At 52.8% G+C, this 51,122-nt stretch carries 49 protein-coding genes and 1 pseudogene; 22 read left to right on the top strand and 28 right to left on the bottom strand.

Annotated features, from left to right (window positions below; translation table 11 throughout):
* Window positions 1-353: pseudogene (locus tag PHE17_RS18800) on the top strand (hypothetical protein); the annotation flags it as partial.
* Here PHE17_RS18800 and PHE17_RS18795 read toward each other — a convergent pair.
* The 6 genes from PHE17_RS18795 to PHE17_RS18770 all read right to left on the bottom strand — a co-directional run bounded on the left by PHE17_RS18795 (window position 325) and on the right by PHE17_RS18770 (window position 4,211).
* Window positions 325-894 carry a hypothetical protein gene (locus tag PHE17_RS18795; protein WP_301017454.1) on the bottom strand — a complete coding sequence of 190 codons (570 nt, stop codon included), beginning with the start codon at window positions 892-894 and terminating at the stop codon, window positions 325-327. The pseudogene PHE17_RS18800 and the gene PHE17_RS18795 overlap by 29 nt on opposite strands.
* Before the next feature lie 88 nt (window positions 895-982).
* The gene (locus PHE17_RS18790) at window positions 983-1,837 is read right to left on the bottom strand and encodes a metal ABC transporter substrate-binding protein (RefSeq protein ID WP_301017453.1); all 855 of its coding nucleotides are present in this window, start codon (window positions 1,835-1,837) and stop codon (window positions 983-985) included.
* Window positions 1,838-2,062: 225 nt separating this feature from the next.
* On the bottom strand, window positions 2,063-2,794 hold the full coding sequence (locus PHE17_RS18785) for an energy transducer TonB (protein WP_301017452.1): 732 nt from the start codon (window positions 2,792-2,794) through the stop codon (window positions 2,063-2,065).
* Complete coding sequence (gene exbD / locus PHE17_RS18780; RefSeq protein ID WP_301017451.1) at window positions 2,791-3,180, bottom strand: TonB system transport protein ExbD; 390 nt, start codon at window positions 3,178-3,180, stop codon at window positions 2,791-2,793. Before exbD ends, PHE17_RS18785 begins: the two co-directional genes overlap by 4 nt.
* Window positions 3,177-3,611: a TonB-system energizer ExbB gene (exbB, locus tag PHE17_RS18775; RefSeq protein WP_301017450.1), complete on the bottom strand. Its 435-nt coding sequence runs from the start codon at window positions 3,609-3,611 to the stop codon at window positions 3,177-3,179. Before exbB ends, exbD begins: the two co-directional genes overlap by 4 nt.
* Before the next feature lie 12 nt (window positions 3,612-3,623).
* Window positions 3,624-4,211, bottom strand: coding sequence for an SCO family protein (locus PHE17_RS18770; RefSeq protein WP_301017449.1), 588 nt, complete (start codon window positions 4,209-4,211; stop codon window positions 3,624-3,626).
* 277 nt (window positions 4,212-4,488) lie between these two features.
* Here PHE17_RS18770 and PHE17_RS18765 point away from each other — a divergent pair, with 277 nt between their 5' ends.
* From PHE17_RS18765 to PHE17_RS18745, 5 genes are all read left to right on the top strand, one after another.
* A complete protein-coding gene (locus PHE17_RS18765; protein WP_301017448.1) occupies window positions 4,489-6,279 on the top strand; it encodes a cytochrome D1 domain-containing protein in 1,791 nt (596 codons plus the stop codon).
* A gap of 84 nt (window positions 6,280-6,363) precedes the next feature.
* Complete coding sequence (locus tag PHE17_RS18760) at window positions 6,364-8,178, top strand: NapC/NirT family cytochrome c (protein WP_301017447.1); 1,815 nt, start codon at window positions 6,364-6,366, stop codon at window positions 8,176-8,178.
* Window positions 8,179-8,300: 122 nt separating this feature from the next.
* Window positions 8,301-8,741 carry a plastocyanin/azurin family copper-binding protein gene (locus PHE17_RS18755; RefSeq protein ID WP_301017446.1) on the top strand — a complete coding sequence of 147 codons (441 nt, stop codon included), beginning with the start codon at window positions 8,301-8,303 and terminating at the stop codon, window positions 8,739-8,741.
* A complete protein-coding gene (locus tag PHE17_RS18750) occupies window positions 8,738-9,310 on the top strand; it encodes a bacteriohemerythrin (protein WP_301017445.1) in 573 nt (190 codons plus the stop codon). The genes PHE17_RS18755 and PHE17_RS18750 overlap by 4 nt, the downstream gene beginning before the upstream one ends.
* A gap of 32 nt (window positions 9,311-9,342) precedes the next feature.
* A complete protein-coding gene (locus tag PHE17_RS18745) occupies window positions 9,343-11,361 on the top strand; it encodes a sodium-translocating pyrophosphatase (protein ID WP_301017444.1) in 2,019 nt (672 codons plus the stop codon).
* Between the two features lie 60 nt (window positions 11,362-11,421).
* On the opposite strand, the gene PHE17_RS18740 is transcribed toward PHE17_RS18745, so the two are convergent.
* Window positions 11,422-13,332, bottom strand: coding sequence for a TonB-dependent receptor (locus tag PHE17_RS18740; protein WP_301017443.1), 1,911 nt, complete (start codon window positions 13,330-13,332; stop codon window positions 11,422-11,424).
* 198 nt (window positions 13,333-13,530) lie between these two features.
* Between PHE17_RS18740 and PHE17_RS18735 the strand changes: the two genes are divergently transcribed.
* Window positions 13,531-14,025, top strand: a complete 495-nt coding sequence (locus tag PHE17_RS18735) for a DUF2507 domain-containing protein (protein WP_301017442.1) — start codon at window positions 13,531-13,533, stop codon at window positions 14,023-14,025.
* A gap of 1 nt (window position 14,026) precedes the next feature.
* On the opposite strand, the gene PHE17_RS18730 is transcribed toward PHE17_RS18735, so the two are convergent.
* The 9 genes from PHE17_RS18730 to ccmA are packed head-to-tail and all read right to left on the bottom strand — an operon-like array spanning window position 14,027 to window position 19,795.
* Window positions 14,027-14,473 carry a hypothetical protein gene (locus PHE17_RS18730; RefSeq protein WP_301017441.1) on the bottom strand — a complete coding sequence of 149 codons (447 nt, stop codon included), beginning with the start codon at window positions 14,471-14,473 and terminating at the stop codon, window positions 14,027-14,029.
* Window positions 14,470-14,871 carry a cytochrome c-type biogenesis protein gene (locus PHE17_RS18725; RefSeq protein ID WP_301017440.1) on the bottom strand — a complete coding sequence of 134 codons (402 nt, stop codon included), beginning with the start codon at window positions 14,869-14,871 and terminating at the stop codon, window positions 14,470-14,472. The genes PHE17_RS18730 and PHE17_RS18725 overlap by 4 nt, the downstream gene beginning before the upstream one ends.
* Entirely contained in the window at window positions 14,868-15,401 is a 534-nt protein-coding gene (locus PHE17_RS18720) for a DsbE family thiol:disulfide interchange protein (protein ID WP_301017439.1), read from the bottom strand. The genes PHE17_RS18725 and PHE17_RS18720 overlap by 4 nt, the downstream gene beginning before the upstream one ends.
* Complete coding sequence (locus PHE17_RS18715) at window positions 15,398-17,191, bottom strand: heme lyase CcmF/NrfE family subunit (protein ID WP_301017438.1); 1,794 nt, start codon at window positions 17,189-17,191, stop codon at window positions 15,398-15,400. Before PHE17_RS18715 ends, PHE17_RS18720 begins: the two co-directional genes overlap by 4 nt.
* Window positions 17,188-17,628: a cytochrome c maturation protein CcmE gene (gene ccmE, locus PHE17_RS18710; RefSeq protein ID WP_301017437.1), complete on the bottom strand. Its 441-nt coding sequence runs from the start codon at window positions 17,626-17,628 to the stop codon at window positions 17,188-17,190. Before ccmE ends, PHE17_RS18715 begins: the two co-directional genes overlap by 4 nt.
* Entirely contained in the window at window positions 17,625-17,792 is a 168-nt protein-coding gene (gene ccmD, locus PHE17_RS18705; protein WP_301017436.1) for a heme exporter protein CcmD, read from the bottom strand. The genes ccmE and ccmD overlap by 4 nt, the downstream gene beginning before the upstream one ends.
* Window positions 17,785-18,543 (bottom strand): heme ABC transporter permease, encoded by a 759-nt coding sequence (locus PHE17_RS18700; protein WP_301017435.1) that lies wholly within the window; start codon window positions 18,541-18,543, stop codon window positions 17,785-17,787. Before PHE17_RS18700 ends, ccmD begins: the two co-directional genes overlap by 8 nt.
* Window positions 18,540-19,217 carry a heme exporter protein CcmB gene (gene ccmB / locus PHE17_RS18695; RefSeq protein WP_301017434.1) on the bottom strand — a complete coding sequence of 226 codons (678 nt, stop codon included), beginning with the start codon at window positions 19,215-19,217 and terminating at the stop codon, window positions 18,540-18,542. The genes PHE17_RS18700 and ccmB overlap by 4 nt, the downstream gene beginning before the upstream one ends.
* The gene (ccmA, locus tag PHE17_RS18690; RefSeq protein WP_301017433.1) at window positions 19,217-19,795 is read right to left on the bottom strand and encodes a cytochrome c biogenesis heme-transporting ATPase CcmA; all 579 of its coding nucleotides are present in this window, start codon (window positions 19,793-19,795) and stop codon (window positions 19,217-19,219) included. The genes ccmB and ccmA overlap by 1 nt, the downstream gene beginning before the upstream one ends.
* Window positions 19,796-19,912: 117 nt before the next feature.
* Here ccmA and PHE17_RS18685 point away from each other — a divergent pair, with 117 nt between their 5' ends.
* The 4 genes from PHE17_RS18685 to PHE17_RS18670 are packed head-to-tail and all read left to right on the top strand — an operon-like array spanning window position 19,913 to window position 21,983.
* Complete coding sequence (locus PHE17_RS18685) at window positions 19,913-20,515, top strand: cytochrome c oxidase subunit 3 family protein (RefSeq protein ID WP_301017432.1); 603 nt, start codon at window positions 19,913-19,915, stop codon at window positions 20,513-20,515.
* 4 nt (window positions 20,516-20,519) lie between these two features.
* Window positions 20,520-20,768 carry a cytochrome C oxidase subunit IV family protein gene (locus PHE17_RS18680; RefSeq protein ID WP_301017431.1) on the top strand — a complete coding sequence of 83 codons (249 nt, stop codon included), beginning with the start codon at window positions 20,520-20,522 and terminating at the stop codon, window positions 20,766-20,768.
* A 1-nt stretch (window position 20,769) separates the two neighbouring features.
* Window positions 20,770-21,201 carry a hemerythrin family protein gene (locus PHE17_RS18675; RefSeq protein WP_301017430.1) on the top strand — a complete coding sequence of 144 codons (432 nt, stop codon included), beginning with the start codon at window positions 20,770-20,772 and terminating at the stop codon, window positions 21,199-21,201.
* Window positions 21,201-21,983 (top strand): CbbQ/NirQ/NorQ/GpvN family protein, encoded by a 783-nt coding sequence (locus tag PHE17_RS18670; RefSeq protein WP_301017429.1) that lies wholly within the window; start codon window positions 21,201-21,203, stop codon window positions 21,981-21,983. Before PHE17_RS18675 ends, PHE17_RS18670 begins: the two co-directional genes overlap by 1 nt.
* Here the strand turns inward: PHE17_RS18670 and PHE17_RS18665 are convergent.
* Window positions 21,980-22,672, bottom strand: a complete 693-nt coding sequence (locus tag PHE17_RS18665) for a Crp/Fnr family transcriptional regulator (RefSeq protein ID WP_301017428.1) — start codon at window positions 22,670-22,672, stop codon at window positions 21,980-21,982. The two genes, PHE17_RS18670 and PHE17_RS18665, sit on opposite strands and share 4 nt — an antisense overlap.
* Window positions 22,673-22,768: 96 nt before the next feature.
* Here PHE17_RS18665 and PHE17_RS18660 point away from each other — a divergent pair, with 96 nt between their 5' ends.
* Together PHE17_RS18660 and PHE17_RS18655 are read left to right on the top strand one after the other, a co-directional pair.
* Entirely contained in the window at window positions 22,769-24,490 is a 1,722-nt protein-coding gene (locus tag PHE17_RS18660; RefSeq protein ID WP_301017427.1) for a VWA domain-containing protein, read from the top strand.
* Window positions 24,491-24,668: 178 nt separating this feature from the next.
* Window positions 24,669-25,133, top strand: coding sequence for a methylglyoxal synthase (locus tag PHE17_RS18655; protein WP_301017426.1), 465 nt, complete (start codon window positions 24,669-24,671; stop codon window positions 25,131-25,133).
* Here the strand turns inward: PHE17_RS18655 and PHE17_RS18650 are convergent.
* The 6 genes from PHE17_RS18650 to PHE17_RS18625 form a co-directional block, all read right to left on the bottom strand.
* The gene (locus tag PHE17_RS18650) at window positions 25,051-26,730 is read right to left on the bottom strand and encodes a response regulator (protein ID WP_301017425.1); all 1,680 of its coding nucleotides are present in this window, start codon (window positions 26,728-26,730) and stop codon (window positions 25,051-25,053) included. The two genes, PHE17_RS18655 and PHE17_RS18650, sit on opposite strands and share 83 nt — an antisense overlap.
* Entirely contained in the window at window positions 26,727-27,881 is a 1,155-nt protein-coding gene (locus tag PHE17_RS18645) for an FIST C-terminal domain-containing protein (RefSeq protein ID WP_301017424.1), read from the bottom strand. Before PHE17_RS18645 ends, PHE17_RS18650 begins: the two co-directional genes overlap by 4 nt.
* 170 nt (window positions 27,882-28,051) lie before the next feature.
* Window positions 28,052-28,483 (bottom strand): ATP-binding protein, encoded by a 432-nt coding sequence (locus PHE17_RS18640; RefSeq protein ID WP_301017423.1) that lies wholly within the window; start codon window positions 28,481-28,483, stop codon window positions 28,052-28,054.
* Entirely contained in the window at window positions 28,483-29,667 is a 1,185-nt protein-coding gene (locus tag PHE17_RS18635; RefSeq protein WP_301017422.1) for an NDP-sugar synthase, read from the bottom strand. The genes PHE17_RS18640 and PHE17_RS18635 overlap by 1 nt, the downstream gene beginning before the upstream one ends.
* A gap of 33 nt (window positions 29,668-29,700) precedes the next feature.
* Window positions 29,701-30,027 (bottom strand): STAS domain-containing protein, encoded by a 327-nt coding sequence (locus PHE17_RS18630; RefSeq protein ID WP_301017421.1) that lies wholly within the window; start codon window positions 30,025-30,027, stop codon window positions 29,701-29,703.
* Window positions 30,028-30,108: 81 nt separating this feature from the next.
* On the bottom strand, window positions 30,109-31,311 hold the full coding sequence (locus PHE17_RS18625; protein WP_301017420.1) for a SpoIIE family protein phosphatase: 1,203 nt from the start codon (window positions 31,309-31,311) through the stop codon (window positions 30,109-30,111).
* 160 nt (window positions 31,312-31,471) lie between these two features.
* Here PHE17_RS18625 and PHE17_RS18620 point away from each other — a divergent pair, with 160 nt between their 5' ends.
* The 3 genes from PHE17_RS18620 (at window position 31,472) to PHE17_RS18610 (ending at window position 36,200) form a co-directional block, all read left to right on the top strand.
* On the top strand, window positions 31,472-31,828 hold the full coding sequence (locus tag PHE17_RS18620) for an Hpt domain-containing protein (RefSeq protein ID WP_301017419.1): 357 nt from the start codon (window positions 31,472-31,474) through the stop codon (window positions 31,826-31,828).
* A 50-nt stretch (window positions 31,829-31,878) separates the two neighbouring features.
* A complete protein-coding gene (locus PHE17_RS18615) occupies window positions 31,879-33,570 on the top strand; it encodes an ATP-binding protein (protein WP_301017418.1) in 1,692 nt (563 codons plus the stop codon).
* A gap of 164 nt (window positions 33,571-33,734) precedes the next feature.
* The gene (locus tag PHE17_RS18610) at window positions 33,735-36,200 is read left to right on the top strand and encodes an ATP-binding protein (protein ID WP_301017417.1); all 2,466 of its coding nucleotides are present in this window, start codon (window positions 33,735-33,737) and stop codon (window positions 36,198-36,200) included.
* A gap of 154 nt (window positions 36,201-36,354) precedes the next feature.
* On the opposite strand, the gene PHE17_RS18605 is transcribed toward PHE17_RS18610, so the two are convergent.
* Window positions 36,355-38,832 (bottom strand): cellulase family glycosylhydrolase, encoded by a 2,478-nt coding sequence (locus tag PHE17_RS18605; protein WP_301017416.1) that lies wholly within the window; start codon window positions 38,830-38,832, stop codon window positions 36,355-36,357.
* 162 nt (window positions 38,833-38,994) lie between these two features.
* Here PHE17_RS18605 and PHE17_RS18600 point away from each other — a divergent pair, with 162 nt between their 5' ends.
* A complete protein-coding gene (locus PHE17_RS18600; RefSeq protein WP_301017415.1) occupies window positions 38,995-39,495 on the top strand; it encodes a TetR/AcrR family transcriptional regulator in 501 nt (166 codons plus the stop codon).
* Entirely contained in the window at window positions 39,492-39,671 is a 180-nt protein-coding gene (locus PHE17_RS18595) for a hypothetical protein (RefSeq protein WP_301017414.1), read from the top strand. The genes PHE17_RS18600 and PHE17_RS18595 overlap by 4 nt, the downstream gene beginning before the upstream one ends.
* On the opposite strand, the gene PHE17_RS18590 is transcribed toward PHE17_RS18595, so the two are convergent.
* Entirely contained in the window at window positions 39,632-39,853 is a 222-nt protein-coding gene (locus PHE17_RS18590; protein ID WP_301017413.1) for a hypothetical protein, read from the bottom strand. The two genes, PHE17_RS18595 and PHE17_RS18590, sit on opposite strands and share 40 nt — an antisense overlap.
* A 596-nt stretch (window positions 39,854-40,449) precedes the next feature.
* Here PHE17_RS18590 and PHE17_RS18585 point away from each other — a divergent pair.
* Window positions 40,450-40,929: a MarR family winged helix-turn-helix transcriptional regulator gene (locus PHE17_RS18585; protein WP_301017412.1), complete on the top strand. Its 480-nt coding sequence runs from the start codon at window positions 40,450-40,452 to the stop codon at window positions 40,927-40,929.
* A gap of 12 nt (window positions 40,930-40,941) precedes the next feature.
* On the opposite strand, the gene PHE17_RS18580 is transcribed toward PHE17_RS18585, so the two are convergent.
* Window positions 40,942-41,781 (bottom strand): SDR family oxidoreductase, encoded by an 840-nt coding sequence (locus PHE17_RS18580; RefSeq protein WP_301017411.1) that lies wholly within the window; start codon window positions 41,779-41,781, stop codon window positions 40,942-40,944.
* A gap of 231 nt (window positions 41,782-42,012) precedes the next feature.
* Here PHE17_RS18580 and PHE17_RS18575 point away from each other — a divergent pair, with 231 nt between their 5' ends.
* Both PHE17_RS18575 and PHE17_RS18570 read left to right on the top strand, forming a co-directional pair.
* Window positions 42,013-42,231, top strand: a complete 219-nt coding sequence (locus PHE17_RS18575; protein WP_301017410.1) for a GNAT family N-acetyltransferase — start codon at window positions 42,013-42,015, stop codon at window positions 42,229-42,231.
* Between the two features lie 334 nt (window positions 42,232-42,565).
* On the top strand, window positions 42,566-44,314 hold the full coding sequence (locus PHE17_RS18570) for a glycosyl hydrolase (protein ID WP_301017409.1): 1,749 nt from the start codon (window positions 42,566-42,568) through the stop codon (window positions 44,312-44,314).
* 273 nt (window positions 44,315-44,587) lie between these two features.
* On the opposite strand, the gene PHE17_RS18565 is transcribed toward PHE17_RS18570, so the two are convergent.
* On the bottom strand, window positions 44,588-44,941 hold the full coding sequence (locus PHE17_RS18565) for a hypothetical protein (RefSeq protein WP_301017408.1): 354 nt from the start codon (window positions 44,939-44,941) through the stop codon (window positions 44,588-44,590).
* Between the two features lie 724 nt (window positions 44,942-45,665).
* Here PHE17_RS18565 and PHE17_RS18560 point away from each other — a divergent pair.
* A complete protein-coding gene (locus PHE17_RS18560) occupies window positions 45,666-49,580 on the top strand; it encodes a PilC/PilY family type IV pilus protein (protein WP_301017407.1) in 3,915 nt (1,304 codons plus the stop codon).
* A 301-nt stretch (window positions 49,581-49,881) separates the two neighbouring features.
* Here PHE17_RS18560 and PHE17_RS18555 read toward each other — a convergent pair.
* On the bottom strand, window positions 49,882-51,122 hold a 1,241-nt coding region (locus tag PHE17_RS18555), incomplete at its 5' end, for a DUF853 family protein (protein ID WP_301017406.1).

Here is a 51,122-nt window from a genome sequence, read left to right as displayed (position 1 = left end):
TCGAAAACCTGTTCCAATCCCTGAAAGGGCGCGGTTTCCACTGGGAAGATACCCGCATCACCAAGTACTTCCGCATCAAGAAAATCATGGCGTTACTGGCGATTGCCTTTAGTTGGGCACACAAGGTGGGGGAATGGAAGCACGGTTTTGTCAAACCGTTGCTCATCAAGAAACATGGACGCCCCGAACAAAGCCTGTTCCGCTATGGACTCGACCATTTGACCGATCACTTACTGCATGGCTTCCGTGCAGTGGCAGAAAACTTCCGCTTGTGGATGCTGTTTTTATGGCCTCCAAACTTAATCGCTAAGGCAAATGGCAATGTCACCTTGCTGCTGAAAACCGCTGATTAGGAAAATTGTCGTGTACAGAGTTGCCTGCTAGTACTTCACGCTGCATCTTGACCGTTTGTTCCCATTGTTCTGGGGTCAGTACCTGACGCATGTAATCGCTACAAGCTGCCTTTTGCTCAGCCAGCGCCCGGCGCATTTTCGCCATTTCGTCAAATTGCTTCATCAGGTCATCCTTGCCTGCGCCACCCAAGGAGGCTTCCAGTAATGCCTGCTCGGCAGCAATGATGTTCTTGACGGCGGCGGCGGCTTTCGGGGTGTTTTCATTGACCCAAGCATCCACTTTGGTTTTCTGTTCAGTCGTCAGTTTAAGTGCATCGGCCTGTTCCGTGATGATGACCATGTAATTGGGCAGCGGGTTGGCGTGCTTCATGTTTTTCCTGAATTCCTGCTTGGCGGCTGCGTCAGGGGTAGTGGCGGCATCAGTACTGGCGACGGGTGCGGCATGTACCGCTGCTGGTGTGGCGGCCTTGCTGGCATCTTCAGCAAAGGCAGTGCCGACAAGGGCGGCAGACAGTAGCAAATAGGTGATGGGTTTCAACATGATGTTTCTCCTGAATCAATGGTTATTAAAGTTGACTGTAAAACTCTGCTACAAACGCCAGATTGATTGCATTGAGGATTATCAATACCTACAAGGCAAGTTGCTTCTGGTCAGGGGTGTGCAGGCAGGTAGATACCTGTCGGGTTATGTACCGCATGGTTTCAAAATACAACGCTGGCCCAATATTGTAGCGGGTAGTATCCCTGCCATAAGCACAGGCAGCAGGTTCGTTGAGGGAAGCCTTTTGGAAACCCTCTTGCTCAGGGTGGGCGGCAGACGGGAGAAACCTGTGGCTGAAATAGGGGTTAAGGCCGCTGATGGCAGCGTAAATTTGCCCGCTACCGGGTTTTAACTGGGTGCTGATTTCCTGTTCAAGATTTTTCAACCGCTTGACCAGTACGATTTCGTTATCCAAGTAGCGTTCCTGATGCTCAGGGTCTAGTTTCACCAGTCTGGGGGTGATCATCCTGACGGCAATGATAGCTAGGCGCGGGTCGTGCCAAAATTCCGGGACGCGGGACTGGTGGTGAAATACTGGAGCGTTGGTCACACCTTCCTCGGTGAGCAACGGTACATGCTCGGATAATGTCAGCAGTTGCCCTTTCAGTGGAATTCCCTCCATAGCCTGCGTCATGGCTTTTGCCAAACCAGTATCTGACCAAATGACCATATCGGCTGTCATGAGCTGGCTTTTCCCGAACGGGCCGAGTTGTGCTGGTTGGGCATCAGTAGAGTCATCCAGCAGTACAGGTGAGGTGACACCCTCCATCAATGAGGCCACCAGTGAGTGCAAGGGTGCCGCACTGACCACGACACGGGGTGGCGGCTCAGCCATCGCCATGCTACTGTAAAGGCTGAGCATTAATAGGGCAATGAGGGATAAATGTTTATTGGCCTTTTTAGGGGGATGAGGTATCTGGGGAGGGGAAGGCGGTCTGGGCATGGGGCAAACTCCGATTTGTTAATCGCAAAACAACCACTAGCGCAGGCAAGTTTTATGCCAAATATCGCAATATTTTGTTTTTAAATAACTTTATCTGATTGACTTGGGCTAACTTGATATTGTGATGGGTGAAAATACACGACAACCTGCGTCAATTGACACACTTTCCAAATCTTGTCCAAGGTATCCGCTCAGGAGAGATCAAGCAAATAGAGTGCAACATGATTATGCCAAATGATATTTAACCTCCAAACTGAACGTCCATTGCGGTTTGCGGATGTCGGGTGGGAATGGCAATGCCCCAGATACCGCATTCACCGCTTGCACCGCTGACTTATCGAGCCATTGGTTGCCGGAGCTTTTGCTGACCCGCGCCCCGGTGATTGAGCCATTCGGGAATACTGTGAAAGACACCATCACCGTACCTTCTGCTTCCTCATCTTCCGCTTGGCGTGGGTAGCTTTTGCGGGCAGCAATCATGCTTTGCAAACGGGCGCGGTAAGCCGCTTCCGCCGCTTTGTTATCCGCCAGTTGCGCGGGCGGGGCGCGGTCTGGCGTTGGCTGCGGTTGCGGCGCGGGTGCTACTGGGGCGGCAGCAGCAGGTTTCGGTTCGGGCTGCACTTCCGGCTCGTGTTGGTGCTCATGTTTAGGTTCAACTTTGGGCTTAGCGATAGGCTTTTCTATCGGCTTTTTCTCCGGTTTAGGCTTTTCTATTGGCTTCTTTTCCGGTTTGGGCGGCTCAGGTTTTGGTGGCGGCTTCACAGGTTCGGGCTTAGGTGGTGGCTCTGCGGGTGTCGGCTGCGGCGCAGGTTGGAACTGCGCCAGCGACAGGTTGACGGGTTGCGGTTCGTCCACTTTGCCCAGCTTGTCCTGCCATAGCAGCAACGGCAAGGCTACCAACAAGACTGTGCCATGCAATAGGGCAGAAACGCCGAAGCCAGTCAGGTGATGTTTCACTGCGCTTGCTCGGTCTGAATGGAAAGTTTGTCGAAATGCCCCGCCTTCAGCACATCAATCACACTGATGAAATGCTCGAAAGCCGCTGCCTTATCCACCCGTAAAATCACCGGCATCATCGCCGCATGAGCCGCATGGGGAGCCAGCTTTTCAGCCAAAGTATCAGCCGTGATCGGCGTACCCTCGAAGAAAATCTGGTTCTGTGCGTTGATGGCGATTTCTATGCTGTGTTCGTCGGGGCTGGCCTGTTGACTTTGCTCCGCCTTGGGCAAATCCACCGGGATCAAACCTTGCGAAATGAAAGAGGCAGTGGTCAGCACAATCGCCAACAGCACCAGCATGATGTCGATGAAAGGGATCATGTTGATCTGGTCGAAACGTTTCATGCCGTTTTCCCATCCTGCACCGCTTGCCAACGGGCGGTCAGCACCTCGACTTTACGCAGCAGGGCGTTGTAAAACATGATCGCAGGAATGGCGACCAGCAAACCCGCAGCGGTAGCTTTCAAGGCCAAGGCCAGCCCCAACATGATGATGTTGACATCCAGCTTGCCACCTTGCCCCATCGTGTAGAATGTAACCAGAATGCCCATGACCGTCCCCAATAGCCCCACGTAGGGCGCATTCGAGCCGATACTGGAAATGGTGGTGAGGTTGCGCGTCAAGGCGATTTTCAGGATTTCGATGTGGTCGAACTGCTGCAAACTGACTTTGTTCAAGTACAAGTAGCGTTCAACCACCAACGCCAGCATGACGAAACTCATGAAACCGAGCGTACCCAGCACCAAATAATCCAGATTTGCTTGTAAAAATTCCACTATGGCTCCCTTTTAAAGTAACCGCCGTATGGAGTTTGCCAACTCCGTGGCAGGGACAACATGTTGCACTTGTTCCCGTACATTACCTTTCTTATCAAGAATATATAACAATGCAGAGTGATCAATAGTGTAACCCATTGCCGAATTTGATATTTCTACTTTACGGTAGGTGACGTTGTAGCGTTTAGCAACTTCAGCCAATACCTCTGGCTTGCCCGTAACCCCCATGATGTTGGGGTGGAAGTACTGCGCATATTTTTGCACATGCTCTGGCGTATCCCGTTCCGGGTCTACCGAAATGAAAATGCCCTGCACTTGTGCGAGTTCTGCGCCAGTCAACTGTTTCAGCCCGTGCTTGAGGGTAGCCATAGAAGTGGGGCAAATGTCTGGGCAGGCGGTGTAACCGAAGTACACAATCACCACCTTGTCACGGAAATTATCCAGACTGATCGAGCCGTTGACCGATTGAAGGGTAAAGTCCCCGTTCTCTGCCAGCGTCATACTGGTTGGGTGGCTGTCATCAGAAAACCAGCGTGTTGCATACCACGCCCCACCGAGGCCAAGCATGGTTGCCAGTACGACACCAAGTATTTGTTTCAACAAAATAGGCTCCTTCGTCTGTTAGCCAACGGGTAATGCGCGAGGCCATTGCCCTGTGATTTGGATAGGCAGGATTATGGGATCATGTTAGCCATGAATTTGCCTTGATGTGGATCAACACTAATTCCCCCTAATTTTTCGTGCTTGACTCAAGTCAAGGCGTGTAATCAAGTATTTGCATACCCTCGAAAAAAATCTTCGTTCGGGTACGCTTTCGGGCGGGGGTTAACGGTGAAACTGGCATACAACAGATTCCGTGGAATCGAGGAGACGAGGCATGAAATACGTACCGGGCAAGATCGCTGCTTTGAGCTTGGCAGTGGGTCTGGCGCTTTCCTTCACCAGCTTGGCAGGGCTGGCGGAAGCAGTTAAAAAGGAAGAGGCTGCCAAAGCGGCAGAACCCGCTAAGGCAGCAGAAACCAAGGATGCTAAGGATGCTGGCGCAGCGGATACTAAGGCAGATGCGAAGGCAGCCATGCCAACCATGGCGGAAGTCGATTTTGAACGCGCCAAGACCATTTACTTCCAAAACTGTGCAGGTTGCCACGGAGCATTGCGTAAAGGTGCAACCGGCAAAAGCCTAGAACCTGTCGCTGTCAAGAAAAAGCCCGACGGTACGGAAGAAAAGGTCGGTACACTTAAACTCGGTCAGAAACGTCTGGAAAAGATCATCACCGAAGGCACTGAAGGCGGGATGAACAACTTCAGTGACATCCTCTCCAAGGAAGAAATCACCCTGATGGCAACCTTCCTCCAGATGACCCCGCCGGTTCCGCCGGAAATGAGTCTGGCGCAGATGAAGGAACACACCAAAGTCTACGTAGACCCCAAAGATTACCCCGCCAAGCCCATGCATGATCGCAACTGGGAAAACTTTTTCCTCGTGATTGAGCGGGATGTGGGCAAGGTTGCCATTATCGACGGCGACAAGCACGAAGTCGTGGCGCACCTCAATACTGGGTATGCGGTGCATAACATCAAGTCGATGGATCACCACAAAGTCGACAAGTCAGATGACCCCGCCAACCCACCCGGACGTTTCTGGTTCACGATGGGGCGCGATGGCAAAATGAACAAGATCGACTTGTGGCAAACCCCGGACAAAATGCTGGTGGCAGAAACCAAGATCGCCTATGACGCACGCGGCGTGGCGGTATCTGGTGACGGTAAATATGTCCTCGGTGGTGGTTACTGGCCACCCCATTTCGTGATTGCCGATGCCAAAACGATGGAGCCGTTGAAAGTGGTGTCTACCCGTGGCACTGACATTAATGGCGACTTCATCAACGAAGCCCGTGTTGCTACAGTCCACCCCACCCCCAACAAGTCCAACTTCCTCGTGGCAGTTAAGGAACTGGGGCAGGTGTGGGAAGTCGGCTACAAAGACTTGGATAACCTGAAAGTGACCAAAATCAACACCGCCAAGATGTTGCATGACGGTTTCTATGACCCGACCGGGCGTTACTTCCAGCTTGCTGCCAATGCCTCCAACAAAATCACCATCATTGATACGGAAGAGGAAAAACAGGTAGCCCTGCTGGATGTGGCAAAAATGCCGCACCCCGGCGCTGGCGCTAACTGGGATGACAAAGAATGTGGCCCAGTCGGTGGCACTACCCACATCGGTGAGGGCATCATTACTGTTTGGGGCAATGACCCGGCAGGGCATCCCGATAAGGCGTGGAAAGTTTGCTACACCGTGCCAACCGATGGCCCCGGTCTGTTCATCCGTACCCATCCGAAAAGCAAGTACATCTGGGCTGACCAGACCAAACACCCTGATCCTGAAATCCAGCAGTCCGTCAAGATCATCGACAAGGAAACCCGTGCAGTCGTCAAGACCATCCGCTTGACTGACAAGGCTGGGCAACTGGCGGTGCATTTCGAGTTCAACAAGGATGCCACCGAAGTCTGGGCTTCTGTCTGGAACAGCAAGAACAGCAAGGATGCTGACGGCGAAATCATCGTGTATGACGCCAACACCTTGGAAGAAAAGACCCGCATCAAAGGCTTGTACGCCCCAACGGGTAAATTCAACGTTTCTATCCGTAACAACCATCAAGGTTAAAAGTCCCTCCTCCGGGCAAGGCGGCAGGCTACGGCTTGCCGCCACTCTGGTTTCCAGCTTCCACGCATGGCATGAGGAAAAAACATGGCAACGCCGCAATCACACAAACCCCCTTTCTGGTCACGGCGCACCGTGATGGGTGCAACCATCGGTTCCGCATTGGTCTTTTTCCTGCTGGGCATCCTGTTCTGGGGCGGCTTCAATACTGGCATGGAAGCCACCAACAAGCTGGATTTCTGCATTTCCTGCCATGAGATGGAAGAAAACGTCTATCAGGAATACAAACCCACCATCCACTATTCCAACCGCACAGGAGTGCGTGCCACCTGCCCGGACTGCCACGTGCCAGACCCTTGGATACATAAGGTGGTGCGTAAAATACAAGCCAGCAACGAGGTCTACCATAAGATTATGGGGACAGTCAGTACGCCGGAAAAATTCAATGAACACCGTCTGACAATGGCAAAGCGCGTGTGGAATACCATGAAAACCACCGATTCCCGCGAATGTCGTAACTGCCACACCATCGAGTCAATGGACCCTTCCTTCCAGAAACCGAGGGCACGTAAGCAACACCTGAACGCCTTCCAGACCGGGCAGACTTGCATTGACTGCCACAAGGGCATTGCCCATAAGAATGTGCGTGACCAATTACCTGCCGATGAACTGGAAGCCTTGGAAAAACCCAACCCAGACTTTATCCGCGAAGTGCCGCAACATTACCTTGATGGCATGAAAACAGCCGAAAAGAATGATGCTGATCAAAAAGCCCAAGCAGCAGCAGAGAAAGCCAAACAAGACAAAGCCGTCAAAGATGCGGTAGCGGCTGCCACGGCAACACTTGCACCTGCCAAAGCGGATGCCGGGGCAAGCAAAGGCCCGTGTGTTGACTGTGACCCCGTTACCGAAGCCGCAGCAAAAGCTACGGAAGCGACCGTAGCCAAGAAACCTGCCGCCGCTGGTGCGGATAACGCTTGGGCACAACAGGACTGGGCGAATGTCCCAGCGCGTGACATTACCCTGCTCTATCCGGGGCAAGCCTCAATGGAATGGCTGTTAACCGGCAAAGACCACGGCGGGGCGCGTCCGCTCAAGAAGGGCGACCGCTGCTTCGATTGCCATGACCAAGAGGCCGCCGACATGGGGCAAAGGATTGTCACGGGTGAAAAACTTGAACCCAGCGCCACCCTGATTCCGGGCAAGCGTGGCAGCATCCCTGTCAGTGTGCAGGCCAGCCATGATGATGAATACCTGTACATGCGGTTCAGTTGGGAAGATGCCGCGCATACCCCTGCCCCGTTTGCCGAAGGTGGCAAGATGGATGCCGACAACCCGATGAAACTGGCGATGATGTTTGCTACCGATGACGTGCAATACGCCAGCCAAGCCGGATGCTGGGGAACATGCCATAACGATGCCAAAACCATGCCGGATGCCCCAGAAGGCAAAGAGGTCAGCAAATACATCACCGAAAGCCGTACCGCCATTGAGATTGAAGGTAAAAATGGTGAAAAGCGTGGCGGCTGGGACAAGCTCAAGGACGAGGCGGGTTTGAAAGCTGAAATGGATGCCAAACATTACATGGATATTATCCGCTTCAAATCCGGCAAGGGTGAGTCTGAAGACGGTCAGATTCTCGCCGACCGCACGATGGATGGCGGTCAAGGCGCTGATTTCGATGCCAAGCTGGATGGCGGCAAGTGGGTAGTGCAAGTGCGCCGCAAGCTGCAATCCGACAAACCGGGCGATGTCAGCATGGCGCTGGATCAGGTCTATAACTTTGGTTTCGCCATCCATGACGACCACACCAATGCGCGTTTCCACCATGTTTCCCTCGGCTACCGTATCGGCTTCGATAAGGAAGAGGAAGGTGTTGAAATCAATGCGGTGAAACGGTAATGAGCATTCTTCATAAGTTTTTTCTCCAGCACCTTCCTCTCTTTTTACACTCCCCAAATGGGAGAGGGAGGTGCTTTTTTTCACTTGTTTTCTGTCTGTGTATTCTTCCAGTGTCAACTACAGTGAAGGCAGAAGATACTACTGGTGTGAAGGCTGTTCATGAAGTCGGTATCGTCAAATTCCAATTTGACCCCGAAGAAATTACCGTGCAAATAGGCGATACCGTTTGTTGGGTCAACAAGGAAAAGCGCCAATACCACAGCGTCTGGTTTGAAAAATCAGGCGAGCCGGAACCTGATTATTTCTTTCCGGGAGAAACTTATCACAAGGTTTTCAGTGAAGTCGGGGATTTTCCATACCGTTGTGGTCCGCACCCGCAGATGACGGGAATGGTGCATGTTATAGCTGCGGATATTACAGCAGAAGGGAAAGTAAAATCGGAGGAAAAACCAGAAACGGTTTCTTCAGAAGATGATAAGTCTAAAGGGCAAATGCCTGCTACTGAAACTCCTGAAGACCCCTGCCTGCAATTCGTAAAACCAGAGGAGGTAAGCAAACCATGACCAATGCGATGAAACTGCTGGGAACACCGCTGCTGATGGGGACGCTGTTGGTAGCTGCCATTCTGACCTTTTTTGCTTTAGGGGTAGGAAATCCTGTCCCTTGGCTACTTACTCTTGTCTTGTTCGCCACCCCCTTCTATAGCAAATGGCGGGAAAATGAACACTTCGTGGTATGGAGGGATGAATACAGTGTCGGGATCGCCGAGATGGATGATGATCACCGAAAGCTGCTCAATCTTATCAATCACTTACAGACCGCCATTCATTACCAAACGGGCGAAAAGTTTGAGCAGGAGGCACTGGATGAACTAATGACTTACACCCGTTACCATTTCCAGCGCGAAGAAGCACTCATGCAACAATACGGCTACCCCGATTTGGAAGTCCACCAGAAACTACACCAAGAAATGGTCGCTGATGCCGAAGCCTTCGTAAAAGATTACCGCAGCAAAGGTTACAAGGCACTGGCTGGTGTTGCCGATTACCTAAAAAACTGGTTGGTCAACCATATTAATGGTACTGATAAAGAATATAGTGCATTCATCCTACAAAAAACCCATTTCGTATAGTTCTCATCACAGTTAGCTAATGAGGTGTTCTAATGTCAACAGGGTTGGCTATTGCTATTTTATGTGCATTTGCTGCACTGGCTTATGGGTATGTCACGATTCGCTGGGTATTGGCAAAACCCGAAGGCAGCGAAGAAATGCGTCGTATTGCGCAGGCGGTACAAGAAGGGGCGCAAGCTTACCTGAACCGGCAATACACCACTATTGGTGTGGTCGGTATCCTACTTTTTGCAGTTATTTTCATTATGTTGGGCGTGAAAACTGCTATCGGTTTTGCGTTGGGCGCAATTTTGTCAGGAGCGACGGGCTATATCGGTATGAATGTTTCGGTACGTTCCAATGTGCGCACGGCGGAAGCTGCCAAAGATGGACTGAATGCGGCACTGGATGTGGCATTCAAGGGTGGTGCGATTACTGGTATGTTGGTGGTGGGGCTGGCTTTGCTCGGCGTGGCGGGTTATTTCGCCATCTTGATGATGGCAGGTACGCCGCTGGATGAGGCTACCCACGCACTGGTCGGCTTGGCGTTTGGTGGTTCCCTTATCTCCATTTTTGCCCGTCTGGGTGGTGGTATATTCACCAAGGGCGCTGATGTGGGTGCTGACCTCGTGGGTAAGGTGGAAGCTGGAATCCCGGAAGATGACCCGCGTAACCCGGCAGTCATTGCCGACAACGTGGGTGATAATGTCGGTGATTGTGCGGGGATGGCGGCTGACCTGTTTGAGACTTACGCTGTGACTATTATTGCCACCATGCTGCTGGGTGGACTGGTGATGGGCGGTTCGGCAAATGCGGTGGTTTACCCCTTGGTGCTGGGTGGTTTCTCCATCTTGGCTTCTATTTTGGGGACTATGTTCGTCAAGGCGCGTGAGGGTGGCAAAATCATGAATGCGCTGTACCGGGGGTTGGCAGTGGCGGCGGGGGCTTCATTGGTGCTGTTCTTGCCGATTACTTACGTCATGATGGGTGATAACCCACTGTATTCAGTCGGCGCTTTATACGGTTCGGCGGTGATCGGCCTGTTGCTGACAGCGGCAATGGTGTGGATTACGGAATATTACACTGCAACCGAATACAGCCCAGTGCGGCATATTGCCCATGCCTCCACTACTGGGCATGGCACAAACGTTATCGCTGGTTTGGGCGTTTCGATGAAATCTACAGCAGCTCCTGTCTTGGCAGTGTGTTTTGCTATCTGGGGTGCGTACTCCTTTGCTGGTCTGTATGGGATTGCGATTGCGGCAACCTCCATGTTGTCGATGGCGGGGATTATCGTGGCATTGGATGCTTATGGCCCGATCACCGATAACGCGGGTGGAATTGCGGAAATGGCAGGCTTGCCGGAGGAAATCCGCAACATTACTGACCCGCTGGATGCGGTTGGCAATACGACGAAAGCTGTTACCAAAGGTTATGCGATTGGCTCGGCAGGCTTGGCAGCACTGGTGTTGTTTGCGGATTATACCCATGCGCTTTCCAGCAGCCATCCCGGCTTAACTTTCGACCTGTCTAACCACATGGTCATTATTGGTTTGTTCATTGGTGGTATGGTTCCTTACCTGTTTGCCGCAATGGGCATGGAGGCAGTCGGGCGTGCGGCAGGCTCGGTAGTGGTGGAGGTGCGCCGCCAGTTCCGTGATATTCCCGGCATTATGGAAGGCACGGGCAAGCCGGAATACGGCACTTGCGTGGATATGCTGACCAAGGCAGCGATCAAGGAAATGATTTTGCCTTCCCTACTGCCAGTGGCAGTTCCGGTCGTTGTTGGCCTGACGCTGGGCGCACAAGCATTGGGTGGCGTACTGGTTGGCACGATTGTGACGGGCATCTTCGTTGCCATTTCCATGACTACGGGTGGTGGTGCATGGGATAACGCCAAGAAATACATTGAGGAAGGCAACTTCGGTGGCAAGGGTTCGGAGGCACACAAAGCCGCCGTGACGGGTGATACCGTTGGCGACCCATATAAAGATACCGCAGGCCCTGCGGTTAACCCGCTGATCAAAATCATCAACATCGTAGCGTTGATGATTGTGCCGTTATTGGCGTAATTCTGGTTACTATCTCCCTGTAGTTTTGGGCGGGGTCATATCCCCGCCCTTTTTTGTGCTTTAGAACTTGCCACGCAGTTCTAGCCGTAGGGTACGGGGGTATTCTTCGTATTTGAAATTGGGGGACTTATCTTCCAGACGTACATCGGTTAGGTTTTCAATGCCTGCCCCCACCTCCAGATGTTTGTTGATGGATTTACGTGTCCCCACATTCCAAACGGTGTAGCTGGGCAATGTGACCTTGTTGGGTGTCAGTGTCGTTGATATATCCCGCAGTTGGTCGGATAAATATTCCGCATTCAGGTTGGTTTGCCAGCCATTACGCTTCCAAGTGACACCTGCGGCTACGGTATGTTGAGGGCGCTTATCCAACCGCTGCCCCGTATTGTCCTTGGCATCGAGATATTGGTAGTTGGCGGTCAGGTCTACGTTTTTGCTGACCTTCACACGGGTGGACAATTCACCACCCTGTAAACGGGCTTCTGCAATATTTTTGTATTGGTAGGTATTGGGAGCGATGGTGGCGACATCAATCAGGTTCTTGACCTTATTGTCAAACAGTGCCGCATCGACATTCCACTTACCACGGGTGTAGTTTGCACCCATATCAAATGTATCATTTGTTTCAGGTTTCAGGTTTGGATTACTTTTAACCTTGTATGTGCCTAAGTTGAATTCATAATTGGGGGAAACCTGCTTGATGTTGGGGGCATGGAATCCATGCCCATAGCCTGCTTTGAGGGTTAGGTTATCGGTTACAGTGTAGACAATGGCAGCACGGGGACTCGTCTCGTTACCAAACGCTTCGTGTTTGTCCTGCCTGATTCCTAATGTTAGGTTGGTACGTTTGGAAAGCTTTATTTCATCTTGGGCATAGAGTGCATTAAGGGTGGTTTTATCGTTACCACCAGGAAGTCCGGCATTTTCCAGTTTCTCGGTACGTTTTTCTGCTCCTAGTGTTATATGCTGTTTTTCACTCAGGGTAAAACCAAGGCTACCTTCTAGCGCGATGTCTTTTAAATTTTGCGGGGTTGTTGCTCTAGCCCCATTGCTTGCCGTGTTTTTGACATCTAAGGTGTTTTGATAAGTGCGGAGGGATGCTTGGGTTTTTCCGATCTGCCCTGTCCAACCTAATGCAGTATGTTGACGGTCAAGGTCGTAATGGCTTTGGTAATATTGTTTGGGTGCTACGGTATTTTTTACGTCATACCAGCGTTCTTCTTGTCCAGCGATGTGTTCCAGTTTGATATTCTGGTTTTCGGTAGGTTGCCAGTCCAGTTTTACGGATAGTTGCTGCTTGTCCCTGCCCTCAATGGCCGTCAGGCGTGTATCATTTTGGGCAACTGCGGAGCGGCGGGATTGTTGTCCACCGATGCTGAGTTGTAGGTTCTCGCGTACTCCGCCACTAAGGTTGAGTTCTAGGTCATGACCATCACCACCGCTATTGCCGTCTGTGCTACGGCTGGTGAGTTTGGCATCACCTGACCATTGTTTGTCAGGTTTGCGTGTGATGATATTGATGACACCACCCAAAGCATCAGAACCGTACAGTACGGACATCGGGCCGCGTACTACTTCAATACGTTCAATCTGCTCAACAGGAATCCAGTCATACTGGTAATCAGTGTTGGGGCCAACAACATCATTACTGGCAGGAAGGCGTTTGCCATCTACCAGCAGTAGCGTATGTTTGCTTTCCATCCCGCGCAGGCTGATGGTTTTACGTCCACCTGAGCCGATACCTTGCAAGCTGACACCCGGTGTACCCCGCAAGATTTCCAACACATTCTCTCCACCTTTATTGGCAATGGCTTTACGGGTAATGATGGTGACACTGCCGGGGGCTTTTTGGGTTTTAATTTCGTTACGGGTAGCAGTAACAGTAATCTCACCTAATGTATCGGGTTCTTCTGCCCAAGCATTAAGACAGATTCCTGCAATCAAAAGGGTTAGCAGCCGCTGTTGCATCATGATGTCGCTCCTTGAGTGGTGGTTGGTGTCACCTAGTAGAACAGGGGCTGATACTATTTTGCCTTGACTTAGGTTAAGGCCAGTCGGTGGGCTTGATGTAGGTCAAAGAATATCAACTGATTACAGTATTAAATTGCGGTGCAGCCTATCTTTATGGACTGGCAGATGAATAACGATAAATATGATGGAGAAACATGGATGAAACCTGTAGAAATTGCGAACGCCCTGCAAGTCCATCGCCCGGAAATGGGTGGTGAAGTAGGAATCGGCTTGTACCGTCTGGTCAGATTGGTTGCCTTAGAAGATATTTTAGGTACAGGAGCGTCTGCTGTCAGTTACTACGCGGGCAAGAAGTTGGGTATTGGGCTGCAAATCAAACAGCTTGATGACTTCCTTGCGCTCTGTGAGCAACTCAAAATTGGCAAGATAAAAATCCCGGTCATGACAACGACCCATATCCATGTGGATGTGTGTGAGTGTGTGACTTGCGCGGGTCTTTCCCCGGTGGGGCGTACCTTGTGCCACTTCGAGGGAGGCTTAATTGCTGGGGTGGTTGAAACCGTTCTGGGCAAGAAAGTCCAGGCCAAAGAGGTTTCCTGTATCGGTGGCTTGGGGCATGATACTTGTGGTTTTGACCTGAGGATAGCCGATATGGCGCAGCCTGCCAAGACTACCAATGTATGGATGAATTAGCTTAGTGCGGTTCAGACTGCTTGATTAATTGTTGTACTTCGGCTTGTTCTTGCGGGCTGTCTTGTAGCAACGGCAAGAGGCTGCGCCAGTAGCTTCGTGCCTTGGCTTTGTCACCGCGCAAGGCCGCTTGTGAACCTGCTAGCCATAGGGCGGTAGGGTTTTGCGGTTCACTTGCCAGTACTTGCTGGATAAGTTGTGCAGCACGCCCGGAAGCATCATCATCGGCTACCAGTATGGCATCGGCCTGTGCCAGCAATTCTTGGTTACTGGGGCTGGTGATGGCTGCGGGGTTGCCCAGCCACAAGTACAAACTTGCTGCCGCCAGTGGCAAGCCGAGGATGAGCATCACCAGCGTCCCCTTGGGGCGCGGGGAGGTACGCAACAGGGGAATGCACAGCAGCCCGACCGCCAGCAAAACAAGGCACGCCGCCACCATCCAGAACATCATGTTGCATCCCTCTTGCTGTTACGTAGCACGATCCGTGCTGCCACCCCGATACCCACTAATAGGAATAGCCCCGGCCCCAGCCACAGCAGCAGGGTGTTTTGCTGCATGGGTGGGCGGTAGAGGACAAATTCCCCGTAGCGGCTGACCATAAAATCCACGATCTCGTTGCGTGATGCATCTCTGCTGACCATTTCGTAGGTTTTCTGCCGCAAATCCAGCGCCAGTGCGGCGTTGGAATCGGCAAGGTTCTGATTCTGGCACACCAAGCAGCGCAACTCGTTAATCAGTTGGGTGTAAAGCTGTTCTTGTTGCGGGGTTTTGAAGGTGTGGATGTCGATTTCAGCCCTAAGCGTCAGGGGAAGTAACCACAGGGCTAGCATCAGCAACAGGTGTTTCATGGTGTTGCCTCCTTGCGTAATTGTTGTATTAGAGGTAGCAATTCACGTTGCACCACGGGTTCCGTCAGCGCCCCGATGTGTTTGTGACGCACAACCCCTTGCGCGTCGATGATGAAGGTTTCTGGTGTGCCGTAGACTCCCCACTCAATGCCCGCCTTGCCATCAGTGTCCATCACCACGGACTGGAACGGGTTGCCGAGACGTTCCAGCCAGCGTTTGGCATCCCCCGCCTGATCCTTGTAATTGAGGCCGATGGCTTTAATGTCGGCGCGTTTGATCAGGTATTCCAGCATGACGTGTTCCTGTTGGCAGGTGGCACACCACGATGCCCACACGTTCAGCAGCCAAACTTCCCCCTTAAGGTTTGCAGGGGAAATGCTTGCCTCACCATATAAGCTGGGCAGGGTAAAGGACGGGGCGGGTTTGCCGATGAAGGGGGATGGCACTTCACGCGGGTTCAGGTTCAGACCGACGGCGAGTAACACCAACAGCAGCAAGAAGCCCGCCAAGGGAATGAAATAACGGCTCATTCTGCACCCCCTACCTTTCTCCAATAACGCCCATCCAGCGCCGCCAGCAGCCCACCCAGCGCCATCAACAATGTCCCCAACCATATCCAGCGGATAAACGGCTTGTGGTAAATGCGCAAACTCCACGTCCCGCCGTCCAGCGGTTCGCCCAATGCCACGAACAGGTCACGGAACAACCCGCCATCAATCCCTGCTTCCGTCATTGGCATGGATTGCCCCCCATAGTTACGCTTTTCAGGTAATAACTGGCTGACGAGCTGATCGCCCTGATGTATGTCAAACGTCCCCCGGTAAGCGAGGTAGTTTTCACCCACGGACTCTTTTATCCCCACAAAATGGAAATCGTAGCCGTCTAGCAGGTAATGTTGCCTCACTGCCATGCGCACATCCTTGCCGCTGCTGTACAGGGAGGTCATGGTGATGCCGACCATCAGCACCACCACGCCGAGGTGTGCCAGCCACATTCCCCAGCCGGACAGGGAACGTTTGTGCCGCCACCACAGCAGTGCCGCCAACAGCGATTTGCCCACCTGCCGGAGATTATCCTGCCGCCAGCGCAACAATGGCCCCAGCAGCATTAGCACCGCCAGCAGCAAGCCCAGAGGCACGATGATGGCGTTGAAATACGGCGGCCCCACCGAAATTTTGCCCACTGCCAACGCATCCAGCACCAGCGGGTACAGTGTCCCCAGCAACACACTGGCAGCCATGACCGTGAGGATCACATTGTTCATCAGCAAACCGGATTCGCGTGACAAGGCTTGGAAACCTTGCCCACCTTCCATCTGGTGTGCCTTGACCGCATACAGCGTCAGGGAAACCCCCACCACCGCCGCCAGAAATGCCAAAATGAACACCCCGCGTTCCGGGTCATTGGCAAAGGCGTGGACAGAAGTCAGCACCCCCGAACGCACCAAAAACGTCCCCAACAAGCTGAGTGAAAACGCGGAAATTGCCAGTAGCACCGTCCACGCTTTGAACGCGCCACGCTTTTCCGTCACAGCCAGCGAATGCACCAGTGCCGTCCCCATCAGCCACGGCATCAGTGAGGCATTTTCCACTGGGTCCCAGAACCACCAGCCACCCCAGCCCAGCTCGTAATACGCCCACCAACTGCCCAGCGCAATCCCCAAGGTCAGGAACACCCACGCCACATTCGTCCACGGGCGTACCCAGCGTATCCACACCGCATCCAGTTTGCCTTCCAACATCGCGGCGATGGCAAAGGCAAACGCTACCGCAAAGCCCACATAACCCATGTACAACATCGGCGGGTGGAAGGCTAAGCCGGGGTCTTGCAGCAGTGGATTGAGGCTGCGTCCATTCAGTGAGGCAGGCACCAAGCGTTCAAACGGGTTGGAAGTCACCAGCAGGAACAGCAGGAAGCCAACGCTGACACACCCCATCACCCCCAACACCCGCGCCAGCATCAAGGGCGGCATTCCCCGGTTGAACCCACTGACCGCCAGCGTCCACACTGCCAGCAGCGTGACCCACAGCAGCAAAGAACCTTCATGCGCACCCCACACCCCAGAAATCCGGTACAGCAACGGCAAGCTGGAATGGGACGTTCCCGCCACATATTTCACCGAAAAATCATGGGTAATAAAAGCGTAAGTCAGGCAAGCGTAGGCCAGCAGGATGAACAGCGTTTGTGCTTGCGCCGCTGGTTTTGCCAGTGCCAGCCATTGTTCTTTGCCACGCCAACTGCCCGCCAGTGGGAAAATCGCCTGCACCAGCGCCATCAGCAGCGCCAGAATCAAGGCAAGGTGTCCAAGTTCGGGGATCATTTTGCCTCCTTGGGCGGCGTCTGGGGCAAGGAGGACGCCACTTCCGGCGGCATGTAGTTTTCATCGTGTTTCGCCAGCACTTCCGAGGCTTCGATGACCCCATCCGGCAACAGTTTGCCACGGGCAATAATGCCTTGCCCTTCGCGGAACAAGTCGGGGAGGATGCCGGTATAGCTCACCGTCACGGTTTCGGTCAGGTCGGTCACATCGAAACGCACTTCCAGTGATTGTTTATCCCGCTGCATACTGCCTTTGACCACCAGCCCACCGACACGGAAATCATGGTTGGCAGGCGCTTTGCCCGCCTTGATCTCTTTGGGTGCATAATAAAACATCATGTTCTGGTTGAAAGCCTGCAACACCAGCGCCAAGGCTATGCCCACCCCGGCAACCAGTGCGAGGATCAGCAACAGGCGTTTTTTCCTGACAGGTGTCATTTTTCATCTCTCCCTTCCCACTCATGAAACTCTGCCGCCTTACGCAATACGTCGCGGTGCTGGCTCAAGGGCAGCACGATATTCAGCAGCAGCACGATGAAGGTCATTCCCAGCGAACCCCAGACATACAGCGCATAGCCGCCCATGTGGAAAAATTCAGTCATTCGCGTTTTCCTCCACTAACTGTTTCACCCACTGGCGGGGCAGTTCACGTTCCAGCAATTCATTCCGGGTACGCAACAACAGGCTGATAACAAAGAACACCTTGAATGCCCCCGCCATCAGCAGCAGCGGTATCAGCATGTCGATATGGATGGAGGGTTTGTCAAACTTGGTCACGGTTGCGCCTTGATGCAGGGTGTTCCACCATTCCACCGAATAATGGATGATGGGAATATTGACGATGCCGACCAGCGCAAGGATGGCGACGGCGCGTGAAGCCATGCGCTTGTCCTCAATCGCGTTGTACAGACCGATCACACCCAGATACAAAAACAGCAGGATCAGTTCCGAAGTCAGGCGGGCATCCCATACCCACCATGCGCCCCACATTGGCTTGCCCCACAATGCCCCTGTCACCAGCGCAATAAAAGTGAAACTTGCCCCGATGGGTGCACAACTGACCAGCACCATTTCAGCCAGCTTGATGCGCCAGATCAGCGCAATCGCGCCACTGACCGCCATCACCATGTAGACGAACATCGACAGCCACGCCGCTGGCACATGCACGTAAATAATGCGGAAGGAATCGCCCTGCTGGTAATCCGCCGGGGCAGTCACCAAGCCTCCGTACAAGCCTGTCACCAGCAACAAGGCGAATAATGCCCACAGCCACGGGAGCAGTTTTCCGGCAATGCGGTAGAACCAGACCGGGGAGGCTAGGCGGTGAAACCAGCGTGTCAGGATACTTATCATTGCGAAACACTCATCTTTAGGGCTGCCGCAATCGCCAACGGTGCAAGCGTCAGGGAAAGCACCAGCATTGCCGCCAGCAGGTATAACTGCCCACTGACTGGTAATCCCGCCGCCGCTGTATCCACAGCATTGCTGCCAAAAATCAGCACAGGCATATACAGGGGCAAGACCAGCAGTGCCAGCAACATGCCGTTGCGTTTCAAGCTGACAGTCAGTGCCGAGCCGATTGCACCCACGAATGCCAGTACGGGTGTCCCAAGCAACAGGGTCAATTCAGCAACACCAATCGCGAGCGCTTCCAAGCCAAACGCTACCGCCAGCAGCGGCGCTAGCAGCAGCAGCGGAACGGCGCTTACCAGCCAGTGCGCCAGTATTTTGGCAATCACCAGCAGCGGTAAGGGCAAGGGGCTTAACACCAGTTGTTCCAATGTGCCATCCTCATAATCTGTCCTGAACAGGTTGTCTGCTGCCAGCAAGGCTGCCAGCAGTGCCGCCACCCACAAAATCCCCGGTGCAATGGTTTGCAACAACTGGGGGGAAGGCCCAACCCCCAGCGGGAACAGCAACGTCACCAGCGAGAAAAACAGTAGGGGGTTGAGGATTTCATTGCGATGGCGGAAAGCCACGGTGAAATCCCGATACAGCAGTGACACGAAGGCGTGGGTCAGGCGCATTAAGTGCCTAATCCCAGTCGGCGGATGTGCTGGCCTTCCAAACCAATATCGTGATGGGATGTCATGACCACACTGCCTCCCTGTTGCAAATGTCCGCTGAGTAAGGCTTCAAATAGCCGGATGCCTGCCTTGTCCAAGGCTGCTTGGGGTTCATCCAAAATCCACAGGGGCGCGTCAGACAGCAATAAGCGGCACAAGGCAAGGCGGCGTTTCATGCCTGCTGAAAAGTGGCGCGGGAAGCGGTTGCCGTGACCTGCCAAGCCCATCTGTTCCAACACGGTTTTGGGTGGCAAAGAATTCGTTTGCATGGCACGCAGGTTTTCCAACGCCGTCAGGTCGTCCTTGATGCCGTTAGCATGACCCAGCCACACAAACTGCGGGCGGTATTCCGCTTCCCACAACACTTGCCCTGCATCCGGCTCGCGCAATCCCGCCAGCGTTTTCAGCAAGGTGGTCTTGCCACTGCCATTGTGGCCTTCCACCAATAAGAGTTGGCCTGCATCCAGTTCAAAGTTTAACGCTTTGAATAGGGTGCGGTGGTTGCGTTTGCTCTCAAGCTGCGTTCCTGTCAGGAGCATGGCTGTTTCTCATTCTGGTGGACGGTGTGCTTCAAAGAACAGTAGAACAAGTGCTGTTGCAGGATGCCTTGACCTGCATCAAGGTGAGGGACTGGTGCTTGGCATAGCCTGCACCCTATGAAGACAACAGATTTTACCCACCTTGGCGCTTCCGAACACCGCCGCCTGGCTTCCTTACCGGGGGATTTGGCAATGTGGATTTTTATCCTTGCCGAATTGCTAGTGTTTGCAATTTTCTTTACATCTTATGCCTTTGCCCGCAGTGGGAATGTGGCGTTGTTCAACCACTATCAGCAAACGCTCAACCGGGACATTGGTGCTGCAAATACCCTGATTTTACTGACAGGCAGCTTATTTGTTGTGCTGGCGGTACAAGCCATCAAAGCAGGGAAGGTATCACTGTGCCGTAACTGGTTACTGGCAAGTATTGGTTCTGGGGCATTATTCGTTATTCTCAAAGGCATTGAATTTGCTGATAAGTTTGGGCAGGGCATCAGCCTTAGCACCAACACCTTTTACATGTTTTACTTGTCGCTGACGTTTTTCCATTTCATGCACGTCATCCTTGGTATGATTATTCTCGCAGCAGTAGCGTGGAAGGCGCAAGCTGGGGACTATTCCGCCGCTGAACATACGGGTGTGGAAACAGGTGCATCCTATTGGCACATGGTCGATCTCGTGTGGATTGTGTTGTTCCCACTCGTTTACGTGATACGGTGAGAGCATGAAAATAGCTATTCTTTGGTTGTTACTGGTGGGGCTGACACTGTTGACATGGTGGGCGGGACAAGTAGGTTACAGCGGGCAGTGGCTAGTGGTGGCATTGCTGATTTCCGTGTTTACCAAAGGGCATTTCATTATCGCCGATTTTATGGCATTGCGGGAAGTTTCGCCATTATGGAGGATATTGGTGCATGGTTGGCTAGTGCTGGTATTATGTCTTATCTATTTAGCCTATTGGGTAGGAATGTAGGATGGATGTTGAAGAAAAGTTTACTGATTGCAGCTTGTTACCACAGGTAGCTGTGCCATTTATGAATACCGTCCATTGCGAGGAACTGCTGCTGGTTGGCAAGTTGCTGGGACAGGTGGAAAGTGGGGAAGCCCCTGATACGGTCGATGCCACGCTGGCTGCATGGGTAGGGCATACCGAGGCACATTTTGCCCGTGAAGAACGCTTGATGATGGAATATAACTTTTTTGCTTATCCCGTCCATCAGATGGCGCATGAGGAAGCACTCCAGCAATTGCAGGCTGTACAGCAACAGTGGCAGGCCAGCCGGGATTATACGGCACTGACGGCTTATATCCGCGAGTGGCGGGAATGGCTGCAACAGCACGTTGCCAGTATGGACTTTGTGACGGCGCACTTCCTCAGCCAGTTCAACATTCAGGTGGAATTATAATGGGGGCAGGGATTCCCCACTACCAAGCCCAAGGGCAGGAAGTAACGTTGTTTGAACACGCCTTCCGCCGCCAATTGCCGATCTTACTCAAAGGCCCCACGGGCTGCGGCAAAACCCGTTTCGTCGAACACATGGCAGCCAAACTGGGCAGGCCGCTGTACACGGTGGCCTGCCACGACGATTTGAGCGCGGCGGATTTGGTCGGACGGCATCTGATCGGCGATGGCGAAACCTACTGGAATGACGGCCCGTTGACCCGTGCAGTGCGCGAAGGTGCAATCTGCTATTTGGACGAAGTGGTGGAAGCCCGCAAAGATACCACCGTCATTTTGCATCCGCTCTCCGACAACCGCCGCATCCTGCCGATTGAACGCACAGGAGAAACCTTGCACGCCCCGCCGGAATTCATGCTGGTGGTGTCTTACAACCCCGGCTACCAGAATTTGCTCAAGGGTATGAAACCTTCCACCCGCCAGCGTTTCGTTGCGCTGCGTTTCGATTACCCCAAACCGGAAGTGGAGACCCGTATCGTGGCACTTGAAACCGGGGTGGATGACAAGCTGGCGGCACAACTGGTGAAACTGGCGAATGCCTTGCGGGTGCTGAAGGAACACGATCTGGAAGAATCAGCTTCCACCCGTTTGTTGGTGTACACCGCCACGTTAATGCAGGACGGTTTTGAGCCATTGGCAGCGTGCCGTGCGGCATTGGTTGAGCCGCTAACCGATGACCCAGATACGGTGGAAGCTTTGATGGAGGTAGTTAGTACCTATTTTGCCTAAAGTTCAGCATGGACGATGGCTTCCAGTCCCGCTACGTCCAGCAGATCAACATACGAATCATGTACGGCAATCAATTCTTTGTCAGCAAGGCGTTTTAGGATACGGGAGAAGGTTTCTGGCTTGATTGATAAACGCGAGGCAATGATGTGTTTGGGGGCGCTAAGGCAAATGGAGTTGCTTGAGCTATTGTGCTCACGGGCTTCTAATAAATAAGCCGCCAACCGGAATGTGGCATTGTGGAGAGTAAGCCGATCAACCTCATTGAGAAGCCAGTGCATCCGGCGGCTGAGTAGTCCTAACAGGTTAAGGCATAATTCTGGGGAGGATGATAGGAAGCCCAAGTACTGTATGGCATTGATACCAATAACTACACTGGGGCGTAAGGCAACAGCACAGACGGGGTAGCGTTGCCCGCGCATAAAAGCAACCGCTTCGGCAAAGCTGTTGCCCGGCGTGATGATGTCGATGATCTTTTCATCGCCACTCGGTGTCAGCCGGAACAATTTGATGCAGCCTTCAAGGCAAATATAGAGTTCTTCCAGTAAGTCACCCTGACGAAACAGGAATTCACCTTCTGCAACGGGGTGAAGTTTGGCTCTACTGGTCAATTCGCTGAACTGTTGGGGGCTAAATGCCCTGAATAGGGGAGAGCGTTGCAGAATGTTGAGGGTACGGTCGTCCAGCTTCATGATAAGTAATGCTCTAATAAGGTGCGTTCTCGCATAGATACCTGAGTGTATTCCACAACTTTTGTTGCGTAAATGATAATTTTTGTAGGGTTTCGCATGGAAGAATGGGTTGGGAAAGTTTGGCATAAGTTGATTACCCGCAGTGCTGGTCAAGAGTATCCGCAAGCGCGAGTACATCTGGAGGAAATGCACCAAACCTTAAGCATTTTACTACGGGCTTTGGGAGGGGATAGTGAGCTGGAGGTACGTCAGGGCTGTGAGGTTGCTACAGGGGAGCGGCGTAGCCTGTTACAACGGGTGGCGGGGGTTGGCCTAAAAGCCCGTGCCGCGTATTGGGATGAAAAAATCCTAAACTTGCCGGACAGTATTGCCTTTTTCCCATTACGGGCATTGAACCGGGATACGTATTTGTGGCTTACAGCGTTAGGAAGCTGCACGGGCAACCAAGCAAGTTCCAGTCCGGCAAGTGCTGTTGCCGCCACGCTGCAACGTTATCCAGCCTTATGTGACCGTTACCAACGTTTGTTGGAAAACTGGCAAACCTTATATCCAGAGACCGAACCTACACCCTTGTGGCTAGTCGCCCCTCCGGTAAATAACCCCCTGCTGACTACTTCCTTGGCAGAACCCGTGTTATCCGAAACATCCCCTGATAGCAAACCTGCGGCGGCAAGCCCGAAACGCCACCGCGCTGAGCGTACCGATATGCCCGATGGCAAAAGTGGGCTGCTCAGTTTTCGCCTTGAAAGCCTATTTTCGTGGACAGAATACATTCCCGTTGACCGCACCAGTGACGATGACCCCAGTGATGACGCTGACCGCACTGCCGATGATTTGGATGTGATCACCGTGGCGCGTGACCGCAAGGCCAGTTCCCATAAAATCAAGCTTGATTTTGATTTGCCTGCCTCCGAATATGACGACATCCCTCAAGGTGAAGGTATCCCCCTGCCTGAATGGGATTACCGCAAGCAGCGTTTGATCCCCAGTCATTGCCGTTTGCAAGTTATGCTGCCAAGGGATGTGCAGGAACAAAGTTTGCCTTCCCACCTGCAAGCCTCTGCTCGCAAGTTACGCCGCCGTTTTGAAGTTTTGCAGCCACGCCGTGAATGGCTCAACCACCAGCAAGAAGGTACTGAACTCGACATTGACAGCTATATCCTGCATCTGGGGGAACGTAAACGGGGTAAGGCAGATATACCTGCCGTTTATCGTGATTGCCGGGAAAAAGGGCGTGACCTTTCTTGCTTGTTGCTGGCTGATTTTTCTATGTCTACCGACAGTTGGGTGAGTAATGAGGCGAGGGTGGTGGATATTGTGCGGGATTCGTTGGTACTGTTTGCCGAAAGCTTGGGGACGACCCGTGACCGTTTTGCTTTGTACGGTTTTTCTTCACTCAATCGCCAACAGGTGCGTTTCTATTGCCTAAAAAGTTTTGCAGAGCGTTATGATGGGCAAGTACGTGGGCGCATTATGGCGACTAAGCCGGGCTATTACACGCGCATGGGCGCGGCAATCCGCTATGCCAGCCAGTTATTGGAAAAGGAGTCTTCGCAACAGAAACTACTGTTGTTGTTGACCGACGGCAAGCCGAACGACCTTGATGTTTACGAGGGGCGCTATGGATTGGAGGATACCCGTATGGCTTTACAAGAAGCCCGCCAACGTGGCTTGAAACCTTTTTGTGTCACTATTGACGACAAGGCGGAGAATTATTTGCCGCATCTGTTTGGACATCAAGGTTGGGTGTTGGTGCGTAAGGCTGAGGAATTGCCGCAGAAACTGCCGCAATTATATGCCTTATTGACAGGATGTTAGCACAGTACACCAGCATCGTCGGATGCCGTCCCTGCCATTGTAATGACAAGGCTAGCAACCCGGTCATTTAGAAACAAGTCACTCAGTTGTTGCGCAAACCTTAACCGTTGCTGTACTATTGGGCAATAAATAAGCTACATAACATCAATGCATACGTACATTCATTGCGAGGGGCATCATGAATCTACAAAAGCAAAGAATTGCGCTGGTCGCCCACGATAATCTCAAGCCAACACTCGTGAAATGGGCGAAAGAAAACAGGCATATTCTGGCGGACTGCGAGCTGTTCGCAACAGGCACGACTGGCAAACTGGTTACTGAACACACTGGGCTGTTGGTAAGCTGTTTCCTGAGTGGGCCTTACGGTGGCGACCAGCAAATCGGGGCGCGGATTTCTGAAGGGCTGATCGACATCCTGATTTTCTTCTGGGACCCAATGACACCTGTCCCCCATGATGCCGATGTCAAGGCGCTGATACGGTTGGCGACGTTGAAAAATATCCCGATTGCCAATAACCAAAGCACCGCTGATTGCGTGCTGGCACTCGTCCAACAGCAGGTTAGCCCGAGCGTGCGCCATCGTGTGTTGCCGAAGGGGATGCACAGCTTCGTTCCAAGACATCCAATAAGTCTTGCACATTAAAGGGTTTGCTGAGGAAGTCATCCATCCCTGCCGCTAAGCAGCGTTGTTGGTCGCTGGGCATGGCGTTGGCGGTCAGCGCGATGATGGGGGTATGGGGCAGGCCACTGGCTTTTTCCTGCTGGCGGATTAATGTGGTGGCTTCCAACCCGTCCATAGTCGGCATTTGCATATCCATCAAGATAGCATCAGGCCGTTTGGCTACCCAGCTATCCAACGCTTCTTGACCGTTTTCTGCAACACTGACGGTGTGTCCGGCACGGTTAAGCAAGCGCACTGCCAACATGCGGTTCACCGCATTATCTTCTGCCAACAGCACATACAGTGGGCGGGCGGCTTGTAAGGGCTGGTGCGGTTTCGTTTCGCTGGGGGTGCTGATGGTTGCCGTGGCGGCTTGTTTGAAGGGTACGTTGAAATAGAAAATGCTGCCTTTGCCGGGGTCACTTTCCAGCCGCAATGTTCCGCCCATCATCTCAATCAGCCGCGATGAAATGGTCAGCCCCAAACCTGTGCCCCCGTAGCGGCGGGTAATGGAGCCGTCGGCTTGCTGGAACGGTTGGAAAATTGCCGCCTGTTTCTCCTGTGGAATCCCGATGCCAGTATCACGCACGGCAAACAGCAACTGCATTTGTCCATCCAGCGTACCACTTTGCCGCGTGACGCTGACCGCAATCTCCCCGCTTTCGGTGAATTTGATGGCATTGCCCACCAAATTGATCATGATCTGGCGTAAGCGTCCGGGGTCGCCTTCCAGTGTCTCCGGCACATCCGGGGCAATTTCCCAGTGTAGGGTCAGCGATTTTTCCTTGGCGCGGACAGTTAGTGGGATGAAGGTATCCTGCAACAGAGGGCGCAAGTGGAAGGACGCTGGGCTGAGTGCCAGTGTGCCCGCTTCGATGCGGGAGAAGTCGAGAATTTCATTGATGATGTCCAGCAATGCACTGGATGATGACTTGATCATGCCGAGGTATTCACGCTGGGTGGCGGTAAGCTCGCTGTACAGCATCAAATCGGTGAGGCCGATCACACCATTCATGGGGGTGCGGATTTCATGGCTGATCATGGCCAGAAACTCGCTTTTGGCTTTGCTGGCACGTTCGGCGGCTTCTTTAGCTTGCAGGGCTTCTCTGCGTGCCTCTTCCAAATAGGCATGTTGCTGGCAGGCGTGGCAGGCGGTTTCCAAGCGTTTCAATACCAGCCCCAGCGCCAGTAAGTGCGGTTCCGGCAATGGCGGGTCACGCAGCAATACCAGCAAGCCACTCGACCCTAGTGGCAGGAAATGGTAGTAAATGCCATTAGTCCCGATGATTTCCCCCGGTTTTTTTACCTGCCAGCCGTTGTTGGTAATTGCTTGCAGGTGGGTTGCCAGTACAGGCTGGCTGTCTGCTAATGCACCATGTACGGCTGGGTAACTGTAGCAGGGTTCTGGTACATCGCTGACTGGCTCGCCCTTGTGCATCCAGATGTAACCGCTGCGGCAGTTCAGCAGCTTCAAGGCGGGCGGTAGGAACTTACGCAACATGGTGCGTAAATCCAAATCCTGCCCAATCAGCAACGCTAACGCATACTGGACGGAAACCAGCTCCAGCGTAGGGGTCATGCACACTGCTCCTGTTGCCCACCTAAAACGCCGAGGACAATGGTTTTGTTGAAAAATTCAAGGCAGGTATTGCCTGCATCGGCGATTTCCCCTAATGAAAGCGCCCCCAGCAAAGGCACATTGTCGGGGAGGCGTGAGCGGATATTGCCGATTTCTTCTGCGAAACGGTCTTGCAGGAACAGGGTGCGGCTGATGCAGTCGAACAGCAGCGCCAGCATTGCCGGGGTTTGCCCCCACATGGCGGTGTCAGCGCACTGGCGGGAAGCTTCCAGCAAGTTTTCTGCCTCACCTTTGAGGATGTAAATGATGTGGTTGGCGGGCACTTCCCCCACGCACACCAAAGCATTGTCTTTGGGGAATAGTGGGTCACGCACTACCACGTCACCTTTGAGCCGATCTAGCCCGAAGGGGTAGGCTTTCGCCAGATCGAAGAATTCGGTATCGCTGAAACGCTTGCCGCTGTCGGCTTCCTCCACTTCTTTGTAAACCTCAAAGGCGGGGCGGTAATCCAGCGTGGTGATGGTGTTGTCATACGCGCCCGTCACGAAAAACGGCCCAGCAAACTTGTGCCAACCGTGTTCAATGCCAATGCTGATGGGCAGGTCAAGGGAAACAATCTGGGCGTAATCTTCCAACAAGCCCTGATTGCTGAACAGGCAGGGTTTCTGCACGAAGCTCAAGGAACCCGCGCCCCCGCCGACGTATTGGTGGCGGGTTCCTAATGCTTCATACAAGCATTCCAGCAGTGCGGAAATGCGTTTGCTCAGGCCATCCACCAACGTGACCAAAGTCGTGCCGGGGGTGAGGGTAGCCACCAGTTGTTCGGTTTGCGGGAAGTAATCGGCCTCGGGGTTGGAAAGTTCGCCAATCAAGTGTATTTGCGCGGTGACAGGTAGCCCACAAACCACGCTGCCGCAGGTCAGTTTGCGTCCGTTGGCAATGATTTCCGGGAAAATTCCGCCAAAAATCGGGATGGGTAAGGCTTGCAGGCGGGCGTCCAGTTGCGCGGGGATAAAGCCATTGGCATCACACGCCAGCACCAGCAGGCTTTTTGCACCCAAAGCAACAGCAGCATGGATGTGTTGGAAAAGTTCGTGGTCAGTGCCTACAGTATCGACAAAAATGGCAGGTTGGGTTTGCTCGCGGTTCATGGTGGTCTTTCCTTGGGATCGTTGTTATTTTCGTATGGAATTCGTCCACTTAAGTTACACCCCCCAGTGCAAGCACTCAGGGGATGGTAGGCCAAAAAGCCGAACTTGTTCAGGAAGACCGTTTATGGGCTATCAGGACGTAGTAATCTTCCTGATGTAACGTTTCATGTTCAATCCAATTGCTTACTGACGTGTAAGTGGTTGCCCTTGGCATCACGGATATAGTGGATGGAATCTGCCAATAAATGGATCAAACCCATGCCCCAGCCTCCTTCCGGTAAGTCTTCAGGATTGGGCATCTCGCGTGCTTCGGAATGCAATTCATCCGGCATGGTATGTCCGCTGTCAGAAATGATCAGGTGTACCGCTTGCGGGCTGTATTCCACCCGCACCCGCACGTCATTGCCTGCCTGCAATTCATAGGCGTGTTCGATAACATTGTTGACGGCTTCGACCATCATCAGTTCAAGTTGCCCCAGCTTGTCGTCAGAGAGTTGCAGCTCCTTGCCGATGCCATGCAGCGCACCGGAGAGGACTCGCACTTGCTCCAGACGGCTGTCGATGGAAAGGCGGATGCCGTACTGTTTGTACGTGGTCTCCATTAGGCTACTTCCTTTTCCATTGTTTCATGGAAGCTGAGCATATTGCTGAAGAGCATCATATCGTGCAGGTCATTAGGGTTCAATGCCCGACGTATATCGTTGACTAACCAGCGGATTTGGGTTTCGTTAACATTTAGGACGCTGCCGTCAGGCGAGATGCAGTCGCCACCAATGACCAGCTTATGGTCTAGGGTTGCTAAACCGCCAATGCGGGTGTAATCACTGATCAGGCACTCCCGCAATTCAGCCCCTGTTTCAACAATGCAGTTTGCACCGATCATGCACGGGCCTGTGATTTTACTGCCCGGTTCGATTTTGCTGCTGCTGCCGATGTAAACGGGTGGTTTGATCTTGGTTTGGTTCCAGTCAATGCTGACGTTGATACCCGTCCAAATGCCGGGGCGCACTTCCTTGCCGGGCATCTGGAAGCCATTGATTTCCCCCTGCAATGCCTTACGGCTAGCCTCCCAGACATCGGGTACAGAACCAATATCAACCCATTGGAAATCCATCGGTATGCCGTAGAATTCTTCACCCGCTGCCACCAGCGAGGGGAATAACTGCCCACCAATATCGTATTCGACCCCGGATGGGATGTACTCGAAGATGTCAGGCTCGAAGATGTAAATCCCGGTGTTTATCAGGTTGGAAACAGCTTCTTCTACTTTAGGCTTTTCTTGGAACTGGATGATACGTTGCATACTGTCCAGTTTTACCACGCCGTACTTATTAACTTCTTCCGGTGGGACTTCCTGCAAGATAATGGTGGCAACCCCGCCTTTTTCGCGGTGTTGGCGTAGCGCGGCACTGATGTCGAGGTCAATCCACGCATCCCCGCAAAGTACGATGAAGGTTTCATCGAAAAAGCCGGAAAATTCTTGAATGCGCTTCATGCCGCCCGCCGAGCCGAGTGCTTTGCCTTCCAACCCATCTTCGGTCATGTAACCTTCGTAGGAATAGGCAATGTGTACACCCAACTGGTTGCCATCGCGGAAATAGTTTTCGATCACAGGTGCGAGGTGGCTGGTGTTGACCACGATTTCATGCACACCGTGGGTACGCAGCAGTTCCAGGATAGATTCCATTACTGGCTTGCGCAGGATTGGGATCATCGGTTTCGGCATTTCGTTGGTAATGGGACGTACCCTTGTCCCCTTGCCTGCCGCCAGAATCATCGCTTTCATAGGTAGTCCTCCTCAGGTGCTAGTATGTCCGACTTAAGCTGCTGCACAGACTGCCGCATCTACACTTTCCGCCATGCGGAATACGCGGTCCATCCGGGTCAGTTTGAACAGGTCAGCAACGATGCCTTTTGCGCCAGCGATGATCAGGTCGCCCCGGTTGCCAACCATTTTTAGCAGGCTGACCAGTGCACCGAGGCTGCTGCTGTCCATGAATTGCACTTGGCTGAGGTCTAGCACGATACGGGTGGCACCCAGTTGGGTAATGCTGTGTTTGAGTTCAGGGGCAACGGCGGCATCCATACGGGCTTCGCCAATGGCGACAACAGTGAATTCACCTTGGGTGTGGGTTGAGAATTTCATTCTTATTATCCTCTTTGATGTTGTTATGTAATTTGTATTGATTATTGACAGATTAACTATATCTATAATCAATCGGCTTTGCTAGCCACAAAAATCAAGTGCCAGCAGGGAAATGTCATCGGGCTTGTCCCCACCTGAAGCACCTAAGTTAAGCCGCTGGCTTAGCCCTTCCATGACTTGGCGGGCGGGCAGGTGCATGAGTGCCTGCAAATGTCCCTGCAAGTCATCTTCGCTTATTGGATCGCCTGTTTCCGCCTGTAATTCCAGCAACCCATCCGAGTACAGGATGAAGCGGCTACCGGGCGGGAAGGGTACGTAGGTGGTTTCATATTCTATGTCTGGCAACAGGCCGATGGGGAAACCCGTGCATTGCAGGCGCTCCAGCCGTTGGGTAATGGGTGAGTACAAAAACGGCTGTGGATGTCCGGCCTGTACGAAATACAGGGCTTCATCCGCTGTATCAATCACGCCCATGATTAGGGTCAAGTAATGGTCGCCCGTATCCAGCATGTGGTTCAAATGGTGGTTGAGGCGTTTGGCAAGGGCCGAAGGGAAGGCGGGTGCTTGTTTGTGGGTCAGTTCCTCAAGGGAGTACAACTCCCCGGTTGAACCCAGCAGTGTTTGCAGGCACATCGACAGCAAGGCGGCAGAAATGCCATGCCCCGACACATCTATCGAGTAAAAGAACAGCAACTCATCATTGACCGGAAAGTAGTTGAAGGTATCCCCACCAATGTACTGGGCGGGTTGGAAGAACCAGTCCACGCACAAGTGTTTAAAGGTTTTCTGGCTGGGCAGCACGCCTGTTTGTAAAACGGCAGCACGTTTCAGGTCATTTTGGATCAGGGCTTGGGCGGCGGATAGGGAGTGATTGACGTTTTTCAAATGCCGGTTTTTTTCTTCCAGCATGTGTTCCAAATCCAGCACCCGCTGGGCGGCTCGCAGGCGCACTTCCAGCTCTTCGCCTACGATAGGTTTGGTGGCGAAATCATCCGCCCCTGCATCCATGCCATGGATCAGGTTCTGTTTGCCAGACATGCCAGTGAGCAAAATGATGTAAACGTAATGCGGCAGGTCAGCAGCACGGATAGTACGGCACAGGGTCGGCCCATCCATCACTGGCATCAGCCAATCACTGATCACAACATGGAAATGTTTTTGCTGGATCAGCTCCCATGCGGCTTGGCCATGGTCAGCCAACATGACTTGATGCCCCATCAGGGTCAGGACGCGGCGCAGGAGTAACTGCATATCTCTGGCATCATCAACGACTAAAATATTCATGGGTCATATCTTGTTTTTATGATGTTATTAACACTCTTGTGCGGCTATGCTACCATCAACTTAGCGTGATATGTATAAATATAAGTGACCATTTAACGTGAATCCGGTAACTGCTATTGCATCCGTTGCCGAACAATAAAAAATCAGCGGGTTAGATACCATGACAACAATGACAAGCCCTTCTGTAGACGACGAAACCTACACCATGCTGCAAGAAATCATGGCTGACGAGTTCGGTGAACTGCTCGGTTTTTTCCGTGCAGATACCCTGACAGCACTCGATAACCTCCAGCAATGCCTCGACGCCGAAGACAGTGCACAGGTTGGGGCTATCTGCCACAAACTGAAATCCAGCGGTAAGCTGATTGGTGCCTTCCAGTTGGCGGAACTGTCCAGTTCATTGGAGGGTTATAAAGACGATCATGACCACCAACGTGCGGCCGGAAATTTAGGGGATTTGCGTGCTGAATACAGTAAGGTTGTGGCTTGGCTGGATGCCCAGCCCCTAGCAGCCTGAAACAGGTAAGAACAATACACAATAAACCTTATCACCCAGGTGGTGAACTGATGACAAACGACAAGATTGCCGAGTTGGAACGGAGCTTGGAACAGGAGCGTAAAGCCCGCATAGAGGTAGAACAGCGGCTGGAAAGCACCATTGCCGAGCGTACCCGTGAATTGGTGGAAGCCCGCGACCAAGCGCTTTCTGCCAACCGCGCCAAAAGCGCATTCCTCGCTGCGATGAGCCATGAAATCCGCACCCCGATGAACGGTATCATCGGCATGACTGCCCTGTTACAGGATACAGCACTGGACAGCAACCAAGCGCGGCAGGCTGAGACTATCCTGAGTTCGGCCCAATCCCTGCTGGGCATCATCAACGACATCCTCGACATTTCCCGGCTGGATGCGGACAAGCTGGAATTGCTGGAAGAGGATTTCAACCTATGCGAAACCCTGCCATCTGTGATTGAAACCTTGGGGATCATTGCCAGCCAGAAGCAACTGGAACTTTTCTGCCTTGTCGATAAACGCATTTCCCACATCCTGCATGGGGATGCCTTGCGCCTGCGGCAAATATTGATGAACCTGATTGGCAATGCCATCAAGTTTACCACGCACGGGGAAATTATCCTGCGCATCATGCCTTCTGCCACCGACCCGCGCAGCCTTCGGGTTGAAGTGCAGGATTCAGGGGTTGGCATTCCGCAGGAAAAGCTGGAGACCTTGTTCCGCCCTTTCAGCCAGATCAACCGTTACGACCAGCATAATGGCAGCGGCACTGGCCTCGGTCTCGCCATCAGCCGTAAGCTGGTCCACCTGATGGGCGGCAGCATTGGGGTGGAAAGCACACCGGGCGTGGGCAGCATGTTCTGGTTTGAAGTGCCGCTCCTTCCCTTAGTCCCTATCCCATCCCCTTGGGCAAACTTGCCGCCAGTGCGGTGTCTGGTGCTCATCCACCCATCACTACATGCCCACCTGATGGCGGCACAACTAGAAAATATTGGGGCGCACAGCACCCTCCCTGCTGATTTTACCATCGCTAAAACGCTGTTGGAAAACCAGACATTTGATTGCCTGATATTTGACTACCATAGCTACCCGCAAGGGCAGCAGGCGTTATTGGATGAATTATTGGGCAGCCTGCACCAGTTGCCCTATAAGCTACGTATCTGCAATCTGGTTCCCCAGTCCACCAATTGCGCCCAATGCGGCATGGATTCCTCACTCCAGCATTGTGCCTGCTTGTTGAAGCCAGCCACCCAACTCAAACTGATTGGCCTGATACACCCTGCCGAGAAACCCGCCCATACAGGCTACCCCCAGTCCCCCAGCGCTAAAACTGTCCATGAAACCCGTGGAAGGGGCGCAGATAGGGAATCGGGCGCACGTATTCTGGTGGTGGAAGACCACAAGATCAACCAAATGGTTGCCAAGGGGATGCTGGCGAAACTGGGCTACACCGTCGTGTTGGCGGAAGATGGTTTCCAAGCACTGGACATCTTGCGTACCGGAGAAGATTTTGCAGCGGTGCTGATGGACATCCAAATGCCCGGCATCAGTGGGGTCGAAACGACCATCAAGTTCCGTAAAGAATTCCCGGAGCGGGATTTGCCGATCATTGCCCTGACCGCGAATGCCATGAAAGGTGACGAACAGGAATATCTGGCTGCCGGTATGGATGCCTGCCTGACCAAGCCGATCCAAATCGACACACTGGCAGCCGCACTGGATAAGTGGTGTTTAATGCCAGCCTAACCAGAAAAATAACAGGGGACAGTTTGGCGAAAAGTGGGGGCAAGCCATCGGAAAGCTAATGGTTCCCCCCATTTCACCAACCTTTTCTCAACCTTACTTGTGTAGTATGGATAGCGTACCCCTCCAGTTTCTGGCCACTTAATAAGATAACAAAGGTTAGTGCCATGTCCGCCAAGCAACACACCAACTATGTCGCTGTTGGCTATAGCTTTTTCACCCGCTACATCCTGTTTATCCTGGCAGCCTTGCTGATTATCGGGTCGGCTGCGGTATTCTGGTACAGCCTCCAACAAAGCGCTAAGCTCAATGAAGAACAGGCATTGCGGGAAACCAGCCTATTTGCCCGCTCCATTGAGCGTTTCCGCAGCTTTTATGTAGAAAACATTATCCCCCAAGCGCAAGCCCACGGGATGGTGGTGACACATGAACAAAACAAACCCGGCACTATCCCCACCCCGCCGACACTCATGACCCAACTGGGCACGTTATTGGCACAAGATACTGAAACCCGTTACCAGATGCGGGTATACAGCGAACACCCTTTCCCGTGGAACAAGGAGGGTGGCGCACACGATAACTTTGAACAATGGGCATTGCAGGAACTCACCAAGCATCCAGAGAAAGCCATCTGGCGTTTTGAGAAAGGCAATGGTGGTCAGAAAGTGCTGCGTTACGCACTGCCCAACCGTATGGAAGCAAGCTGTATCGGTTGCCACCAATCCTATTCCGGCACACCCAAGACTGACTGGAAAATTGGTGAGTTGGTTGGTGTGACCTCCATCAGCCGTGACATCGGCGAGACTGAAAGTGCAGCCACTAAAAACTTGGCAGAATCCTTCATCCTGCAATTGACCTTAGGGCTGGTGGGGCTAGGCATACTGGCAGAAGCCCTACGCAGCCTGCACTGCTCACTTGGCGAAGCACAGGCGGCCACCGAAGCAACCCGCAAAGCCAACAATAAATTGGCACTGGGCATTGAGGAGCGGGAAACACTGGCCGCCCACTTACGCACCAACCAAGAAAAAACCCGCACGATTGTCGACTCCATCGCCGATGCGCTTGTCGTCACTGACAGCAGTGGGACGATCATCGAAACCAACCCCGCCGTATTGGATGTATTTGGCTATACCCAATCAGAGTTACAGGGGCAAAATGTCACATTGCTGATGTATGCCGAACAGGCCAGCCCCCACGCAGGCTACCTCCAGCGTTACCTAAGCAGCGGCAAAGCCAACATCCTTGGCAAGCCCCGCCAATTGCAGGTGCGGCACAAGAATGGGCAGCCCATTCCTATCGAAATGACTATCAATGAAGCGCGGGTGGGCGATAATGTCATTTTCACCAGCATTGCCCGTGACATTACCCAACGCCTACAAACTAAAGAAGCACTAACCAAAGCACGTGATGCGGCACTGGAAGCAACACGCCTTAAGTCCGAATTCCTTGCCAACATGAGCCACGAAATCCGCACCCCCATGAATGGCATCATCGGCATGAGCCAACTGTTGCTGGACACCCCACTGGATCAGGAGCAACGTGACTTGGCACGAACTGTGCGGCAAAGCGGTGAAACCTTGTTGCGCATCATCAATGACATCCTCGACCTGTCACGCATTGAGGCAGGCAGGTTTAACATCTATAAAGGTAATTTCAACCTGTTGGAAATGGTGCAGGGTATCATTGACCTACTGGCGGAGTCTGCCCATAACAAGGGTTTGGAATTGGGGTTTTCCATTGACTACTCGGTTCCTACCAACCTTGTCAGCGACTCGGTACGCTTACGCCAAATCCTGCTTAACCTTTTGGGTAACGCCATTAAGTTCACTGAAAAAGGGCGTGTATTGCTGAATATCCAAGCCGCAGGAAGCAAAGGGCAATCCTTGCTGTTACGTTTTGAGGTGCAAGATACTGGCTGTGGGATTGATGCCAAAGACCTGCCCAAACTGTTCGGCGCATTTTCCCAACTGGATGGTTCCAGCACCCGCCAATACGGTGGCACGGGGTTGGGGTTAGCCATCAGCAAACAACTGGCACACCTGTTGGGCGGCGAAATTGGGGTTGATAGCGTACCCGGCATCGGTTCCCGCTTCTGGTTTACCGCTGAAGTACAAACCACACCAGCGGCAGGACACGAACCTGCTGCACCAGCCCCCATTAAGCCAGCACCCCCAGCACCTGTTGCCCCAACTCTCCCTGCGGCCGCCAACGCGCCAACGCCTATCCCCCAGAACCTGCGTATCCTGCTGGTTGAAGACCATTTGGTAAACCAAAAAGTGGCGCTCACCATGCTGAAACGCTTGGGTTACGGGCAAACTGACTGCGCCACCAACGGCAAAGAGGCACTGCGCATGGTACAGGAACAGGATTACAGCCTCGTGCTGATGGACTGCCAAATGCCAGTCATGGATGGGTATACAGCTACCCGTGAAATCCGCAAGCTGGGTAGTGGAAAATTTAAGGAATTGCCCATTATCGCGCTGACTGCCCATGCCATGAAAGGTGATGATGATAAGTGTTATGCTGCCGGTATGGATGATTACCTGACCAAGCCTGTCACCCCTGCGACCTTGCAAAGCCACATTGATAAATGGGTGCGGGAAAAGCCACATCCCCAACTGGCAGAAATGTAAAGGTACTCAAGGGCAACCCCTAGCCTTGCGCTGAAACACACATAAGCGAAAAGGCGTTGCACTGCAAGCAGGCAACGCCTTTTTTAGGCAGGACAGAACTGTCACTTAACAGTTAATGTCCCTTTCCCCTTCAGCGCCATTAACCATAACGTTGTTAACGGGTCGTGCTTTTGAACGCACCTTTGACCCCGCCAATGTTCAGTGTCGCCGTTACAGCCGTGCCAGCCTTGCTGGATGAAGTGTGGCGTACCTTCACCGTATTGTTGACGTTGACCGTCCCCGCAGCGCTGGTGTATGCCCCACCGTTGATGCTGTAGGCCGCACCCGTGCCGGTAACACTGATCGCCGCCGCCGCATTGATCCCGCTGACCGTGATAGTGTTGGATTCAACCACTGTTGAAGGCGCAACACCCGCCAGCGCGGTAAAGCTGAATGCAACCGGGGTGGTGTCCTTGGCAGCGGTGGTGCTCTTGAACGTGCCTTTGACCCCGCCAATGGTCAGTGTGGTGGTCACGCTGGCGGAATAGCTGGCAGAGGAAGTATGGCGCACCACCACCGTATCACCTTTCTTCACGGTTTTGGTTCCGGCAGTACTGGTGAAAGCCGTACCATTGATGCTGTACAGGCTCCCCGCACTGATGCTGATGTCGGTAGCCGCATCAATGCCAGTAACTGTGATGGGTGCAGAATCCACAGGCTTAGCGGTCAACACCCCCGTTTTAGTGGCAAAGCTGAACGTATTTGGGGTAATGTCCTGTGTGGTGCTGGTGAAGTAACCCACCGCACCGCCGATGATCACCTTGGTCGATACCTTGGTGGCATAGCTGGCGGAGGAGGTGTGCTTCACCTTCACCACATCGCCACTTTTCACTGTCCCTGCGGTGCTGACATAAGCCCCGCCGTTGATACTGTAAGTGCCGCTATAAACGTTGATAGGGATTTGCTTATCAACCCCGCTGATGGTGACTGGCGCTGATTCCACGGCAGTGGAGCGCAGCACCGCCGTTTGCGGTGCAAAGTTGGGTGCATCTGGGAGACTGTCTGTCCCCGGTGTCACTGGCACATTGTTGAGCGCCTGTACCATCGCCTTCATTGGCACGTTGACGGTGGTGCTTTCCCCCGGATAGGTCTGCCAGCCGCTGTAGAGGCCGAAACGGGTTTCGTGGTAGGCGAACATGTGGCGGTTGATCCCGTAATAGTCCATTGCCGCCGACAGGTCTACCATCCACTGTTCAGCCCCCAAGTTCTTTTCCCCAGCGTATTTGGCATGGACAACGCCGTATTCGCCACTGTTGAGCGGGTAGGGGAAGGAATCGGTGCTGGCGTCATAAAAGGCATCAAACTCATTGGCCAGTTCTGATTTGAAGGCCGCCACGCTACCCGCATAAGGGGTCGTGCCGGTGTCGGAACTGGCAAAAGTGTCGTAAAAATGGACATCGTATACCATGTTGTTGAACGGCAACGGATACGTTTTCCCTGCCACGCCTTGGTCAGTGGGGTTGTAGGAGGGTTGGATATAAATCAGATGGTTGGGGTCAACCGCCCGGATTTTGCTGATCAGCGTTGGCGCATACGCAAACCAGTCCGAGGTGTAGGGTTCATTGAGCAGGTCATAGCCAAGGACGGTGGTTTCGTTGCGGTAACGTTGGGCAATGGCAGCCCACAGGTTTTCCAGCCGCGCCTTGGTAGCCGTGGTCAGCCCCAGTTGGTTAGGGAGTTGCCCCCCGCCGGGCGGCTCATGCATGTCCAGCAACAGGCGCAGGTTATGCTTTTTCGCCCACTGGATGTTACGGTCAAGCCATGCCCAACCTTCATCCTTGTACACGCCGGGGTTGGCATTGTCCTCAAACACCACGAAGGACATCATCAGGCGCACGGTGTTGAAGCCCAACCCGGCAATTTCTTGGAAGGAGCTTTCGTCGTAATTCTTCCATCCAAAATTGTCGATGGCATTTTCAGTCCCTGGTATGTCGTTGCCATAGTTGTAGGCTTCCACGTTGATGCCCCGCCCATTGAACGGGGTTTTGGCGGCTCCCACCACCAGCCGGTTGCCGTCCGCCTGCACTAGGTTTTCATAGTCCAGCGTTGCGGGGGGCTGATAGCCGACTTCAGCAGTGGTCAATGGGCGCACAAACGCCTCATCAAGGTAAGTGGGGATGTTCGCCCCGCCGCTGATGCACAACTTGAGGCTGTCAGTTGGGGCAAAATTGGCAATGTAGGCACCGAACAGGCGTGTCCAGTGGTCGGGGTAAGCCTTGCTGGTGGCATTGTAACCATCCAGATAGACAGGGGCTGCACCGTTCTTGATAAGCCCCATGCGTAAGTCGGCTGACGCGCCGCTGCCAAGGCGGGTACGTGCCCCAAACTCGTACAGTTTCCCCGGCTGGAATGCGGTAGCATTCAATGTATAGAGCGCCCCGTTGGCGCAATAGGTGTTGGCGGACAGCAGTTGTAAGCCGTTCTGCCCACTAAAGGCAGCAGCGGAATTCAGTGCCAACACCGAACCACCCGCGCCAGACCACAACAGGCTCCCTGATTCAAAACCACCATCGGCGATAAGGTTTGTCCCTGCCAATGCACCTTGTACCGCCAATACCAGCGGCAAGGCATAAAACCACGTTTTACGCTTCATAGTTGAAATTCCCTCGCATTAATCTTATTCATGTAGAATCATCGGTAATTGCCAGTGCTGTTATCACTCACTGCCAACAATGTTAATGATAGTTACATTAATGCTACGTATTAATGTTGACCATTGTCAAACTTTATAAAGATGGATAATGGGCTTTCCTTTATGGCTGAGAAAAAAGACACTTACCACCACCCTAACTTGCGTGAGGCGCTGATCCAAGAAACGGAAAAGATGTTGGCAGGGTGCCAGTTGGACAGCATCACCTTGCAAGAGTTAGGGGTACGCTTAGGGGTGACACGCTCTGCCCCTTACAGGCATTTTGCCAGCAAAAACCTGCTGCTGTGTGCAGTGGCGGAACGGGCTTGTGGGCGTTTCAAACTCATGCTGCGTGACATCCGCCTGCAAGCGCAATTGCCCCCACAAGAACGTTTCCGGCAAATGGTCATCGCCTATTTCACGTTTGCTGTTGGCAACCCAGACTATTACCGGCTGCTGTTCCGTGAGCCGCTGATGGGGGTAAACAAACCCCCGGAACTGGCACAGTCCCGCGCCAGCTCATTTGAGGAATTGTTGCTGATGTTACAGGAATGCCAAGATGCCGGGTTGGTGCAGGTGGGTGATAAGGGGCAGCAGGCATTGTCTGGTCAACCATGCACGGCATGAGCAGCCTGTTGGTGGATGGGCATCTGAGCTTGGATGTGGTGGGGGAGGGGATATTTGGCTTGCTGTTCCAGAATATTATGCAGGGCTTGGCAGCTTATCCCCGGCTGTTGCCAGCCCCCTTTGAAGCGATGCCCTATTATTTGGCAGCATCCACACAATCCATGCCCACACCGTAGCGGTTCTGCCGTGGCTTGAGCACTTGTTGGGTCTGGTTGCCGACGATCCCCGACAGTACGTTATAGGCATCGGCCTGCATCCTCAAAACGCCGTCAACATTGCCGACCGCAGCCGCTGCCTGCGCTTCACGAAGGCAGGCCAGCAATTTTTGCTCACGGCTGGAATAGGGTTCATCAATCATGGTTGGTTGCATCGTAATGGTGGTGGCTGTGTGGTTTCTATACGTTCTTGGTAAATTGGTCGCCGGGGAGGGCTTGGCCCCGGCGTACCAGCAGGCAACATAGGGGTGAAATGTGGTCAAAAAAGTTGCCTGCGCTTCCCCACAACACAAAGCCTATATGGAAGCTATTGGGGGGATGCTTCCTTTCCTGTTTTTTTATTCATTACTTCGGTTGCAGACTGAATGTATGCTGAATAAGTTGGTTTGTCAGTTTTAATTTCCTGTTTGGCTAAGAGTTATTCAAATCCAAATGGATGGCAAACAATCTACCTTGGAATCGGGTGCTGGCGGACACTTGTACAGACTGTGTGGCTTTTCAGTGTGACCAATTAGTTGCCACCATGTGGGATAGGGATGCCTGACAAAACCACTACATGGATTAGAAAGATACCCTGCCACATTCATTGCAAACCAAATTTAAGTCCTGTCAGGCCAAACCCCATCCATGCGCGTTTTACAACCCAATGTTCAAGCGGTTGCCTTGGTGCTGTGATAGCCAGCTATTGCCTAAAGCATTATGGTTAGCCTAAACTAACCAATAATACGGAGCAAATCCCATGCAACTCAGTGAGTGCTTGAAACAAATTGATTGGTATATGTGGCTGCAATGGCGGCGTTATGCTTGTGAAAGCGGCAATGTCAACCTGACGAACACGGAAATGGAATACTTGTACGCCCTGATCAGCAGTAGCCCGCAAGGTATACGCCTGACTGATTTGGCAAACTTGTTGGGCCTTACCAAAGCCTCTGCCAGCGCCATGGTCAGCAAACTCGAAAAGCAAGGGTATGTACAACGCCAAGCCAACCCCAGTGACGCCCGTACTAGCCATCTGTTGCCCACGGAAAAAGCCTTTGATGTGCAAAAAGAAGACCTCAATGCTTACCAGCAGACTGCCGATGCCGTGGGCAAGGTACTGACAGCAGAGGAATTACGCCAACTTCATGCCTTGCTGGGCAAGGTTTGCGATGCGTTATGGTCAGCAGAAACAGGTTCTGGCACATTGGCGGGGCTTTGTATTGACCCTGAAAAAATATGAGCACGCGGGTTTTTAGTGAACCAAGTAATCCGTGCCATCCACGGGGATGATTGCCCCTGAAATAAAACGTGCCATTTCGCTGACTGCGAACAAGGCGATGGTTGCCACTTCGTCGTCCTGTGCTGTCTTCCCCAGCAGTGTGGCAGCGATGTAGTCCTCAAATGCTTGCCGCGTGTGCGGGTTTGTTGCCATCATTGCCGCGACATCCGGTGTGAGGGCAACGGCGGGTTTGAGGATTCGGACAGGGGCGAGTGCAAGGCAGCGGATGCCCAACGGCCCCAGTTCCTCCGCCATATTCTTGGTGACGCTGGCAAGGATATGTTTAGTGGCAAGGTAATCACCCGGATTACCCGCCGATGTGACGCTGGCAATTGACAGGATATTCAGGATGACGCCCGGTTTTCCTTGGGCTTGAAGGCATTTGGCAAGCTCGCGGGAAGCTTCATAAGCAGTGTGCAAGTTAGTGTTCACCGCCCGATCCCACGCGGTATCAAGACGCCCGCGTGTCGGGTTGGCAGGGAAAATACCCGCATTGTTTACCAGAATGTCGGTGTGTAAAAAGTGTTTGGTGGCACTGCGGATTAGCCCATAAGCAGCATCAGGATCAGACAAATCCAAGGCTAACGGTTGGGCATCAATACCAAAACAGTGCTGTAAGTCCTCACAGGTTTTTTCCAAGGTACACAGGTTCAGGCCGCACAGCAGCATGTCTGCCCCTGCTTCTGCCAGCCGTTGGGCAATAGCCGTGCCCATGCCGCCGTCTGCTTCGGTGACAATGGCTGCCCGACCACGCAGGCTTAACAACTTTCCTAGTGGTAAGGGGGATGCACTGGAAGCAAGTGATGTCAGCATGGATTACCCCGGTGTGGCTACTGCTTAAAAAGTGATAGTTAGCCTAAGCTAACTAATTGTGCGGAGTCAAGCCCACGCGGCTTGTTTTCTAAACAGCCTATCCATGCGCCTGCCCGCTTTCCCTTGCGCAGTGGTTGGCTACTATGCGTTGGCAACAGGTAGCGCCATGCTGGATACTGCACCCGGCAAAGTCCGTCGTAATATGCCAGACCCTTTATCTTAGGCCGGTTGGTGGCTGACATACGCTATCAGGGGCAGGGCTTGGGAGGGGGATTGCTTAAAGATGCCCTGTTACGTTCCTTGCAAGTCGCGCAACAGGTCGGGGTGCGTGCCTTACTGGTACATGCCATGTCTGACCAAGCCAAGCAATTCTACCTGCACCACGGCTTTGTGGAATCGCCGCTGGATGGTATGAAGCTGTTCCTGCCATTGCAGGGCTTGGTGGTTTAGGGCACTTTACGGTATTAGGTGCTTTTGCCCGTTGCGGCCTAAAAATACGACTTCAGTAGGGCTATCTACATAAAATGCGGTTGGTGTTCCACAGTACAGATGGCTGTAAAACTTACGCTAAAGGAAAAAGCTGTCTGGGGAAATATTTTACCGGACAGCTTTCGCCCATCCGAAGAAGGTTTGAGGGGAGATAAAGCTTTTTCCCACCAGTCTGTAAATGTGGACGCAGATCAATTTTTTAATTAATGTCGATATATTTGTTTTATATCGGTAATGACATTGGCAAATTAAACTATTATGCTACCAGTGTCCAACAAAATGCGGGGGGGACAAAATGAAGCGTATCGCCAAGCTCATTGTATTCATAATGATTTTCTCATGTGCTGCCGTCATGGGTGCAACAAAAAACTACAAACTGTCGGTCAGCAAGTCGGGCATAGGTTCTGGTATTATCAGCAGTAGCCCGACGGGGATCAATTGCGGCAGCACCTGCGCTGCCAATTTCGCCGCAAATACCTCCGTCACCCTGACGGCAAGCGCTGCTAGCGGTTCCACCTTTAGCGGCTGGGGCGGCGTATGTAGCGGCACATCAACCACCTGTTTGGTTTCTATGACCGCCGCTAAGTCTGTTAGGGCAACCTTTGCCCTGAAAACCTACGCCCTGTCGGTCAGTAAGTCAGGGGATGGCTCCGGCACTGTCGCCAGCAGTCCGGCGGGGATCAATTGTGGCAGCATTTGTGTTGCTAATTTTACGGCAAACAGCAACGTCATCCTGACGGCAAGCCCTGCCAGTGGCTCCACCTTCAGCGGCTGGGGCGGTGCGTGCAGCGGCACGGGAACCTGCACGGTCAGTATGGGCGCAGCCAAGAGCGTGGCTGCCCAGTTTACAAAGATACCCAGTGCGGGCGCTATGGTTGGCGCATATGTGGATTCTGACGGCTGGAATACCGGCATCATCGACTCCGTGAATTCACTCATGACCAAACCATTGGCGGTGATTAACCTGTTCTCCAATTTCGAGCAGGGCTGGAGCAACCTGTCGGTGCAAGCCACCAACATTGTGTCGCGCAATGCTGTACCCATGATTACTTGGATGCCAAGCATCCCCACCCGTCCAGATGCTAACCTGCTGGGTGAAATCAGCAACGGGCAGTGGAATACCTATATTGACACTTGGATCAGCGGGCTTAAGGCTTGGCAGGCCACCTACCCCTCCAGCAGTCGTCCAACCGTGCTGATCCGTTTTGCGCATGAGTTCAACGGCAACTGGTATCCGTGGGGCAATGACCCTAATGGGCTGAAAACAGCATGGGCGTACCTGCGCAACCGCTTCGCTGTTGCGGGTGTCACTGGCGTGCAATGGGTGTGGTGCGCCAACAATGCCAGTGTTGACAGTTACAACAACATTACCCTCTATTATCCCGGTGACAGCCTAGTCGACTGGACGGCGCTGGATGGCTACAACTGGGGCAGCAACTACAGTTTCAGCCAGTGGAAAGGCTTTGCGGAAACATTCAGTGTGCCTTATACCACGTTGGTGACAAACTACCCGACAAAACCCATCATGCTTGCGGAAGTGGCAACCGCCGAACCGTCTGATGTGCCAAACCCTACCTATGGGCAAGACGGCAACGACAGTGACGCAAACCAAAGCAAGGAAGTTTGGGTACAGGACATGTACACCCGCATCATGAACGAATACCCTGCGATCCGTGCAGTGGTATGGTTCAATACCAACAAGGAACTTAGTTGGGCACTAACCAACGTGGGCAATACTGGCTTGACGGCTTATAACACGGTGGTTGCCAATAGTTATTACAGTGGCGTGTTTACCCCGTTGACCCAAACTGCCGCCAGCAGCGCAATGGCAGCACCTTCTGTCAGCGTCAGCAGTACAACCTTGCAAACCTCTATTGTCACAGCCAGCAAAGCGGATAATGCCCAGAAGGCTTTGGCATCAAGTCGTTTGCCTACCGTTATGGGCCAAGCGTTGTTGAACCGTGAAGCCCAAGGTTTCAAGGGCTTGAGCAAGCAAAAACTCGATACTTTGAAAACAATCAAACGTAGGGCAACAATGCCCTGACCAGAAGTATAGCTGCCACATTTACCTCCCCTCTATGATGGGGGGAGGTAAGGGTCTGCCCCACTTCATTATACCCTACCCGAAATTACACACGGTAAACTGGAGTTTCGACTCCTTAGTCTGTGTCCTCAGACCTCCAACCTGTAGACGGGCGATCATGCCGACCGAATGGCGCGTCATTACCCAGAAAACGCATTTTCCCTAACCCAGTTCCTCACCTAGGCTTCAACACTAAAACCACCCTAACCATCTCCCATAAATGGAATATCCACCCTATTCAGAAGGTGGGAGTGGTGGCACGTAAGATGGCTTTAAGGACGGAGCAGGTGGGTCATCTTTCTTGAGGTCGTTGGGGTCAACCGTACAATGTGGGTCACAGTGGCGTAAATCCACAAGAGGTGGTGGGTCTGCTGCTTCGTTGCCGTCAAACCCAGAACCCGCCTGTGCCCGTGCCCCTTCGTCGTTTCCCTCGCTGACCATACCGGCAGCATCACCACTGCTTTGTGCGGTGTCAACCAGTGAACCCGCCGCGCTGTCATCGTCCCCCTCACCGGCCATGCATGGATAAAAGCCAAGTGTGGGTATCAGTACGGCAATAGCAACCAAACCCCAAATTTTCGTTTTCATCAGATGGACTCCTTGAGTGACATTAAACCCTATCCTCACTTGCGGGCGCTCCCTTATCAAATTATTGCTTTACATTCTAGGCTCTTGCCGTAAGGAATTCCGGGGGAAAAGGCCAAAAGTTGACGCATAGGTTGCAGTTTATGCGGCGGCCTGCAATCAAAAATGACCAGACCTGCAATCAGCACCATTTTAGGCCAGCGTTCTGGTTTCCCACTCATACATGCATCCCTGCGATCCCCAAAGCCTGCCCAGCTTTGGAACAGGTCGATGGTGACGGAAATTTGATGATACAGTTACAATTAGATTGATTTTTGTTCATTTCTGGGTATCCTGCACATTGCCAAGCAACCATGACAATGAAGGCATCTTCGCAAGAGTCCTTGGTTGGGGGGAGGCAGGGCATTAGGGGTTTCACGCTTCCCCCTTATTTTTCCACTTGTCAGATGGTGGGGGAATTTTCATAAATGTCACCGATGTGTGTGACGTGATGTCGGCCTTTTGGGCAAAAGCACTTAGGCCGTTCCAAAAACGTCCAATTTCCTCCGAATTATGTGTTTACCCCCCCCCAATGAACTGCTGTCAGGCCATCGTCTGCTTGTGTTTTTTGGGGATATAGCAGCTATAATTGGCAGGTCATTAGGGAACCAAGTTAGCCAACGGCAGCAGCAACAATGCGTCGGCGGTGTGTTGGTGATTCCCCCAACTAAAAAGACGGAAAACAATTATGAAAAATATATCCCGTACTTTGCGCTGGCTACTGTTGCTGGCCCCGCTCTGGTTTGCCTCAGTGTTGATGGCGGATGAAACCGACCTTTACTACGCGCAAAATATGTCAGCGAATCCTAACATCCTGTTTTTGCTGGATAACTCTGGCAGCATGGAATATAACAAAATTGGCACTGAAACCCGGATGAAGGTGTTACAGAATGTATTTACATCGGTAATGTCTGCTGTGCCGAGTAACCTCAATATTGGTTTGATGCGTTATGGCGGGCATGGTGAGGATGCAGCCAGTGGGGTCAGTTTTCCAGTAAAGCCAGTCGATTTGGATAAGGATGGTAATGGCAGTGCTTGGGATATAATCCAATCCAGAATTGATCCGGGTTTAGATAACCTGCCGAACCCTTCTGCTAATCAGCCGGTACGGTCATTCCTGCAAGATGTTGGCAATAACTGGTCGGCGCAAGGTTATACCCCCATTGTCGATGCTTTGTATGAGGCTAGCCGCTATTACCGGGGGGAAGATGCGGATTGGGGACGTTTGACAGCAGATCATGTCCGTGCTGCCCACCCTTCCACCTACACGGGAACTTTGACGTGGAACCCCAATGCGGGTTGTAGTACGCCGACCGATTGCGTCCAAGATTGGGGTGAATGCTGGGCAACAGTTGTACCGGACAGTTGCCATTCGGAAACCCGTGATGTCTGTAATTGGGGCGTAATCAACAATAATGGGTGCTGTTGGGTATCGACGGGTGTAGACGAATCGGGCAATGCGACGGGTGGTTATTGTTCCAGTAATACTTGTGAGAATTACGGGTGCTTGGATACGCCTCACCCCGGTACGGTACAAGTATGCCAACAATATACCTGCGACGGGGCTGTTGAAGGAACAGCTACGTATATTTCCCCTATCCAATATGAATGCCAATCCAATTATCTTGTCCTGATGTCGGATGGGAAGCCTGAGTATCCCGCAACTTGGGACACGCCAGATAGCACGGCCTTTTTCCCCCCCTCTATGGATAAGGTCAAAGACATGATAGCGGGGACGTGTACGGATGGCCCGAACGGTTACAACAGTGGGACTTGTGGGCCTGAACTCACCAAATATTTGTCGACCCACGACCAGTCTACTGCGGTTGATGGTGATCAGTTTGTCCAGACCTTCACTATCGGTTTTGGTTTGAGTGATGTCAATGCAACAAATTACCTTAAGGCATTGGCGAGCGTATCGGATGGCGCTTTGGCGGCAAATGATGAAAAAAGTTTAAAGTTAGCGTTTGAGGACATCCTCAAACAGGTAAAAGCGGGGACTTCCTCCAAGCTGCAATTATCCGGCGCACCTGCTGCCCAAGTAGTGCCGAAAGCGGTACAGCCCAAGCAGGCGTTAGCCCAAAATAAACCAGATGGCGAGCTTAAAAAGTTAATGTCCACACCATTAGCGGTGGAAGGTTTTAATAAACAGGAACAGCAAGTATTGTCTTCCTTCCTGAACCCCCTGAGTTATTGGCGGACATTGGCAGTCGGTGGTTTCTTTGAGGCAACCGATACCGCTTCCTTGTTGGATGCATTCAACAGCATCATTAATAAGGTAACAGCGTCTGCCTCATCCTTCAGTTCACCCAGTTATCAGGTTGATACCAATACCTTGCTGGCGCATAACGAGTATGTGTATATCCCGGTGTTTGACCGTAACAACCTGCCGCGTTGGCCGGGTAATTTGAAAAAGTTTAAGCGCGATAGCAGCGGTCAAATCGTGAATGCTGATGGTACGCCTGCCCTTAATGCGAAAGGTGAGTTTTTGGATACCGCCAAAGATTTATGGAGCGCCAGCACCACGCCGGATGGCAAGGATGTCACTTTGGGCGGTGCAGCAAACAAGCTGCCCGCTCCGGCTAGCCGCAAGCTGTATACCGATGTCAGTGCAACGGCTGACCTGACCAGTGCCACCAATAAGTTGGATACCACGAATACCAGCCTGACTAACACCATGTTAGTGGCGGGGCAAACCTATACCACCCAGCATACGTTGCTGGACTTTTACAACGGTGTTGAGGATGGGATCAGTTGCGCAGGCTGGTACAAGGACTGCTCAGGCAATAATCATATCGTTCTTGGTAATCCCACCACCAATGTCAATTGTGTCAACATTGCTTCCGTAACAACCTGCCCAGTATTGGGTACGAGCGTAACCACCACCGACCGGAACAATTGGTTGAGCTATATACGGGGTGTGGGTGCAGATGGGCAACCCCGTAACCGCATGGGGGATATGCTCAACGGTAAGCCCGTCGTGGTCAATACCGGGGCAACCCCAACGGTGTTCGTCAGTACCAATGAAGGTTTCCTGCACGCGATTGACAGCAGTACCGGGGTTGAGAAATGGGCATTTATGCCGAAAAACTTACTGGGAAATATCAGCACGTTCTACAACAACAGCATTCCCAAGAAACACATCTCGGGTATTGACGGCGCGGTGAGCGTGTGGAAATTCCAGTATGACAGCAACACTGACGGTGTGATTAACAGTGCCGACAGTTACAAAACTTACCTGTATTTTGGTTTGCGCCAAGGCGGTAAGGAATACTACATGATCGACATTACCGACGTGAACACGCCAAAAATTGTCTGGCACATTGATCCAAGTACAACGGGTTTCAGTGAATTAGGTTATACGTGGTCAAAACCGGCAATGGCAAAAATGCGTGTTGCCCATGATAGCCCGGAAGATGCCGCCACCCATGCCAGTGACCTGATTGATGTCTTGGTCTTTGGTGGTGGTTACGATCCTGTCAAAAATAATGTCAATACCCAGTCTCCGGCTTACACCCGTCCGGCGGATAGCAAAGGCCGCAATGTTTACATTGTCAATGCCAAAACTGGCGCTTTGATTTGGTCACTGCGTGACAATGTTTCAGGGGCAGCCGCCAAATTGCTCGACAGCATTCCGGGTGACATCCGTGTGCTGGATATGGACAGGAACGGTGCTCTGGATCGCTTGTATTTCGCCGATACCGGCGGTCATATTTGGCGGGTGGATATGGATATAGACACGAAAGATGGCACGGTTTCACCCGATACGACCCTTTACAACTACACCAAGGCGAGTTTGAGTGAGTTTGCTAATCTGGGCGGTTCCGGTTTGAACAAGCGTATGTTCTTCTACGAGCCAGATGTGGCGCTGCTGCAAAGCGGTGGTAAGGCGGTCTTAACCTTGTCGATTGGCAGTGGCTACCGTACCCGTCCGTTGCACCAAGGGGCAGACCGTTTTTACATGCTAGTCGACCGTAACCCGTTTGATGCACCGGATAGCGGCATTTTCCCGATTACGGAAGACGCCAAGCTGGTCAGCATCGTCAACGGCGATGGTACGGACAATACCTCAAAGCTGGGGACGACGGGTACGAGTAACGACAGATTGATACTGACCGATACCTCGCTCAATGGTTGGTATTACAGCTTGCCGAACACAGGTGAAAAAGTGCTGGCTCCGGCGGTGACGTTCCTCAATAAGGTCGTGTTCACTACTTTCTCAGCGGATGCCGGTGAATCGACTGACCCTTGCGAATCACCACCAAACAGCGCCCGCGCGTATGTGCTGGATTTGTTTAACGGGCAAGCCGTTGCTGACCTCGACCGGGTAAGTGGCAATGAACGTTCGGTGATTGCGGGTGTGAATGAGATTCTGGACGCTGCCCAGATTATCTTCCGCGCCCCTAGCCTTGCCGATGGCACAGCGTGTACCAGCGCCAACAAGGACAGTTGCGATAAGCAGTATGTCGAAATCCGCGTGGGTAAGATGAGCTTGCCACTGATGGGTAATGACAATGCCTCAGGGGCGGGTGTGGCTGGAAGCGTGAATATTGGCAATATCCTGCCGCGTATGTTCTGGCGTGACAATAACGTGTCAAATTAGGCTGTGTTGTATTTGTTAGCCTGCCAGTGGGAGCAAGCTCTCCTATTGGCAACTTGCTTTATAGGGAACATGCGTACCTGTGGATATTTGGCGGTGTTCCTATCGTGGGGGAAGCCTGAAAAGGGGGGACGCGGACAGGGGGATGCCGCGTCTCCCGAATGTGAGTGTCAGCGTGAAGTGAAACAGCCCCGCATTTTGGTTATCCGTTGGGGAGTTGGCAGCTTACTCCTCTTTGTGTGTAAATTTCAATCAGTGAGAACACATGAGGGGCTTTATCTTTGCTGAATTCACGGCTGTAGCCTCACCCAACGATGACATTCCCAAACGGCGGTTCCGCCATCCCTTCGCGCCGTAGCTGCACAGCCACCACTTGCTTTGCCCGGATGTATTTGAGGGTGTCCTTGCCCAGCCGCAGTTTGGTGGTTGCCGTTTGCCAATGGGAGGGGTGCAGCCCCAAGATCAGGGTTGCACCGACATTGGTGAGGAAACTTTCCGGGAAGTCATTCGGGCTTTGGCTGGCGCACCACAGGCCAATGCCGAACTTGCGGGCTTCCCGTGCTATCACGTTGATGATGTCGCTGCCATCCTTGCTAAAAAACTTATGTGCCTCGTCCAGAAAGATAATGTGGCGCACTTCCGTGCCGCTGCGGGTTGGCCCAGCTTGCTTGTGGCGTTCAAAGATGGCACGCAGGCGGAGTTTTACAAACAAGATTTGCTGTTCATCGGTGAGTGACCTGAGCTGGTGTACCCGTGCATGGGTGTCACCAAACGGTGGTGGGTTGGCGCGGAATATCCCGGCAGAATTGAGCAGTTCCAGCCGTTGCAGCACGGATGCCAAGGTATCTGCCGAATCATACTTGAGCATGTCCTCCAGTTCCCGCCCGGTCTGCATGGCTCCGATGAAGGCGGCATAGCTGCTGGTGCAGTTGTCCTTGCTGGTGTTGAGCTGCTTGCCCAATTTATCCAACTCATCATCACTGCTGGCCTTGGCGTACTTGCCTTGCAGGGCATTCAGGCGTTTGTAATGGCGGGCAAGCTGCTCCAGTGCGCTGATGCACTTGTTGTCACCACCGATGGTGAGGGCGGTGAGCTTGCGCCGCCCGTAGTTTTTCAAGTCATCCAGCGTCGGGTAATACTGCTTGAGAGCTTGGTAATTGCGGGCATCGGTGAATTGCCTGCGTTGGGCTTCGGTGATGCTATGCCGCTGCCATGTCTGCGGGTTGTCAGGGTAAATGCCTGCCATCGCGTAAGTGTCCAACAGCAGGTTGCGCAAGACCATCTCCTGTTTGATGCCCAGTTGTGGGGAGGCTTCACGCACCAATCCCAGCAGGTATTCGGTTTGGCGGTTGACCCCACCCGTGTGCGGGTCAGTGCCCAACTCCAAAGGGTTGTAACCGTAGCCGGTGGCTTGTGAGTAACGGCAGGCGTTAGCGCCGGGGATGCCGTCCAGTTCGTCATGCACATCGAACACATCCACCCCAATGCCTGCCTGTACCGCGCTGCCCAACAGGCGTTTGGACTGGAACGATTTGCCCGTGCCGC

Source organism: Thiothrix sp., from assembly GCF_028714775.1.
Taxonomy (GTDB): domain Bacteria; phylum Pseudomonadota; class Gammaproteobacteria; order Thiotrichales; family Thiotrichaceae; genus Thiothrix.
Note: the sequence above shows the minus strand (reverse complement) of the source record. Positions and strands in the feature narration are given on the sequence as shown.

Bases quoted from the DNA above. Each gene is read 5' to 3' on its own strand.
- PHE17_RS18795 (WP_301017454.1), bottom strand. From the start codon at position 894: ATGTTGAAACCCATCACCTATTTGCTACTGTCTGCCGCCCTTGTCGGC.
- PHE17_RS18790 (WP_301017453.1), bottom strand. From the start codon at position 1,837: ATGCCCAGACCGCCTTCCCCTCCCCAGATACCTCATCCCCCTAAAAAG.
- exbD (WP_301017451.1), bottom strand. From the start codon at position 3,180: ATGAAACGTTTCGACCAGATCAACATGATCCCTTTCATCGACATCATG.
- PHE17_RS18765 (WP_301017448.1), top strand. From the start codon at position 4,489: ATGAAATACGTACCGGGCAAGATCGCTGCTTTGAGCTTGGCAGTGGGT.
- PHE17_RS18760 (WP_301017447.1), top strand. From the start codon at position 6,364: ATGGCAACGCCGCAATCACACAAACCCCCTTTCTGGTCACGGCGCACC.
- PHE17_RS18750 (WP_301017445.1), top strand. From the start codon at position 8,738: ATGACCAATGCGATGAAACTGCTGGGAACACCGCTGCTGATGGGGACG.
- PHE17_RS18745 (WP_301017444.1), top strand. From the start codon at position 9,343: ATGTCAACAGGGTTGGCTATTGCTATTTTATGTGCATTTGCTGCACTG.
- PHE17_RS18740 (WP_301017443.1), bottom strand. From the start codon at position 13,332: ATGATGCAACAGCGGCTGCTAACCCTTTTGATTGCAGGAATCTGTCTT.
- PHE17_RS18735 (WP_301017442.1), top strand. From the start codon at position 13,531: ATGAAACCTGTAGAAATTGCGAACGCCCTGCAAGTCCATCGCCCGGAA.
- PHE17_RS18730 (WP_301017441.1), bottom strand. From the start codon at position 14,473: ATGATGTTCTGGATGGTGGCGGCGTGCCTTGTTTTGCTGGCGGTCGGG.
- PHE17_RS18725 (WP_301017440.1), bottom strand. From the start codon at position 14,871: ATGAAACACCTGTTGCTGATGCTAGCCCTGTGGTTACTTCCCCTGACG.
- PHE17_RS18720 (WP_301017439.1), bottom strand. From the start codon at position 15,401: ATGAGCCGTTATTTCATTCCCTTGGCGGGCTTCTTGCTGCTGTTGGTG.
- PHE17_RS18715 (WP_301017438.1), bottom strand. From the start codon at position 17,191: ATGATCCCCGAACTTGGACACCTTGCCTTGATTCTGGCGCTGCTGATG.
- ccmE (WP_301017437.1), bottom strand. From the start codon at position 17,628: ATGACACCTGTCAGGAAAAAACGCCTGTTGCTGATCCTCGCACTGGTT.
- ccmD (WP_301017436.1), bottom strand. From the start codon at position 17,792: ATGACTGAATTTTTCCACATGGGCGGCTATGCGCTGTATGTCTGGGGT.
- PHE17_RS18700 (WP_301017435.1), bottom strand. From the start codon at position 18,543: ATGATAAGTATCCTGACACGCTGGTTTCACCGCCTAGCCTCCCCGGTC.
- ccmB (WP_301017434.1), bottom strand. From the start codon at position 19,217: ATGCGCCTGACCCACGCCTTCGTGTCACTGCTGTATCGGGATTTCACC.
- ccmA (WP_301017433.1), bottom strand. From the start codon at position 19,795: ATGCTCCTGACAGGAACGCAGCTTGAGAGCAAACGCAACCACCGCACC.
- PHE17_RS18685 (WP_301017432.1), top strand. From the start codon at position 19,913: ATGAAGACAACAGATTTTACCCACCTTGGCGCTTCCGAACACCGCCGC.
- PHE17_RS18680 (WP_301017431.1), top strand. From the start codon at position 20,520: ATGAAAATAGCTATTCTTTGGTTGTTACTGGTGGGGCTGACACTGTTG.
- PHE17_RS18675 (WP_301017430.1), top strand. From the start codon at position 20,770: ATGGATGTTGAAGAAAAGTTTACTGATTGCAGCTTGTTACCACAGGTA.
- PHE17_RS18670 (WP_301017429.1), top strand. From the start codon at position 21,201: ATGGGGGCAGGGATTCCCCACTACCAAGCCCAAGGGCAGGAAGTAACG.
- PHE17_RS18665 (WP_301017428.1), bottom strand. From the start codon at position 22,672: ATGAAGCTGGACGACCGTACCCTCAACATTCTGCAACGCTCTCCCCTA.
- PHE17_RS18660 (WP_301017427.1), top strand. From the start codon at position 22,769: ATGGAAGAATGGGTTGGGAAAGTTTGGCATAAGTTGATTACCCGCAGT.
- PHE17_RS18655 (WP_301017426.1), top strand. From the start codon at position 24,669: ATGAATCTACAAAAGCAAAGAATTGCGCTGGTCGCCCACGATAATCTC.
- PHE17_RS18650 (WP_301017425.1), bottom strand. From the start codon at position 26,730: ATGACCCCTACGCTGGAGCTGGTTTCCGTCCAGTATGCGTTAGCGTTG.
- PHE17_RS18645 (WP_301017424.1), bottom strand. From the start codon at position 27,881: ATGAACCGCGAGCAAACCCAACCTGCCATTTTTGTCGATACTGTAGGC.
- PHE17_RS18640 (WP_301017423.1), bottom strand. From the start codon at position 28,483: ATGGAGACCACGTACAAACAGTACGGCATCCGCCTTTCCATCGACAGC.
- PHE17_RS18635 (WP_301017422.1), bottom strand. From the start codon at position 29,667: ATGAAAGCGATGATTCTGGCGGCAGGCAAGGGGACAAGGGTACGTCCC.
- PHE17_RS18630 (WP_301017421.1), bottom strand. From the start codon at position 30,027: ATGAAATTCTCAACCCACACCCAAGGTGAATTCACTGTTGTCGCCATT.
- PHE17_RS18625 (WP_301017420.1), bottom strand. From the start codon at position 31,311: ATGAATATTTTAGTCGTTGATGATGCCAGAGATATGCAGTTACTCCTG.
- PHE17_RS18620 (WP_301017419.1), top strand. From the start codon at position 31,472: ATGACAACAATGACAAGCCCTTCTGTAGACGACGAAACCTACACCATG.
- PHE17_RS18615 (WP_301017418.1), top strand. From the start codon at position 31,879: ATGACAAACGACAAGATTGCCGAGTTGGAACGGAGCTTGGAACAGGAG.
- PHE17_RS18610 (WP_301017417.1), top strand. From the start codon at position 33,735: ATGTCCGCCAAGCAACACACCAACTATGTCGCTGTTGGCTATAGCTTT.
- PHE17_RS18605 (WP_301017416.1), bottom strand. From the start codon at position 38,832: ATGAAGCGTAAAACGTGGTTTTATGCCTTGCCGCTGGTATTGGCGGTA.
- PHE17_RS18600 (WP_301017415.1), top strand. From the start codon at position 38,995: ATGGCTGAGAAAAAAGACACTTACCACCACCCTAACTTGCGTGAGGCG.
- PHE17_RS18595 (WP_301017414.1), top strand. From the start codon at position 39,492: ATGAGCAGCCTGTTGGTGGATGGGCATCTGAGCTTGGATGTGGTGGGG.
- PHE17_RS18590 (WP_301017413.1), bottom strand. From the start codon at position 39,853: ATGATTGATGAACCCTATTCCAGCCGTGAGCAAAAATTGCTGGCCTGC.
- PHE17_RS18585 (WP_301017412.1), top strand. From the start codon at position 40,450: ATGCAACTCAGTGAGTGCTTGAAACAAATTGATTGGTATATGTGGCTG.
- PHE17_RS18580 (WP_301017411.1), bottom strand. From the start codon at position 41,781: ATGCTGACATCACTTGCTTCCAGTGCATCCCCCTTACCACTAGGAAAG.
- PHE17_RS18570 (WP_301017409.1), top strand. From the start codon at position 42,566: ATGAAGCGTATCGCCAAGCTCATTGTATTCATAATGATTTTCTCATGT.
- PHE17_RS18565 (WP_301017408.1), bottom strand. From the start codon at position 44,941: ATGAAAACGAAAATTTGGGGTTTGGTTGCTATTGCCGTACTGATACCC.
- PHE17_RS18560 (WP_301017407.1), top strand. From the start codon at position 45,666: ATGAAAAATATATCCCGTACTTTGCGCTGGCTACTGTTGCTGGCCCCG.